This window comes from Streptomyces sp. NPDC007896, assembly GCF_042959425.1.
In the GTDB taxonomy this organism is placed as follows: Bacteria; Actinomycetota; Actinomycetes; order Streptomycetales; family Streptomycetaceae; genus Streptomyces.
The window spans coordinates 1-56441 of sequence record NZ_JBIBKX010000032.1 but is presented as its reverse complement, the minus strand read 5'-3'; the positions used below and the strand labels follow the sequence as shown (position 1 = coordinate 56441).

Sequence of the window (56441 nt, the reverse complement as noted above, 5' to 3'; positions counted from 1 at the left end):
GCGAAGACCACGGCGCTTCCGGCCGTGCCGGTGGCCAGCCCCATGGACTCCTTCGGGTCGGTTCCGCGGGCCAGTTGCTGACGGTGGCGCGACAGGATGAACAGGACGTAGTCGATGCCGACGGCCAGGCCCAGCATGAGGGCGAGCGTGACGGCCGTCGAGGAGATGCTGACTGCGGGCGCGAGAGCGAGCAGCCCGGTGAGACCGACTGCCACGCCGATCAGCGCCGGCAGCAGTGCCATGCCGGCGGCCAGCAGCGAACCGAACGTGACGACGAGGACGAGCAGGGCCACGGCCACGCCGATGATCTCCGACGGGCCGACGTGGACACCTTTGCTGCTGTAGACGGAACCGCCGACCGAGGTCTTCAGCCCGTCCTGCTCGGCCGCTTTCGCCGCGTTCTCGATCACATCGACGGATGAGGTGTGGACCTGCGCGTTCTGCACCGGGTACTGGACCTGGACGATTGCCGTGGTCCGGTCGGCCGAGACGGCACCGGAGGCGCTGGGGTCGACGACCTCACCGACCTGGGGAGCCTGCTTGGCTTCCGCCACGGTCCGAGCGATGGCCGCGGCGTACGGGGCCTCGGTGACCTGGTGGCCCCTGGGGGCGGTGAAGACGATCTGGGCGCTCGCGCCCGAGGCTTCCGGGAGGGTCTTGCTCAGGCTGTCCAGAGCACGCTGCGACTCGGTGCCGGGCACTGAGAAGCGGTCGTCGAGCTTGCCGCCGAAGATGCTGACACATGTGATGAGCGCGGCCACGACGAAGAGCCATATGCCCAGGACCAGCTTTCGGTGGCGGTAGGCGCTGTGGCCCAACCGGTGGAGCAGGACGGCCATTCGAACTCCCTAGGACGGTGGAGATCCCGCACACCCGAGCGCACGAGATGGGCGGGGGGAGAGAAGCGGAAGGAGGCAGGCCGGACTCCGGCCACGTGACGGCCTGATGTCGACGGGTGCCTTGGTCGATGACCCGACTTTATCACCTGCTCAAGTCGAGCGACCGAGTCACTCGACGGAAGCTCGGGTCACTCTCGCCGTAAGCCCGCTATGAGCCAGGGGGAACGGTGGCCGGTGCGCACGGCATGCAAGGCCGCGAACGGGCGCTGGGGCGGAGAGGGTGGCGTCGTCGTGATCGGCGCAGGATCGACCGGGCTCACCGCGGCCCGAAAGCTCGTCGCGGCAGGCAGGCCCGTGACCGTCCTGCACAGCCGCGACCGGATGGGCAGGCCTGCTCGGCCACGACCTCGGCAACGGCCAAGTCACCCGGATCGGCGGGCAGTTCATCGCCCCACCCGGGACCGCGTCCCGATGCAGGCTGAGGAAGTCGGCGTGGCGACGTGTCAGTTCGCCGTGCCCGGCAGGCGGGTCCACGTGCGTGGTCGTAAGGCCAGGCGGTTCGCCGAGAGTACGTCCCGGCGACGCCATCGATGATCAGTATCTTCCCGACGTCCGCGTACGGCGGTACGGCGTCAGCGGCGGCAGGTGAGCGCCGCGGCGCGGCACCGCTTCGGCAAACACGCCGCCATCGAACTCATGCGCAACCTCGAGTTCCAGCCGGTCCGGAGCGCGGACGGCGGGCAGGTGGCCCAACAGTGGAGGCGTAGGGAAACGACCGGGCATGCGCCCGCCGTTGTCAGTTCGCCGGTACGGACACCAGCTCCAGTCGACCGCCGGCCATGGCCACCACGGCGGACACGAAGGCCTGGAGGCAGGTGTGCTCGGCCTTCTCGTCGGGGTGCGAGAGGCGCTGCAGCGTGAGCCCGTCGAACCCGGCGAGGAAGAACCGAGCGATCGTCTGCGCGGGCTGGGCCAACTGCTGTCCGGTGCGCTCGGCCGCCTCGGTCACCAGCCGCGCCGTTACCTCGGTCACCCTTCGGTAGTGGCTCTCGAGGGCCTCGCTCAGGGCCGGGGTGCGGAGCGCGAACAAGGTCAGTTCGGTGAGGAGCTGATGGCTGGCGGGCTGCTCACGCACCGTGCGCCACAGGGCGGCGGCCAGCGTGCCGGCCGTCTCCTCGAATCCGGCGTCGGCCGGCGCGGCCCGCTCGACCTGTGCGATCAGATCCTGCGTGAGCTGCTCCATCACGGCTCGGTACAGCCCTTCCTTCGTGCCGAAGGTGTAGTGCACCGTGGCCTGGGCCACCCCCAGCTCGGCGGCGATGGCGCGAGTGCTTCCGGCCGCGACTCCTTCCCGCGTCATGAAGTCGATGGCCGCCTTGATCAGCTGGGGGCGGCGCTCGGCCGCGGGAACGTGAGCCATGAGCGCATCATATCGACTTAGTCCCATGAACAAGTCGTCCGAACAGGTCGGCCTCCGTCAGGCGCACACGGATGCCGCGATGGCGCGGCCGCTGAGGTCCGGTCCGTGGCCGCACGGGTCAGTTCACGCTGAACGGCGGGTGAATACGTTTCCTCCCACACCCGCTCCGTGAAGCGGGATGAATGAGGAGGCAGGCTCGTGAACGAAGGCCAGTTTGATACGTGTGTGATCGGGGCGGGACCTGCCGGGCTGGCGGTCGCCAGAGCTCTGGCGGAGCGGAATCTGCCGTACACGCATCTTGAGCGGCACAGCGGGCCCGGCGGTATCTGGGACATCGACAATCCCGGCAGCCCGATGTACGAGTCGGCCCATTTCATCTCCAGCAGGACCCTGTCGGGTTTCGGCGGCTTTCCGATGCCCGACCACTTCGCGGACTACCCGCCGCACCGCCAGATCCTGTCGTACCTGCGGTCCTTCGCCGACGCGTACGGGCTGACGGACCGGATCGAGTTCGGCATCGAGGTCGCAGGCGTCGAGAAGAACGCGGACGGCACCTGGACGGTCACCAGGGCCGACGGGCGGGAAAGCGTGCATGGGCAGGTCGTGGTGTGTACGGGCGCCCAGTGGCACCCCAACGTCCCCGAATTGCCGGGAGAGTTCAGCGGGGAGGTCCGGCACACCGCCGGCTATCGCAGCGCGGAGGAGCTACGGGGCAAGCGGGTCCTGGTGGTGGGCGCGGGGAACTCCGGCTGTGACATCGCGTGCGATGCGGCCCGGGCCGCGGACCACGCGGTGATCAGCATGCGACGAGGGTACTGGTTCATCCCCAAGCACCTGTTCGGCCGGCCGGTGGACACCATCGCCAACAGCGGGCCGCACCTGCCGATGTGGCTGGCGCAGCGGGTCTTCGGTGCCCTCCTGCGGATCATCAACGGCGATCCGACGCGGCTCGGGCTGCAGAAGCCGGACCACAAGCTGTTCGAGACCCACCCGGCCATCAACTCGATGCTGATCCACCACCTCCAGCACGGCGACATCGCCGCCAGGCCCGGGATCGCCCGCACCGAGGGCAGGACCGTGCGTTTCACCGACGGCACGCGCGACGACTTCGATCTCATCCTGCTGGCCACGGGCTACGTCCACAAAGTGCCGGTCGCGCAGAAGTACTTCGGTGACGAGCAACACCCGGACCTGTACCTGTCGTCGTTCTCGCGCGAGCACCAGGGCCTGTTCGGCATCGGCTTCATCGAGACCAACTCCGGTGCGTACCAGCTCTTCGACACCCAGGCGCAGCTGATCGCCGGGTACGTGCACGACGCGCGGCACCGGCTGCCGAACGCGGAGCGGTTCGCCCGCATGATCCGCGCCGACCACCCGGATCTGTCCGGCGGCCTGAAGTTCGTCGCCTCGCCCCGCCACACCGGCTATGTCGACAGCGGGGCCTTCGTGAAGTACCTGGGCAAGGTCGCGGGCGAGATGGGCTGGCGTACCGAGGGCCAGCCGCCGCCGGCACGCTCCCTGCGACGTGCGGAGGCGGCGGCATGAGCGGCTTCGACTTCTCCGACAAGGTCATGCTGGTGACCGGCGGTGCGGGCGGCATCGGCAGTGCGCTGTGCCGCCGCTTCGCATCCGGCGGCGCCCACTGCGTCATCGTCGACATCGACGGGACCCGGGCCAAGAAGGTCGCCACCGACCTGCCCGGCGCCGGGCACACGGGCATCGGGTGCGATCTGATGGACCGCGCTCAGGTGGGGCGGTTGTTCGAGCTGGTCGCCGATGTCTACGGCCGTCTCGACGTGCTCATCAACAACGTGGGCATGACCAGCGCGGAACGCTTCGACGTCCGCAGCGTCGAGAGCATCGAGCGGGAGATCGCTCTCAACCTGACCTCCCCGCTGGTCGCGACCAGGATCGCGATTCCCCTGCTGAAGGCCTCCCGGGACGCTCGGGTGGTCACCACCGTCTCCCTCGGCGGGATCTTCCCGCTCGGCGAGACCCCGATCTACACGGCCTCGAAGTTCGGGCTGCGCGGCGCGATGCTGGCGATCGGACTCGATCTGCGGAGCAAGGGCATCCTGGCCGGCTCGGTGCTGCCCTCGGCGACGGACACACGGATGCTCCGCCAGGAAGCCGTGGACGGCGGCAACTCCATGCAGTTCCAGGACCGGCCCCAGCAGCCCGCCGACGTCGTCGCGGCGGTGGTGAGCCTGCTGGACAAGCCCCGCCTGGAGGCCTATCCCCGGACCGGTGAGTCCCGTCTGGTGCGGTTCGCGATGCTCGTACCGAACCTGCTGCCCAAGATCTTCCCGCTGTTCCGCAAGCGCGGTGATCGCGGCATGGCCCGCTATCTGGAGGAACTCCGCCGACGCGGACTGGCCCGCCAGACCGACGGGCGCTGGGAATTGACGGAGGAAGCATGACCACGTACGAGACACTGCCTGTTGTCAACCCCGCCACCGGGGAGCCGATCACCACCCTGCCCGCCGCGAGCGCCGACGACGTCGCCCAGGCCGCCGCGCGGGCCCGGTCGGTCTTCGACGCCGGGGTGTGGTCGCGGCTGCCGGTCCGCAAGCGCGCGGCGGTGCTACTGCGGCTCGCCGACCTCATGGAACGCGACCTGGAGATCCTCGCCCGGCTGGACAGCCAGGACGCGGGCAAGCCGATCACCGAGTGCCGTACGGGCGACGTACCGGGCGCGATCGAGTCGATCCGCTGGTTCGCCGAGGCGGCCGACAAGGTCTTCGGCCGTCTCGCGCCGAGCGGGCCCGAAGGCCTGGGCCTCATGAGCCGGGAGCCGGTAGGGGTCGTCGCGGCGATACTGCCGTGGAACTACCCGCTCGCCATGGCCGCCTGGAAGGTCGGACCCGCCCTGGCCGCGGGTAACTGTCTGCTGGTCAAGCCCGCCGAGGCGACCCCGCGCTCGGCCCTGCACCTGGCTGCACTCGCCGCCGAGGCCGGCCTGCCCGACGGAGTGCTCACCGTGCTGCCCGGATACGGTTTCGAAGCCGGCGCGGCCCTCGCCCGTGACCCCCTCGTGGGGGCCCTCTCCTTCACCGGGTCCACCGCGACCGGTCGCCGCATCCTCAAGGACGCCGCCGAGAGCAACTTCAAGCGCGTAGCACTGGAGATGGGCGGCAAGAGCCCTCAGGTGCTCATGCCCGACGCGCTGGACTACGGGGACGAGTTGATCGGCAACATGATCGAGGCCGCGTTCTTGACGATGGGGCAGAACTGCACGGCCGGCTCCCGTGTCCTGGTTCACCGCAGCATCGCAGAGGAGGTCCTGGAGCGGTTCACAGCCGCGGCCAAGGAGCTCGTCATCGGTGATCCGGCCGACCCGCGCACGCAGATGGGGCCGCTCATCAACCGCGCCGCCTTCGACCGGGTCGCGGCAGCCGTGGAGGCCGCCCGGGCCGGCAAGGCCCAGATCCACACCGGGGGACTGCCCCACGATCTGCCTCCGCGCGGCGCCTACTACCCGCCCACCGTGATCACTCGCGCCCCCGACGGCAGTGACGTCCTCACCAAGGAGCTGTTCGGCCCTGTCGTCACCGTCCAGACCTTCACCACGGAGGACGAGGCGGTACGTATGGCCAACGCCACCGAGTACGGGCTCGCCGCATCCGTATGGACCCGCGACCTCGACAGCGCATGTCGGCTGGCACGCGGCATCGAGGCCGGTGTGATCTCCGTGAACGCCTACAGCGAGGGCGACATCACCACCCCCTTCGGAGGCTGGAAGCAGTCCGGATTCGGTGGCGTGGAGAAGTCCACCAACGCCTTCGAGCAGTGGACCAGGGAGAAGACGGTCTGGATCCGCACCCGTTGATCTCCGGCTCAGAGGCGATCCGTACGCATCTGCTCGCGCAGGTGGACCGGGGAGGTGCCGTGCCAGCGGCGTACCGCGCGGCGCAGCGCGCGTTCGTCGGAGAACCCCGCCCGGCGTGCGATGTCGCGCAGCGTCAGTTCCGGGCGGAGCAGCAGCTGTTCGACGCGTTCCCGGCGTACTCCCTCGACGAGTGCCTCGTACGTCGTGCCGCAGTCGGCCAGTCGGCGACGGAGCGTCCGCTCGCTCGTCGTGTGCCGCCGTGCCTGCTCGGCGAACGAGGGGACCACCGGGAGGCTCTGGGCGACGGAGATCTCCAGAACCTCCAGCAGGTCCTGCTGGTCGCGGCGTGAGGCCATCTGCGCGTCGAGCATCTCCAGAGTCGACGCGTAGGTCACCGGATCCCGGCCGGGCATCCGGGCACGGGCCCACGCGGGGGCGATGACCATGCGGTTGGCCGGGGCGCCGAAGCGGACCGGACAGCCGAACAGGGCACTGAACAGGTCGCTCCGGCGCGGCGGCGGGCAGGCGAACTCCACCACTCTCGGTGCGAAGGCCGGGCCGACGGCCAGCCGGGACAGGGTGACCACGGAGGCGAGCCCCTCCTCGATCAAGAAGATGGCGACGGCTGGGTCCATGGCCGGATCGGGGAGTTCGGCACGCAGCACGAAGGCCTCGTCTTCCTCGCCGATACCGGCCGACCACACCACCATCGCCCCGGACAGGTTCTGGTACTTCACTCCTGTCTCGATGGCGTGCCGCAGTGTGTCGTCGGCCATCAGGGCGAAGCCGAGCAGGCCCCATGCGGTCAGGTGTTGTGCCGCTCCCACCTTCATCCCCAGATGCTCGTCCCCGGTGAGCTCCAGCGCACGACGAATTGCCGCGCTGCCCTGCCGGTACGACACCCTCAGCGCGGCGGAGCGCATGACTGTCTCGTCCAGCCCGACCTGCACCAGCAGGGGCCGCAGATCGACGCCGCGCTCGTCGGCGACCGTGACGAGATAGCGCAGGATGTTCGGCTGGATCGTCGCCGATGTGCTGCGGCTGGTCCCCGGAGGGTTCGCGGGGCCGGGGGCAAGGGACATCGCACTCACCTTCTCCTGGGCGACCACTGTAGGCAGCCGGACATCACTGGCCGCACCCGCTGGCCCCCGAAGTCCCCTGTACGGCCCTTGGCGTCCTGCGCTCGCGTTCCGCGCCTGACTACGTTTTCCGCAACCTGGCCGCATTGGTCGGCCGGCCATCCCGCGCACACAGGAAACAAAGGAACAACAACATCATGTCCTTTGACGCATCGCCCCGGGCGGGCTTCGGGCATCCAGTCTCCAAGGCCGGCGCCCGAAGGGTCGTCACGATCGCGTTCGCCGCGCAGGGTCTCTCCGTCGCCGCCGTGTACACGACTGTTCCCGCCGTCACCGAGCGCCTGGGACTGGCTCCACTCCTGACGACCACATTGATGATCGCGGTGGCGCTGACGGCAGGGGGCGGCAGCTTCCTGGGGCTGGCCGCGATCCGCCGTGCCGGTCCGGTGGCCACGATGCGCTGGGCCATGCTGGCGGCGGCCGCCGCGCTGACGCTGATCGGCTGGGCTCCCGGACAGGCTGCCGTCATCTGCGCGTACATCCTCTTCGGGCTCGCTGTCGGTGCCCTCGATGTCGCAGTCAACACCCGGGCCGCGACGGTCGAACGCGCCTACGGCCGCAGTGTTTTCGGCTCCTTCTACACGGCATGGAGCGTGGGTGGCGTGGTTGCGGCACTGCTCACCGCCGGGGTGGCTCGGCTGGAGTGGCCCGTGCCCGACGGCCTGGCCCTGCAGGCAGGCATCGTCCTGTTGCTCGCCGCCGCTATGCGCACACACGCCCTCCTCGCCCCCGACGGGCCCTCGGACGCTGTCGCGCAGGCGTCGCTCGGGCGCAGTCTTTGGGTCCGGCTCATTCCGTTCGGCCTGGTTCTCCTGGTCGTCTACGTGGTCGAATCCACCGTTTCGGCCTGGTCGGCTGTCTACCTTCGGCAGACACTCGCCGCCTCCCTCACGGTCGCGCCGCTGGCGTACGCGGCCTACCAGACCGGCACGGTCATCGGCCGAGCCGCTGCGGATCGGCTCGTACAGAAGCTCGGAGCGGTCGCCGTCGTCCGCACTGCCGTCCTGCTGGCCGCGGGCGCCCTGGCAGCTCTGGCCGCCGCGCCGAGCTGGCCGTTCGCTGTTCTCGCGGCCGGGACGGTGGGCCTGGGGACGTCCGTCCTGGCTCCACTGTGCCTGGCCTCCGCCGCACGGCTCAGTCCCACAGCCTCGGAGGCGGTCCTGGCACGACTGAACCTCTTCAACTACGTCGGAGTCGTCACCGGCGGCGCCCTCAGCGGACTCCTCGGCTCCACCGGCCACTTCCGTCTCGCCTACGCGGTACCGGCCGCCCTTGTGCTCCTTCCCCTCGCCGCCGCCCGCCATTTCACCCGGCCTTCGGGCTCGGCCCGTTTGGAGAACCTTCCCCAAAGGCTGTGAGGGGTCGATGCGGGCGCCGCCCAGTGACCACCCGAGGACGCCCGCCTGCGCCAGGCCGAGGGCCTCGATGAACACGATGGCGCCCTGGGCGAGTCCCTCCAGAGAGTCGCGCGGCTCGCCGGTGGTGTGGCCGATGCCGACGTTGTCGAAGACGATCACGTCGTGGTCGGCGGCGAGGCGGTCCAGGAACTCCGGGTCCCCGCCAGTCGAAGGTGGCGCGGAAGCGGTGCAGCAGGACCAGCGGGGTGCTGCCCTGGGGGCCCGACCGCCGGTAGGTGAAGGTCGAGGAGGGACCCTCCACGATGAGGTCCTCGGTCTCGTCGGCCAGATACGTGCTGAGTTCCTCCACCACCACGCCGTTCTGCATTCCGCGCACCCCCGTGTGATCGATTCGGTCAGCGGCGTACGAAAGAACCGCCGAGCTCGTTCCGGCCTGCCGACACCCCGGCCTGGGCTCCACCGGGACCCTGCGCGCCCGGCCGGCCCACCCCGATGTACCGAGGACTGTTCGCAAGCATGAATAGGAATCACGTACCCATCTATTGACGCGTTCATAGCAAGCGCTTACGGTCCTCTGCGAGAACACAGAAAGCGCTTTCCCTTGCACGGCACCCCTGGTCACGGACGAACCTGGAGGCAGAACGATGCAAGTGAGACCCGTCATCGCGTGTGTCAGCCTGCTGGCCGGCGCGCTCGTCGCGCTGTCCGGCACCCCGGCCCAGGCCGCGAGCATCACCCAGTACGTGTCGCCGAGCGGCACCGACAGCGCGGCCGGCACGCAGTCCGCCCCGACGACGCTCGCCACGGCGATCAGCCGCATCGCATCCGGCGGCGCCATCTACCTGCGCGGCGGGACGTACAACTACTCCTCGACGATCACGATCCCGGCGGGCAACAACGGCACCTCGAGCGCCCGCACCACCCTGTCCGCCTATCCGGGCGAGACCCCAGTGCTGAACTTCTCGGCGCAGAGCGAAAGCTCGTCGAACCGCGGGCTCCAACTGAACGCCAACTACTGGCACCTGTACGGCATCACCGTCCAACGCGCCGGCGACAACGGCATCTACGTCGGCGGCAGCAACAACGTCATCGAGCGGACGGTAACCGCGTACAACCGCGACACGGGACTGCAGCTGGGCCGGATCTCCTCCAGCACCCCCAGCAGCCAGTGGCCGTCGAACAACCTGATCGTGAGCTCGGAGTCGCACGACAACGCCGACTCCGACGGTGAGGACGCCGACGGCTTTGCCGCGAAGCTCACCACCGGCACCGGGAACGTCTTCCGTTACGACGTCTCCCACAACAACATTGACGACGGCTGGGACCTGTACACGAAGACCGACACCGGCGCGATCGGCCCGGTGACCATCGAGTACTCCCTGTCCTACAAGAACGGGACGCTGAGCGACGGCACCGTGAACTCCAACGGCGACCGCAACGGCTACAAGCTCGGCGGCGACGACATCGCGGTCAACCATGTGGTCCAGCACGACATCGCCTACGGCAACGGTCACCACGGATTCACGTACAACAGCAACCCGGGCACGATGACGATCTCGAACAACGCGAGCGTCGACAACGCGCAACGCAATTTCTCCTTCGACGCGGGCACTTCGGTCTTCCGGACCAACACTTCGTGCCGCTTCGGCGTCAGCGGCTCGAACGACAAGACCGTCGGTGACGCCGACAGCTCGAACCAGTTCTGGACCGGCACGAACGGTTCCCGCTGCTCTTCCTACAGCGGCGCCCTGGGCTGGTCCTTCGCTTCGGACGGGCACCTCGCCGTGACCTTCGGCGGCAAGGTCGTGACGCCGTAACCACGACAGAGGCGGGGCTGGGCGCTCGCGTTCCGCAGCCGCGCGAACGACGTGCGAACACCCACCTGTCGCGCGTGCTGCAACGCCGTGTCCTCCAGAGCCGGACGCGCCTGAGGGGCCGGCACATTGAGCCGGCCCCTCAGGCCTTTCAGCTCACTTCGTTCGGCGTGATTCTGCGTCATGCTGGTTGCGCGTCGGGCGAGTTGGTCGAGCGGATGGTGCCGGACAGGGTATGGCAGCTGTTTCAGGGGGTTGTGCCGCCGACTCCGGTGCGACCACAGGGGGGATCGCTGACGGCACGACGATCGGGGGGTCCTGGCGGCGATCGTGTTCGTCGCCACGTCAGGCTGGACGTGGAACCGGCTTCCGCCCGGCTTTGGCCCATCGGGCGTGACCACGTTCCGCCGGTTCGCCGAGTGGTCGCAGGCTCGCGTGCGGGCCAAGTTCCATCGCCTGATCCTCGACGAACTCGGCAGTCAGGGTGAGCTGGACTGGTCGCGGTGCCCGATCGAGTCCGTGAGCCTCCAGGCGGTCAAAGGTGGCCTCTGAGCGGACCGAATCCGACCGACCGTGGCAAGAGCGGATGGAAATCCCTCTCGTCGTCGATCGTCGCGGCCTGCCCATCTCGCTGGGAACATCCGCGGCCAACACCCATGACAACCAAGCCCTGCCGGCGCTCGTGCAAGGCATCCCACCGATCCGCTCACGCGACGCCGACGCCCGGTCAAGCTGCACGCGCACAAGGGATACGACTACCTCCACCTGCGACGATGGTTACGCACGCGGGGCATCGTCCCTCGCATTGCTCGCCGCGGCATCGAGATCTCCACGCACCTGGGGCCACCACCGCTGGGGCGTCGAACGCACCATCGCGTGGCTCACCGGCTGTCGGCGCCCGCACCGTCTCTACGCGCCCAAGCGCGACCACTTCCCGGCCTTCACCGTGATCGCAGCCACCCTCATCTGCTACCGCCGACTCCCCAAATGGAGGAGTCTGTTAGCCCCTCAGGGAGAAAGCATCCGTCCAGGTCATCGTCAGGACTCCGTCGGGCAACCTCCGCGAGGACGGGAACGACCCGCACGCGGCGGCGTGCCCATGGATCGTATGCGGACAACCCTCGCCCAGGCAGGGACGATTGCACGGTTCCGGACGCCGTGGCCGCAATGCAAGCACATGCTCAGGCTGGGACACCTGTCAGCGTGCCTGGCTTGGAACTCCCGATCAGCGCACTCGAGCCTGTCCGGCGGATCATGTGACTACTAGGCTGCGACGATGGAACCCTTGACCGACGTGCCCGAGAGCTTCGCCCAGCCTGCAGATCCGGCCCAGGCGAATGACTACGACAGCTTCGCCGAGGCGTACTCGGCGGAAACCGAGAACAACCTTGTGAACGCGTACTACGCGCGGCCCGCGATGTTGGCCCTCGCCGGAGACGTGGCCGGCCGCCGGATTCTGGACGCCGGTTGCGGCTCGGGCCCCCTGTCCGCTGCACTGCGCGACCGCGGTGCAGTCGTCACCGGCATCGACGCAAGCGCCGGGATGCTGGCGTTGGCAAGGCGGCGGCTCGGTGACGACGTAGCCCTGCACGTGGTCGACCTGAGCGACCGCCTGCCGTTCGACGATGGTGCGTTCGACGACGTGGTCGCGTCGCTGGTGCTGCACTACCTGGAGGACTGGGGGCCGACGCTGGCCGAGTTGCGGCGAGTGCTCAGGCCCGGCGGCCGGCTGATCGCGTCTGTGGAACACCCTTTCGTGGCCTACACGTTCCAGGATCCTCGGCCCGACTACTTTGCGACCACCAGCTATACCTTCGACTGGAAGATCAACGGGCAGTCCGTCCCGATGAGGTTCTGGCGCAAGCCGTTGCACGCGATGACCGATGCCTTCACCACGGCCGGCTTCCGCCTTGCCGTCATCAGCGAGCCGCAGCCCGACCCGGCCGCCCGTGAACTGTTCCCCGACGACTTCCATGACCTTTCGACCAAAACCTGCTTCCTGTTCTTCGTCGTCGAGGTACCGCCGTCGGCCACCGGCTCGGACCACTAACCAGTCGCGGATCACGAGCGGAGCCAGAGTCGGATCGGGGCGACGATGACGGTGCCGTGGAAGACGTAGGCGCGTTGGTCGAACCTCGTGGCCACAGCCCGGTAGTTCTGACGGCCTCAAGAACCGTCCTCGGCCGGCCGCCACACCGTGATGCCCTGATTGTGCGCGACCACGTTGAAGGGCGACTCCTCGGGCCCTGTCTCGGTCACGACGGTGAACTCCTCACCCGGACGCATCCAGTGATCGATGCCCCATGGCTCGACCCGCAGGCAGACAAGTTCTGGCGGGCGGCACCCGTCGCCGACGGCTGGGCGGACCGCGTCGGCCTGCGCCGGTTCTTCCCGCTGCCGGTGCTCGCAGTGCTGTTCGGCCGTGGCTACGCGGAACAGGCCCTGAAAACGGCTCGGGCGGCGTTCGCGCGCTGAGCGCGGGCACCGCCCGGAGCGACGTCAAGGGCGAGGAAAGCGAAGGGGCTTATGGCATTTAAGCCGCTTTCACGGCGGAGGAGAAGGAAGCCCTTTCATGGCCTCGCCGCAGGCGATGCTATCAGTCGGCTCGAGCCCAAGTCGTATGCGTTTTCCGGAGTGATGACCGTCGGCGCACACGAAAACTGGGAGGCGCCGCGCGGGCGGCACCTCCCAGTCGAAGCCGACGGCGAGGAAAGCGAAAGAACTTGTTTCAGGAAAGGAGTTGAGAAGGAAGCCCCTTCATGGCCTCGCCATGGGCAACGCTAGCACTCAGCCCGGGATCAAGTCGCGCAGATTTTCGAGGGTGATGACTCGGGAGTCCGGGTGCAGCCCTTCGGGACGTTCGAGACCGATGTACATCACGGGCTCGTCCGGGACCGGCTCGCCGTCCCACAGATCCACGGCCGTGGCGTCCTCGGACATCAGGTCGATCAGGTACCGCACCGTCAGATACTCGCGCTCTGCGATGGCGCGCACCACCTTGGACACTGACACCTGGTTCTCCTCGACCCGGTTGGCCGACGAGATGCCCTTCAGATACAGGTGCAGCCACTTCGCGCGCCACCGGCCGTCGTCCTCGCGCCGGAACACCAGCGGCAGCGCCACTCGACCGACCCCGCGCAGCTCCGACTTCATCCGCACCGTGCGAGGCTCGAACGGCCGGCCCTTCTGTTCACCGTCGCGCAGCATGAAGCCGAAGAACGACTCCTCGACCTCTTCGAAGCTCTCGCCGGCGTAGATGTTGACCTGCGGAACGATGAATGTGCTGCGTACCCGGTCCAGGGACAGGTTGATGAATTCCGAGGCCCCGTCGGGCGCCTCGGTGACATCGCCCGAGTGCCGGCCGCCGACAGCCTTGAGGGAGGTGTAGGAGAGCCAGGAGTCGGTGCTGTAGTCGGCGTGGAGAAGCAGCGCCGAGAGGTCGTAGTCGGTCCGGTTCTCGGTCTGCTTCCAGTACACGAAGAAGCGCAGCTGTTCGCCGTCGACCGCCGAGACCGAACCTCGCGGCAGTACGCCGAGTCCGGCCGCGGTCGCCCTGCCGCTGAGCGGGAGCGCCACGTCGAGGACATCGGGGTCGAGCAGAAGCCGACCCGGCGCCGGGAGCCTGCGGCGCATCTCGGCGTCGAGGGCGGCGATCAGACGATCGCGGTCGGCGGCCGGGATGGTCGGCCGGTAGTCGGGGGTCACCCAGCCGCGGCCCCGGCGGTTGACGAAGATGCGGGGTGCGTCGGTCTCTCGCTCCCGGTTGTGGAAGTGCTCGCGGACCGAAAGCACTACCCGGCCGGAGACTTCGGGAGCGACCCGCACCGCGGCGGCCACCACCGCGTCACGCTCCTCCTGGTCGGCGGCGATGCGCAGCAGGAGGTCCAAGGCGCGGAACAGCTTGCCGGGAGCGGACTGCAACAGCTGCACCGCTCCGAGGACGTCGAACTCGTCGAGCAGCTTCTCGACACGGCTGTCGAAGGACCGCGCCTCCTTCTCGCCCCGCGCTACGGCGAACACATCGGCGGCGTGCGGCCAGCGCGGGTACTCGTGCGGGTGGAGACGCTCACCGAGCCGCTTGAAGGGCTCACGGTGCGCGTGCACATCGGCCAGCTTGGCGGGGTTCGCCGCAACCACGGCGTCGAGGCCCGCCAGCAGCGCACGGCGGGTCGGCCGCGAGAGTGCCCGAAACCGGGTCGGCTCCTGCAGTGTCACGTCGCCGCCCGACAGCGCGCAGGCCAGCCGCAGCACATCAGTGACGGTGTCCAGCAGGAGGTCCGCGCCGACAGCGAGACGGGCCTCGTTGACGACCGCCCGGTTCTCCCGGACCGGGATCGACTCCGGCTGGGGGCCGAGCGCGCACCGCTCGGCGAGGGTCTTGAGGTCGCGCAGGTGGTCCTCGCCCAGTGGCGTCGTGCTGCCCGCCAAGGCCAGGTACAGGTCCGTCAGTTCGTCGTCCAGGTCCCGCCCGAGGTGCAGGACGGTCACCCGGTCGCCCGCCGAGGCGATCAGCTCGTCCTGCGCCGCGAGCATCTCCTCGTAGGTGTGCTGGTAGCGGCCGTACGTGGGGAGGCTGAGCAGGTCCAGCACCCCGTGTGCCAGCTGCGTCAGCACGTTCTCGCGCGACTTGTCGTCGCCGAGCGCCTTCGTCACACACCGCATCCAGAACTCTTCGGTGTCCGGCACGTTCGCTGGAAAGTCGATGAAGTACGAGTTGTGCCGGACGTGGTCGCCCACCATCTCGTTCACGGTGCGCAGCGTCCGCTTGGCAGTGTGCAGGACCGCGGCCTCGGACAGCCCCGACAGCCGCTCCAGTAGCTCCGCCGAGAGCTTGAAGCCCACGGATGTCAGCGCCGCATCGAACTGTCGTGCGGCGGTGGCTCCTTCCCCGGCGGAGCCCTTGGGAGAGGAAAGGCGGTGAGTGTGCCGGATGACCAGCGATTCGAGACTGTGCGCCATTCGGGGATGATCGCAGAGGTGTGCGAGCCGGCGCACAGGAGTTTCTTGTCCGCGCTCCGACGCCGTGATCACACCGGCCACAGGAGAGGGTGACGGTCTGCTGGCGTGAGAGCAGTCCGGCGACGGCTTGGAAAGCTGTTTGTCAGCCGGCTCGGCAGAATTCGCGGCATCGAACTCACCTCAACGCGCGGCGACTCCACCAACCGGCCCGGCAACGTTACGAACCGGTTCGGTCGGATCCGTTCCGAGGAGATGTCGCCGATGCCGCGGATGGCGTCACTCGGTTTCGGCGGCGAATTGGTCGGTGCCCAGCACGGTGAGCAGGGCGAGTTTCTCGTGGCTCTCCGTGCCCGGGGTGGCGGTGAATATGAGAAGCGACTGGCCCTGGTCCGGTTCGAGCAGGAGTTGGCAGTACAGGTCCAGCTGTCCGACCTGGGGGTGGACGAACCGTTTGGTCTCGCTCCACCGCAGGCCCACCTCGTGGCGCTCCCACAACCGGGCGAACTCGTCGCTGCTGCGCAGCAGGATGTCCGCCAGGTTCGCCGCGGGGGAGCCGGGCCCGTCGCGCGTGACAGCCGCGCGCAGCAGCGCGGCGTTGGTCCGGCTGTTGTCGTCGTACTGCTCGGGGTGGTACCGCTCGCGGGCGGCCGGATCGGTGAACCATCGGTACGTCGCGCTGCGGGCGTTGCCGGTGTACTGGGTCTGCTCGCCGAGCAGTGCCACCGCGGACGGCGTCTGCAGCAACGTCTCGCCCAGCGGGCTCATGACCTGCGCGGTGGTGCCGGCCAAGCCGTCCATGACCCGCATCAGCCCGGGGCTCACGTGGTGAAGCCGTAGGTCACGGCGGGCGGTGCGGTAGCCGGCGAGCAGGAACAGGTGATCGCGCTCGTCCGGGGTCAGCCGCAGGCCGCGGGCGATGGCCGCGACCATCTGCTCGGAGGGTTGTGGCCCGTCGCCGCGTTCCAGCCGGGCGAAGTAGTCGGCGGACATGGTGCACAACCCCGCCACCTCCTCGCGGCGCAGGCCCGGAGCGCGTCGGCGTTGTCCGCGGCGCAACCCGACGTCCTCCGGTTGCAGCGCCGTGCGGCGGGTGCGCAGGAAGGCACCCAGGGACGAGCGGTCGAACGTATGGTCCATGGTCCCCATCGTTGGCCATCCGGCGCGGCTTATCCACGACCTGCGAGTCAGTGGTTGCGCGTGTCCTTCCAGCGCCCGTGGTGCGCCGAGTTCACTGGCGATGCGATCACCGGTCGCCGCGAACCCACAACCACGAACCACGAACCACGGAGCCAAGGCCCATGACCACCATGACCAGTTGGACAGCGAACGACCTCCCGGACCTGACCGGCCGGACGGTGGTGATCACTGGTGCCGGCCGTGGCCTCGGCCTGATCACGGCACGCGAGCTCGCTCGTGCCGGTGCCCGCGTCGTACTTGCGGTACGCGACACCGACAAGGCCCGCCGCGCCGTCGCCGACCTGCCCGGCACCTTCGACATCCGACCGCTCGACGTGTCGGATCTGACCTCGGTGCGCGCCTTCGCCGACTCCTGGTCCGGCGACATCGACATCCTGATCAACAACGCCGGCGTCATGGACATCCCCGCCGCGCGCACCGCCGACGGCCTCGATCTGCAGACGACCACCAACTACACCGGACCCTTCCTGCTGACCACCTTGCTGCTCAAGCACATCACCGACCGAGTCGTGCACGTCACCAGCGAACTGCACAAGCAGGGCAAGATCGACCTGGACGACCTCGACTGGCGGACGCGCAAGCACAACGGGATGCGTGCCTACGAGGCCTCGAAGCTCGCCGTCGTCCTGTTCTCGCTGGAGCTGCAGCGCCGACTGACCGCCGCCGGCAGCCCGGTGCGCTCGGTGCTCGCGAGCCCTGGCATCGCCCGCACCACGCTGGCGGCCCACTCCCGGTCGAACGTCATCAACCGGTTCACGTTCCTCACCAACGCCCCGGAGCGCGGAGCGCTGTCGCTGCTCTACGCCGCGACCCAGGACGTCCCCGGCAACTCCTACGTCGGACCGGACGGCCTGGGCGGGTTCCGGGGCTCCCCGGCCGTCCGCCGGCAGGGCAAGGCCGGCCTCGACGCGACCATGGCCGGTCGGCTGTGGGACGCGACCGCCGACCTCGTCGGGGCGGTCACCCGATGAGCTACCGGGAGAGTTACCTGGAGGCCGCCGACCACGCCGAGATCTACGTATCGCACGGCTACCCGGAACAGACCGTCGACCTCGACGAGATCCGGATGAACTACGCCGAGGCCGGTGACCCCGAACTCCCGGCCATGCCGCTCATCCCGGCGCAGACGGAGTCCTGGTGGGGCTACGAGGCCGCCATGCGGCTGCTGGCCGACCGCTACCAGGTGTACGCGGTGGACCTGCGCGGCCAGGGCCGGTCCACCTGGACGCCGGGACGCTACAGCCTGGACATCTTCGGCGGTGACCTGGTCCGCTTCATCGACCGGGTCGTCAAGCGGCCGGTGGTGGTCTGCGAGCTCTCGTCCGGCGGCGTGATAGCCGCTTGGTTGTCCGCCTTCGCGGCGCCGGGCCAGGTGCACGCCGCGGTCTACGAGGACACCCCGCTGTTCGCCTCGCAGGCCGACCCCTCGGTCGGACCGTCCATCCGGCAGGGTGTCGGGCCGATGTTCCGGCTGTGGCACAACTGGCTCGGACCGCAGTGGAGCATCGGTGACTTCGCCGGGATGCAGGCGGCGACGGTCCGCGAGATCCCCGCCTGGATGCTCGCCGCGCTGCAGAAGATGGCGTCGGCCGGCACCGGAGGCCCTCCGACCGCTCCGCCGCAGGACCTGCGGGAGTACGACCCCGAGTGGGGTGACGCGTTCGTCTCCGGGCGGGCCACCGTCAACTGCGACCACGAGTCCATGCTGCGTCAGGTCAAGGTGCCGGTCCTGTTCACCCATCACTTCCATCACGTGGATCCGGACACCGGGCAGCTGCTCGGCGCGATCACCGACCTCCAGGTGCAGCGGGCGCGACAGCTGATCGAGGCCACCGGCAACGCTTTCACCTATCGCGCGTTTCCCGGTATGCCGCACTCCATGCACGGCCATGACCCGGCCACCTACGTCGACACGATCACCGCGTGGGCCGACGACCTGGCCGCCGACCCCGCACGCGTCATGAGTACCCGGTGAAACCCACTGCCTCCGAAGCACTGCGGTTCGACGCGGTCGGCCGCAGGGTGCTCTTCACCGATGCAGTGACGGTTTCGACCAGCTCTTGCCGCAGCTTCATGAACGTAACCGGGCGCAGTCGGAGAGCGCGCCGGTCACCGCGGTGCTCGCCCTGGACCGCGATGACCACGAACACGCCGAGCTGATCGCGCCGCACAATCCGCAGTTGAAGGACTATCTGCGCGCGGACGACGCGATGCGCCTCGAACTGGGCCGATTCAGCGCGGCCTTGCAGACCGGCCACTTCATTCTCGCGGTACGTGCCGCCGGGCTGCATGCCGGTGGAGACATGACTTTGCGGACACACAAGATCGGCGAGCGAGGACTGGTCGCCTCCGTCCAGGGCCTCGGGACCATGGGCATGACCGCGATGTACGGCACCCCGGACGAGGCCGAGGCGATCAGGACTGTTCACCGCGCGGTCGAGTTGGGCGTCACGATGTTCGACACCGCGGACATGTACGGGCCTTTCAGCGGTGAGGAACTGCTCGGGCGGGCGCTGATGTCGACGGTCAGGTAATTGGTTCTGGCCGCGATTCCGTGAATCCCCTGGTCGTCGCGCGACTGCGGGAACGTTTCTCGTGGGGATTGCCCAGGTGTGGGGGCCGTGGCGATCGAGGATGTGCTGTTTCCCGGGATCGATGTCCGTGTCACCGCGGTGCACGTCACCGCGGAGAGAGTCGCTGTCGAGGCGTCGTCGTGCGGGCGGCCACCAGTCTGTCCGGACTGCGGCTGGCCGGGACGTCGCGTGCACTCTCGGTACGTGCGGCGGGTAGCTGAACGCCCTGTGGTGGGGCGGACGTTGGCGATCAGGCTCAGCGTGCGCCGGTTCTTCTGCGACCGGGCCTCATGCCGTCGGAGGACATTCGTCGAGCAGGTCCCGGATCTGAGCGAGCGGTACCGCCGCCACAGCGTTGGCCTGCGGCGATGGATGGAGAGCATCGCGACGTTCCTGGGCGGTCGTCCCGGTGAACGCCTGTGCCGGGTCCTCCAGTTACCTACTGGCCGTACCCACCTGCTGGGGCTGCTCACGGCCCCGGTGGTGCCCGAGCAGGCGCCCCGGGTGCTGGGAGTCGACGAGTTCGCCTTCCGCAAGGGCTGGCGTTACGGCACTGTCCTGGTCGACATTGAGGCGGCCCGGGTGGTGGACGTCCTGCCCGACCGGGACGCGGCGACCTTCGCCACCTGGCTGCGCGAACACCCCGGCGCGGAGATCATCTGCAGAGACCGGGCCAGCGCCTACTCCAGCGCCGTGCGCCAAGCAGCGCCAAGCGCCCAGGAGATCGCCGACCGCTGGCATTTGCTCAACAACCTCTCCTCCGCGGTCGAGAAGACGTGTCACCAGCACCGCTCCTGCCTGCGCAAACAGGCCGAAGCCGACCGCGATGCAGAGCCCCGGCGGATCATCAATCCCCTACCTCCGCCGACTCTGCCACCCACGAAGATCGCTGTCCGTACCGTCGACCGTTACTCCGACATCCACCGTCTGCTCGGGCAAGGATGCTCCGTCGCCGAGATCTCCCGCCGCCTGCACTTGGACCGCAAGACCGTCCGCCGCTTCCGCGACACCGACCTCGAGGTGCTGCTGGCCTCCGCCCGGATGGGGCGTCCCAAGGGCGTGCTGGAACCCTTCACCGAGTACCTGACCGAGCGGTTCACCAGCGGCGTGACCAGCCCGACCGACCTCTACCGCGAGGTTCGGGAACGCGGCTACCAGGGCAGCGACTTGCCTGTGCGCCGCTACGTGGCCGGACTTCGCACCGGCACCGTCGAACCCGCCCGCGGCGCCATCCCCAGCCCGCGAAAGATCACCAAATGGATCATGCTGCCCCGTGGCGTCCTGGAGCGCCACGAGGAAGACGAACTCCTGGGCGTTCGCCTGGCCTGCCCCGACATCGCCCGAGCTTGTGACCTTGCCCGCAGCTTCCACGACCTGCTCCAACACCGACGTGGCCACCAGCTGTTGGCGTGGGTTCGCGAGGCCGAACGAGACGCACCCGCCCCCGTCCTCGCTTTCGCGCAGGGCCTGTGCCTCGACCTCGATGCCGTCACCGCCGGCCTCACCCTCCCGTGGAACTCGGGCATCGTCGAGGGCCACGTCAACCGCATCAAGACCATCAAGCGGACCATGTACGGCCGAGCCTCGTTCCGCCTCCTCCGCACCCGCATCCTGCTTCGATCATGACCTGGGGACTCACGGAATCGCGGCCAGAACCAAATACGTGAACGTCCACAGGCGCCCATGATCCGCTGCTGTCGCGGCTCTACCTGTCCGATGGGCCGGTCTACGGGTATGAGCCGGCGGACCTGCGGGTGCGTCCGGGACTGGTCGTCCCGGGCCGTCCAACGACATCAGTGCCCGCCGGTCGGCCCGGCCGCGTCCGAGCCGTTCCAGCCGCGGCAGTGCCCGTTCCACCGGATGTCCCCTTTCGCCGCATCGCGCAGCGCCAGCCGCTCGGCCTGCGTGAACTCCTCAAGCGGCGGGCCTCCGAGCGGCTTGCCGAACGGCGCCGGCGCCTTGGCCCGGGCGGCCAGCTTGGCCGGAAGGTCGCCCTGCCTCCGCGCCCGCTGACAGATCAGCGCCAGCAGAGACGAAGCCCGGGCGTAGCCCTGTGACAGGAACGGCGGAGGGCAGGCCGGCCGGGTCGCAGGCGAGGGGATCGAATGCCCCGGGTGTCCTCACGCGCGACGCCGGGCAGACAAGCTGCCCGGCCGAACTTCTCTACCGCGTCGGCGTCGCAGACGACCTTGAGGACGAACAGCTCGCCGTCACCGACCAGCTGCCGGGGGAGGGGGAAGACGTCCTCCACCGACTCCTCGGCCAGGATCGGGCCACCGGCGGCGATACGGCCGACGAGCGGGACGTACGACGCGGCCGGCTTGCCCGCCGTGTCCGTGGGCTGCGCCGAGGACTGGTCGGAGCCCCGGACCTCGTACGCCCGCGGGCGGTGCGGATCGCGGCGCAGGAAGCCCTTGCGCTCCAGTGCCATCAGCTGGTGGGCGGCCGACGAGGTGCTGGAGAGGCCGACCGCCTGTCCGATCTCCCGCATCGACGGCGGGTAGCCGCGCCGCTGCACGGAGTCCCGGATGACCTCGATCACCCGATGACGGTACTCGTGAAGGAGGGTTGGAGCGGTGCACTGCCCCTTCTGCAGGCACCCCGACAGCCGTGTCGTCGACTGCCGTACGACCGATGACGGCACGTCGATCCGCAGGCGCCGCCAGTGCCCCGACTGCTCCCGTCGTTTCACGACGGTGGAGACGTGCTCGCTGATGGTGATCAAGCGGTCCGGCGTCACCGAACCCTTCAGTCGTACCAAGGTCATCAACGGCGTGCGCAAGGCGTGCCAGGGGCGGCCGGTCACCGAGCACGCGCTCGGCCAGCTCAAGTGAGACCACAACCTCTTCGTCCCGAGAAGGTCAGGACAAGATCCCAACCTGCCCTCGGCCGTGTTCATTCAGGGCAGGTCAGGTCATTAGTACGAGACGGCCTGGCTAAGGGGACGAGGGGAGTGCTAGAGCACGATGATCAGGAAGCCTCCACGGTTGAAGAAGAACCCGTGGTCGTCGAAGCGGTGGTCGAAGCGGAACCCGTTGTGGTCGAAGCGGTGGTCGAAGCGGAACCCGTTGTGGTCGAAGCGGTGGTCGAAGCAGCCTCCGCCCCAGTCACTGCGGTCGCCGCACGAGTTGGTGGTCACATGAGTGTGCACGGCAGGGGCTGCTGCTGTGGCCGTGCCTGCTGCTCCGATCGCAGCGCCGCTGGCCAACAGAATGCCGACTGCGGACACCGCGGCGAGATGCCTGGCGCGTTGTGCTCGCATGATGGATGCACCTTCCTTCCATCGTCTCGCGCAACTCTCAGCGGCACGAGATGGACAGCCGCAGCCGCAAGGGAGGAGCGGCGCGGTCGCAGGCGTCGCCCGTCACCTACGAGGAGCACGTCTTGCAGCCAAGATCCCCGCTGGACGGGAACCAGCCGGCTGGGACGTACCCCCAGGTTGAGGCTCTCTACATCAGTACGCTGGCGGCGCCCTTTTGGATTGCCCTTCGGCGGGAAATTCGCGGCATTGTGGCAGTCGTCTTCTCTCGAAGCCTTCACCCGCATCGGGGGTGCCGTCGACCAGGCCAGGCACCGGAGCCTCACCGCCGGGCTCGCCGCAGCCCACCGGGCCGGCGACCTGACCGCGGACGCGGTCGCGCTGGAGGCCCGCAAGGCCGCCGAAGGCGAGAGCTTCACCGAGCCCGCGAAGCCCATTCAGACCCGACCCGTCCAGCCGCAGGACGAGACCGGCGGCACGTTCACCTTCCTGTCTGACTGGAAGCTGTCTCACCTCCCGCCCGACCACCGGCCGCTGCCGTCGGTGGCCCACTACGACCAGCTCCTGAAACGGCACGGCCGCACGGCCGGCGAGAAAGAGGGATCACGACACGCAAGCGCGGACTGACCGAAGAAGCCGCCACCGCCTCGATCGACCAGGCATGCCGGATGCTGAGGCTGCCCTCCATCCGCCAGCAGTTCGCCGGCCTCGCCGAAGGCGCCGCACGCGACCAGATGTCCTATCGGGCCTTCCTCGCCGAACTGCTGATGGCCGAGTGTGACGACCGGGCCCGCCGAGTCTCCGAACGCCGGATCAAGGCCGCCTCCTTCCCACGCGACGAGAGCCTGCGGGCGTTCGACTTCGACGCCAACCCCAACATCGAATCGGCCACCGTCAACACCCTCGCCACCTGCGAATGGGGCAAGAAGGGGGAGCCTCTCTGCCTGATCGGAGACTCCGGCACCGGCAAGTCCCACCTGCTGATAGCCCTAGGCACTGAGGCCGCGATGCACGGCTTCCGCGTCCGCAACGTGCTGGCCACCAAACTCGTCAACGAGCTGGTCGAAGCCGCAGACGAGAAGCAGCTGTCCAAGACGATCGCCCGCTACGGCCGTGTCGATCTCTTGTGCATTGATGAACTCGGCTACATGGAACTGGACCGCAGGGGCGCTGAGCTGCTGTTTCAGGTTTTGACCGAGCGGGAGGAGAAGAACAGTGTCGCGATCGCTTCGAACGAGAGTTTCAGTGGCTGGACGAAGACGTTCACCGACCCCCGGCTCTGCGCGGCCATCGTCGACCGGCTGACCTTCAACGGCGCCATCTTCCAGACCGGTAGCGAGTCCTACCGCCTGGCTCACACCAAGGCCCAAGCCGAACGAGCCCAGGTCAGCTGACCGCGCGCCACACGAGAGGGAGCGCCCGACAACCAGCCCAGCGAGAGCCGGAATGGCCGATGCTACGGATGCTCGGTTGCCGCTGGCAGGTTGTGCCATGCATGTCCGCAGGCGCCTTTGCAGTACGTCTCGCGGCGGCGAGTGTCAGCAACGGCGAACACGGAAACGAGGACGCGGAACGCCTTGACGTGTTCGGCGGAGGGGAGGCCCGCGAACCCGTAGCGGGGCGGGTCCATGCAGATCATTACTGAGGGGTTAGCCGTGGGCTTCACACCGGACCGCGCCACCCCCGCACGGCCGTCCGCAGCCGTAATGTGCGCCTGCATCGCATAGCCGACGACTTCCTGCAGAACCTCCTGCTGGCGTGTCGGGGCGAGGCCGGAGAACCAGCCCACACCATCGTCCAACGTGCGGAGCCCCTGGGCGATCTCGTTGACGACCCGCTCGGTCTCGCGCCGGAAGGTGCGGCCGTCGTCGCTGCTCGGTTCGGTCATCGCTTGATGATTTCACGACGCCGATTCCGGGCGAGGGCCGGTATCCGCACCCGAGACAGCGCGGGCGGGAACCGGGAACAGTCCGCTTCCGCGATCTGGCAGTGCCGCAGGACTCCCACTTCGCGGCTCGCCATGCGCCCCGCAGCACTTGAGTGACATCAAAAGTCGCTGACATCGATCACGAGGCCGGCCGCCAAACGACTCCCGAAGTCACGCCGAAACGACTCCCGAAGAAGCCGACACAGCCACCGGCGAGCGCCTCGACCGGGTCTACTGTCGCGCGGAGCCGGTCGGGCAAGACGACGTCGGGCAGGAACCGGGCGTTCTGGTGCCGGACGTCGATCTCGGCGACGACCTCAGGCCGTCTGGCGTGGATCGTGACGTCGCTGCCGACGTCGGCGAACACCTTCGCCATCGTCGTCCCCCACGACCCTGCGGAGAGCACCGCAACCCGGGCCACCCGACACCCCATCCACCTCGCGAGCCCTGACCCCCGGTGACCCTGTCCGCCACCCGAAGGCCTCCTCAGCGTCACGGCCAAGGCCTCGCGCGTCGCCAACCGGGGCAGGACCAGCTCGGCCTCCCGCGCCGCCTGGTCGTCACCGAGCTCCCGGCGCAGCTCCGCATCGTGGGGCTGCCACAGCCGGTAGAAGCGCCTCCGCATCGCCAGTTCGTCCGGCCGCTCGTCGATGTACTCCACCGTGAGCCCGGCCGCGCGCGCTCCAACGTTGCCTTATGGCGCTCAGGTTCCGAACGGACGTCGCGGTGGTTCAAGTGCGAGCTGTGTCGGTTTTCCTAAGCTTCGACGGCAGAGGGAACACCCGGGCTGTTCCTGACGGGTAAACACCAAAGACGAGAAACTCGTGAACCAAGAGAATTCCGGCCGCGTGGCCGTCATCGCAGGTACCGGCGCCGACATGGACAGCCCCAACGGGGTGATCGGCCGTGTGCGGATCGGGCGTGCCCAGGCCCGCCGGATCAAGGTGATCGTTTGTCACCGGGTCACCTCGGTGTCCGTCAGCACCAGCAACGCCCACACCAGCAGGGGCGCGCGGGCCTCCCTCCAGACAGCCGTGCTCCACTGGAGCCCGCTCGCTGCTGATCAGCCGGTTCCACGCCTTCTGCGCACCGAGCCCGGACGCGGCTGGGCGACCCATAGGGCTGACGCGAGGACAGCCATCCTCACTTTTAGACCCCTTTAGTACATAAGCATAATCAGCTCCTTGATCGTCGAGGAGCTGATTTTCTGAAATCCGGTGGTCGGACAAGGCTGCCGTGGAAAGCGGAGACATGATGGGCAAGAGTCCTTATGACTATGTCGTGGTAGGAGCGGGGACAGCGGGGTGCGTGATTGCCTCCCGGCTTTCGGAACGCCCCGCTGTGAGGGTGTTGCTGCTGGAGGCCGGAGCTCGGGACGCAACCGAGACGATGGCATCTCCTTGGGGCTTCCTGGGGTTCGACCCGTCATCCCTCTGGCTGGGCGCCTCGACTGTGCAGGCCGGTACAGGCAGGGTCGCTGACGTGCTGCGCGGCAAGGCGCTCGGCGGATCGTCGAGCATCAACGGCCTCTACCACCTGCGGGGGCACCGCTCCGGTTACGACGAATGGCCCGGCCTCGGTGCTCCGGGCTGGGGTTTCGACGATCTGCTGCCCTATTTCCGCCGCAGCGAGAGCGCTCGCAGCCGTAATGCCTCCGTGCGGGGCACGGACGGGCCGGTCGTGGTCGCCCCGGTCCTGGAACCCCATCCCCTGGCCACGGCGGGCGTCGACGCCGCGGTGGAGGCTGGGTTCGCATGCGTCGGTGACATCGGCGGCGGGCTGGAGACCGGGTTCGGGTGGAGTGACATGAATCTGCCCGGCGGTGTCCGCCAGAGCGCGGCCGACGCCTACATCCGTCCGTTCCTCGACCGGCCGAACCTGGACGTCGTCACGGACGCGACCGTGCAGCGGCTGCGCACCACCGCGGGCCGCTGCACCGGCGTCGAGTACACCATCGGTGGGGAGCACCTGTCCGTCGATGGCGCCGAGGTGGTACTGACCGCCGGGGCCATCGGTTCCGCACACCTCCTGATGCTGTCAGGGATCGGCCCGGCACAACACCTTGAGGAACACGGTATCGACGTCGTCGCCGACCTGCCGGGAGTGGGCTCCCATCTGCAGGACCATCCGATGGCGGGCGTGGTGTACGAGGCCATCCAGCCCGTACCGTTCGTTCCTGCCAACCCGCCGGCCGAAATGATGGGCCTGCTGTACAGCGACCCCGCCGCGGCCCGGCCGGACCTTCAGGTCTACATCGTCGCCGCACCGCTCCCGTCGGCATGGGGCCAGCCGCCGGCCAACGGCTACTCCATTGCTTTCTCCGCGATGGCTCCGCACAGCAGCGGCACCGTGCGCCTGGCGGACGCCAATCCCGGCAGCGCTCCCGTCGTCGACCCCGGTTACCTGAGCGACGACCGTGATCTGGAGGTCATGCGCAAGGGCCTGGCCCTGGCACGCCGCATCGGGGAGGCCGACGCGTTCGCCGACTGGCGCAAGCAGGAAGCGGTGCCGGGCTCCGGGACGAGCGGCGAATCCGTGGACGAGTTCATCCGCAAGGCCACCGGCCCCTACTTCCACTTCACCGGCACCTGCCGCATGGGAACCGACGCTGATGCCGTCGTCGACCCTGCGAACCTTCGCGTGCACGGGATGGCCGGGCTGCGGGTCGCCGATGCCTCGGTGATGCCGTCCATTCCCTCGGCCAACACCAACGCGACCGTCTACGCCATCGCCGAACGGGCCGCCGAACTGATCGACTGAGCCTTCTTCAGCGCCCACGGCGCTTCCACAACGCGCTCATCCCCGACGCCTGGACCGCCGGCAGCTGGTCGGAGTCTCGACCAGCTGCCGGCATCCTGCTTGCCGAACTCAAGGCGGCCGGCGAGCTCGACGGGTCCAGGGCCGGTGTGGACGGCTGCCGCATACACGCGAAAGAGGGGGAGCTGACGCCGGTCCGTCGTCGGTCGGCCAGCGGAAGGCTGGCAGCAAGCACCACCCAATGGTGAGCCGCGGGGCGGTGGATCACCTCTCAGCTCGCCGGGAACCGCCGAGTTCCTAAAGACCGAGGGCCCCGCGGGCACCGCTGGCGAGGTCACCCAGATCCGCGCCCTCATCGACAACATCCCGCCGCGGTCACATGCCCAGGCCGCCCACAGCGCCGCCCTGCCTTCCTTGGGACACGCGTAGGCGGCATCCGCTGAACTGCGGTCGTACCTTTGTCACGCGCTTTCGGCCGGCCCGTGGCCCGGCAGGTGCCTGTTCGGCGAGAGTGAGGCTGCTCCGGTCGAGCGGGCGTACTCGGTGGGAGTCTGACCGTAGTGCTTCTTGAAGGTCCGGGTGAAGTGGCTGCTGTCCGCGAACTGCCAGTGTGCGGCGAGTTCCGAGATACTCAGGCGACCTGACGGCGCGGTGAGGGCGAGCCGGGCCTCTTGCAGTCGCCGGTGGCGGATGTAGACGGCCACCTGTTCTCCCACCGCGGCGAATGCCCGGTGCAGCGTACGGACGGAGACGTTGAGTTCACGCGCAAGCATCGCAGGAGAAAGTTCGGGATCAGCGAGCCGGCGGTCCGCGAGGTCCTTGGCTGCCTGGGTGAGCGCGGGAGCCAGCCGGGGTTCTACGTCGTCGAACCGGCCCTTCGCCACCGCCTTGGCCAGCTCGATCAGGGCGCCGTGGGCGGCTTCCACACCGGCTGGGCCGAGGTCGGCCACAGTAGTGTGGATCATGTCCGTGAGGGCCGTCAGCAGGCGTATCTCGGCCGAGTCCGCCGGCCCGGTGATGACCCGGTTCCCGAGCAGGGGTTTGAGCTCGCCGGGGGGCAGGACTAAGAACTTCGCCGTGAGGTGCGCCGTCGTCTCGAAGGCCGTCAGGCGCCCGACGTGCCGGACGAGGAACTGCCCGGCCGGTACGGTCTGCTCGCCGCAACCGGGCGGGCCGCCCAGAGTCCATGCGCCGCGCTGCACTACGTACATGGCCACCAGATCCTGATCGCCGCCCGGGGCGTCCGCGGTCCGGGTTGCCGACGCGGCGTGAAGATCGGCGATTGCCGCGCCGTGCACCTTGGCCACGTTGCCCTTGACCCGGAAGTCACCGACCGTGTCCGGGCTGAAGGCCGGCAGTTGGAAGACATCGTCGCCGATCTGCGTCTCCCACCCGCGCCGGAAGGCGTCGAGTCCCCGCGGTGCGGCGTCCGGGGCGGTCGAGTCCACTGCGAGCACCCCGCGCGCGCCGTCGACCTCCGCTCCAGTACTGTGCATGACTCGCTGATCCCCTCACCGTCATTGCTTCAACGCCATCCTGTGGTGCTCGTGTTCCGCAGGACGTCGCCATGGCTCATGCGGGCACTGTGCCAATCTTCCTACAGACGGCCCGCATGGCAGCGGTCGAGGGGCAGAGCTGATGCGTTCTGATTCGGCGAGATGAGCTGATCGCCTGCGTACGCGCCGCCGTGGTCGGTTCGCCCAGTTCGGCAACGAGAGACGCGACCCCTGATGATCAAGCTTCTCGAAGCCTTTGATCACGAACAGGGGTCGCGTGCGTGTGCCATCCTCATCATTGCCGATCAGGCGAGGATGCGGCGGGACCTCAGCCCGCTCAGGGCCGCGGACGAAGCCATGGCCGAACTGAAGCTCCTCACAGCTCGACGCACCGACCTGGTCTGCGACCGCACCCGCGCCTCCAACCGTCTGCGCGGCGTGCCGGCCGGCATCTTCCCCGCCCTCGAGCGTGAGCTGAACCCGGGCAACCTGGGACCGCTGATCCTGCTTACGGGTTATCAGACCCCCGGCGCGATCCGTCGACTTGGCGCCGGCCGCCTCGAGAAGTGGCTGCGCGGCCGCGGAGCCCGCTGGTCAGCCGCGCTCGCCCGCACCGCGGTGGACGCCGCCGGCCGTCAACACACCGCGGTTCCCGGTGAACAGGCCGCAGCCCGGCTGGTCCAGGCCCTCGCGGTGGAGCTCCTCGACCTCGACCGGAAGATCGTCGAGCTCGACGAGGAGATCGCAAAGGCCTTCCGGTCCCATCCGCACGCGGAGATCGTGACGAGCATGCCCGGCATCGGTCCTCTGCTCGGAGCTGAGTTCCTCGCGGCCGCCAGCGGCGACATGGGCCTGTTCGGCAGTGCAGACCGGCTCGCGACCTGTGCGGGACCGGCCCCCACCCCGCACGACTCCGGACGAGTCAGCGGGAACCTGCACCGTCCCACCCGCTACCACCACGGGCTCCAACGCGTCTTCTACATGTCCGCCATGAGCAGCATCCACTTCTGCCCGGAATCCCGCCGCTTTTACCAGCGCAAACGAGCCGAGGGGAAGCGCCACACCCAGGCTGTACTGGCCCTGGCTCGTCGACGCGTCAACGACCTCTGGGCTCTACTCCGAGACGGACGCTGCTTCGAACCCGCCCAACCCTCCGCAGGCACAGCTTGACAAGCCCATTGGGAATTCTGCCTTCATGAGCGAGTAGCCGGAACATCACCCGACCGTGAACCTTATTCGCCCCACACGTTCCAAGATCATTCGAGAAACGGCTTCTCGGCCTTTTTCGGGTGCGGGGATTCGGTAAGAGAATGTAACTCAACACTCACCTTTCTTCTTGAGTGGGGCATCGGCCGCCCCCGTATTGACAGGTGCCACACCAGACCAAGTCAGCAGCGATCAAAGCCTGCTGACGGTCCTTTAGGAAGGAGATCATCGTGTCCTTCGCCAAGATCACGCTGGCCAAGAAGGCCAAGAAGAAGGAAGTCGGCGCCGCCAAGGCCAAGCACCACAAGAAGAAGCACCACCGCAAGCACAAGAAGCACGCCAAGTAGCCGCGCGTCGAGCGACACGACCACACAGGCAGATCGTGCCGGGGTCCTTCCGCGCCATCGGGAGCGGAAAGGATCCCGGCACGCTGTCGGATTGGGCAGTGCCCAGGGAGCATCAGCCATGCGCACCGCAGCACCGATCACCATGTCCGTGGCAGGGGCCGGGGCACCTGCCCGGATGCGCCACGCCCGTATCTCGCCCCTGGCCGCGTTCCGGACGTTCTGGCCCCTGGTCAGCGTCAACCGCGCCGCCGTGCTGGTGTCTGCCGTGCTGCTGGTGGTGTCGGCCGGGTGCGACGCGGCCGCGATCGGCATCGTCGGTCAACTGACCGACGACGTGCTGGCCCCCGGCGACCTCGCCGCCTTCTGGGGGCCCGCCGCCCTCTGGCTCGGCCTCGCCGCGGCGGGCGCGGCGGCCTCAGTGGCGGGCAGCTACCTGGCGGGCTGGACCAGCGAGAACTTCCTGCTCGTTCTGCGGGACCGGGTCTTCCAGCACCTTCAGCAAGTCCCACCAGACGCCCTGGACCGGTACGGCACCGGCGACCTGGTCTCCCGGCTGACCGGAGACATCGAGGCCGTCGAGTCGCTGGTCGCCTCCGCACCCGTCGAGCTGATCACCTCAGCCGTCGGCGCCGTCGTCTTCGCCGCCGCGGCCTTCTGGACCAGCTGGCAACTGGCCCTGATCACCCTGGCCGCCGCTCCGCTGATCTGGATCGGCGCCCGGGTGTTCGGCGCCCTGATGCGCACCGCCAGCCGCGCCGAACGCGACAGCAACGGCCGGCTGGCCTCCCTGCTGGAGGAGAGCCTGGCCAACATGCCCCTGGTCCAGGCGTACGGCCGTCAGCAGGCGGAGCGCAGCAAGGTACACCGCGAGGGGCGCAGCTGGATGCGCGCCGGGCTTCAGCAGATCCGGCTGTCTTCCGTGTATGGGCCGATGAGCGAACTGCTGGAGACCATCAGCGTGCTGGCCGTGATCGGCGCCGGCGCCTGGCAGATCTCCGAGCACCACCTCAGCGTCGGTGGTCTGCTCTCCTTCGCCGCCTACCTCGGCTACCTCCACCCGCGCCTACAGGAACTCGGCGAACTCCTCGTCAGCGCCTCATCCGCCACCGCCGCCTGCGAACGCGTCATCGAGGTCCTGCGCACCGGCCCCGTCCCGGAGACTGCACCCCGTCCGGACGTCCTGCCGCTCGCCGAACCGGTTCGTGGCGGCGTCACCTTCCAGGACGTCGCCTTCTCCTACCCCGGCACCGCCCGCCCCGTGCTGCAGCGGGTCCATCTGGACATCACCCCGGGTCTGCTGGTCGCGGTCACCGGACCCAGCGGTACGGGAAAATCCACCCTCGGCAAGCTGCTGCTGCGCTTCCACGAGCCCTCGCAGGGCCGCATCCTGCTCGACGGCCGGGACATCTCCGAACTCCCGGTGGATGAGGTGCGCCAGCACATCACCCTACTGCCCCAGGACAGCATGCTCTTCGACGGCACGGTCCACGAGAACATCACCTACGGCCGTCCCGACGCCGCCGAGCACGAGGTGCGTTCCGCCGCCGTCGCGGCCGACGCCCACGGGTTCGTCAGCTCGCTGCCTGAGGGCTACGACACGCCCGTAGGCAAACGGGGCAACAACCTCTCCGGCGGTCAGCGCCGCAGGATCGCTCTGGCGCGGGCCATGCTCCGCACGGCGCCCGTGCTCGTCCTCGACGAGCCCACCGCCGGACTCGACGACGCGTCCATCGCGCGCATCATGGCGCCCCTGCGACGCCTCACGGCGGGCCGCACTACTTTCCTCATCACCCACGACCTGCGACTGACCGCCCAGGCCGACCTGATTGTCCATCTGGCCGACGGCATCGCGGACCTCACGATTCCCGACCCGCTGCCGACCATGGGATCGCCGACCGGGAACAAAGCGGCCTGAGCTCCGACGCGGCGGCATCGTCCGTCCGTCGGTGAAGCGGGGCGGCCTCGACCGGCCGCCCAGGCAGCGTCACGTCACCGGCCGGGGTGGCGCCGGTGACCCGGCGCCGGACCAGATCGTGTGGACCTTCCGGGCGCCCCGCGTCGCCCTGGCCGCACTGGTCGGCGCGGGCCTGGCCTGCGCTGGGCGGTCCTCCGGACGCTGGCATCCAACCCACTCGCCGATCCGATCGTCCTCGGCGTCTCCTACGGCGCCTCGCTCGGCGCCGTGCTGGTCATCACCCTCGGAGGTGTCGCGCTCGCCGGGTTGGGCGGTCTGGGCGTGTCGGGCGCGGCGTTCGTCGGCGTCCCGGCGCCGGGAGCGCTGGTCTTCGCCCTGGGACAACGCCAGGCCGACTGGCTCCCACCAGGCTGGTGCTGACCGGCGTCGCGGTCGGCAGTGTCCTGCTGTCGGTGACCAGCTTCGTCCAACTGTCGGCAACCCCGACGGAGCTGCGGATCGTCATGTTCTGGATGCTTGGCAGCGTTGCCGGCGCCCAGTGGAGCCAACTGCTCACCGTCACGGTGGTGGTCCTGGCCGGCACGGTTCTGCTGACTCCGTTCGGACGGCGGCTCAACGCCCTGCCGGCCGGCGACGAGTCCGTCACCGCGCTGGGTGTGGACGTCAACCGGTGGCACGCCGTCCTGCTGGTGATCAGCGCGCTGCTCACCGGCACCGTCATCGCCGGCGGCGTCGGCCGGATGATCCCCCACCTGGTCCGTCTCACCATCAGCGCCGACCACCGCGGGCTCCTGCCCCTGACCGCTCTGCTCGGCGCCCCCTTCTTCCTGCGGCTGCTGCGCCGCAACAACGGCCCGGACACCGTAGGAAACTGACTGTGGACCAGCTCCACATCATCCTGGACCGCAAGCAGATCCTCCGCGGTGTGCACCTGGAGGCCGCCAAGGGCGACATCGTCGGGCTCGTGGGCCCCAACGGCAGCGGTAAGTCCACCCTGCTCCGCACGGTCTACCGCTCGCTGCGGCCGGGCGACGGCGTGGTCAGGGTGGGCGGCGACGACGTATGGGAACTGTCCGCGCGCACCGCCGCCCGCCGCACGGCGGCCGTCCTTCCTCCAGGACGCCGGCACCACGACCGGCCTGACCGTGACCGAGATCGTCGCCCTCGGCCGTACGCCCCACCACGCCCTGATGGGCCGGGCCGGCGCCGAGGACCGCGAGGCAGTGACCGAGGCGGTAGCCCGCCGCGGCGCGGGCCCCTTCGCGGACGGCGACCATGCCACCCTCTCCGGCGGTGAAGAACGCCAGCGCGTCCTGCCGGCCCGCACTCTCGTCCAAAGACCCGGCTCCTGGTCCTGGACGAACTCACCAACCACCTCGACATCCGCGCCCGGTTCGAACTCCTGGACCTGATCCGCAGCACCGGGATCACCACCCTGGCGGTCCTGCGCGACCTCGACCTGGCCGCCCGGCTCCGCGATCACCTCGTCGGCCTCCACGAGGATGTGGTGGTTGCGGCAGGACCCGTCCTGGAAGTCCTGACGCCGGACCTGCCGCGTGACGTCTTCGGCGTACGGGGCACCACGGAACGCCACGCAGACGGCGTCGTGCGCATCACCTGCGCCGCTCAACCGCTCGCCGCGGACCAGGAGGCCGAGCCGGAGCCTGCCGAGCGATGACGCGCCCTCACCCGCTGTGCGGTTTGTACTGGATCCCGGTCTGGGGCAGCTCGCTCGCATCGAGTCCGTCGGACCGGTGGACCAGATGCAGTGCCATGTCGATCCCGGCCGACACATCGGCCCAGGTGACGACGTCACTGTCGTCGACGTACCGCACTCCGGCGCCGACGTCGATCGAGCCATCGATCTTCGCGAGCTTCTCGAGATGGTTTCGATGAGTGGTGGCCGGTCGGCCCGCCGGCAGTCCGGCCGCCGCGAGAGGAAGCGATCCGGTGCAGACGCTCGCCAGGACTCTCCTCTTTGAGGAAATTAGTTTCGCGCCGATGCCGTCGAAGGACGCTCTTGACGACGTCCCCCTCATCCTTGTGACCGCGGGAGGCGACGAAGACTGACCTGTTGCGACAGGGCCCTGATCCACTGGTTCGGACGGCGCATGCGGAACGGGTTGCAGGATCACTCGCCGTCAGTACAGAGGGCTCCGTCGGTGCAGTCAAGGGGCCGGCGGTGCGGTCGCGACGTCTGGATCCTCAGCCTGGTGGTGGTCTTCGAGCGGGACCTGGGCACATCGCTGATCTTCTTCGGCGCGTTCGTGATCACGCTGTACGTGGCCACCGAGCGGACCAGCCGGGTGGTGTTCGGCGTAGCCGCGTTCGCGGTCGGGGCCTTCGTCGTCGCCTTCTTCGAACCGCACGTCGACGGCCGGGTGGTGGCCTGGTTGCACCCGATGGGCATCTGCCCGCCACCGGCCCAGCGGCCGACGGGTCTGGTCTCGGACCGGGCCGCCCAGGCCCTGTTCAGCTTCGGCCCCGGTGGAATGCTCGGCACCGGCCTCGGTCAGGCCCCCGAACCCATCTGGTTCGCCGGACGCAGCGACTTCATCCTCACCACCGTCGGCGGGGAACTCGGCCTGACCGGCGCCACCGGCCTGATCCCGCTCATCGGCGAGGCCCTGTGGTGCCTGGCCCAGCGCGGCTCGGACCTGGTGGCCAACTGGCTGCTGGTCGCCGTCCTGATCGAGGTCAGCTACAGCGCTCGCCGACCCCGCCCACCCCAGCCACAGACCTGAGCGCCGCCGAAACCCAGCTCATCGGGCCGTGACCACCCTGCGGCCCGTCTCATGGGCGTGCGGTGGTGAACCTTTGGCCTGATTCCGGGAATTGGCCATGCTTTCAGCCAGGTGAGAAATTTCTTTCCACGGCGAGATTTCAGTAAGAACTGAGTGAGGGCATGAGGGGTGCTCGTGCGCCCGCATGAGTCGAAAACAATTTTGGGGTCTTGCCAATTATTTCCCATGAGCTGGTCGCGGCCGGTGGGTGACTGCCGGTGTGGTGGCTTGCGGATACGGGAGGCAAGGTCTTTTCGCGGCGTGTTCGATTTGACGATCTCTCGGTTTCGCAGCGAACCCGTGGTGGATGGATGCCGTCTTCCGAGGCGAATGTCCGAGGTCTTTTCGACCTGTCAGTAGCGAACAGAACAACTGAGGCATGTTGATGTCCTGGTCCCGCGAGGAACCATCTTTTGGCCCGTCAACGGAGTTGGCCGGTCGGGCCGTCTACCGCTCCGGGGAGGCTGCCGCGCCACGTACGCTGATCGACGTCCTGGATGCCACGGCAGCGGCGTTTCCGGATGCGCCTGCTGTGGACACGGGAGCGGCGGTGCTCTCCTACCGTGACCTGTACGAGGAGGCCGTACGCCGGGCACGGGACCTGACGGGGCGGGGGATAGGCCCCGGTGACCGGGTCGGTGTACGGGTGTCTTCGGGTACGGCGGAGCTGTATCTGTCGATCCTGGCGGTGCTCCGGTGCGGTGCCGCCTACGTACCGGTTGACGCGGACGATCCCGAGGAGCGGGTCGCCACCGTCTTCCGGGAGGCGGGTGTGTGCGCGGTGCTGGGGCCCTACCCACAGCCGGAGGGGCTCGTGGAGCCGGTCGGAGTCACCGCGGCGGGCCGGATGACACCCGGACCCGGCCTGGACGACGACGCGTGGGTCATCTTCACCTCCGGCTCGACGGGCGCGCCGAAGGGCGTCGCCGTTACCCACCGATCGGCAGCGGCGTTCGTGGACGCCGAGGCGGGCCTGTTCCTGCGGGAGCGGCCGCCCGGCCCCGGCGACCGGGTGCTGGCGGGGCTGTCCGTCGCCTTCGACGCCTCCTGTGAAGAGATGTGGCTGGCGTGGCGGCACGGCGCGTGTCTGGTGCCGGCGCCCCGCTCGCTGGTGCGAGCGGGGTACGAACTTGGCGGCTGGCTGGTCGAGCGTGGCATCACGGTGGTGTCGACGGTTCCGACGCTGCTGTCGCTGTGGCCGGTCGAGGCGCTGAGCCGGGTGCGGCTGCTGATCCTGGGCGGCGAGGCGTGTACCGCGGGGCTGGTGGAGCGGTTCGCCGCGCCCGGACGGGAGATGTGGAACACCTACGGGCCGACGGAGACCACCGTGGTCGCGTGTGCGGCTCCCCTGGAGCCGGGCCACGCGGTACGGATCGGACTGCCACTGCAGGGCTGGCAGTTGGCCGTGGTGGACGAGGCGGGGGAGCCGGTGGCGTTCGGGGAGGAGGGCGAGCTGGTCATCGCCGGTGCGGGCACGGCCCGTTACCTGGATCCCGTCAAGGACGCCGACCGCTTCAGGCCCTGCCCCGCGCTGGGTTGGACGCGTGCCTACCGTACAGGTGACATGGTGCGGGCCGACGCGGACGGCCTGATCTTCGTCGGGCGCGCCGACGACCAGGTCAAGCTGGGCGGCCGCCGCGTCGAGCTCGGGGAGATAGACGCCGCGCTCAGCGCCCTTCCGGGGGTACGCGGCGCTGCGGCAGCCGTGCAGACGACGCCCGCCGGTACCCAGGTGCTGGTGGGCTACCTGGTACCCCAACTGACAGCGGACGGCCGGGGCTCGGCCTTCCAGAGCGACAAGGCCCGTGCGCTGCTCGTGGAGCGTCTGCCGCAGCAGTTGGTACCAGTCCTCGCCGAGGTCGCGGAGTTGCCGACACGCACGTCGGGCAAGGTGGACCGTAAGGCGTTGCCCTGGCCGCTGCCCCTTCCGTCCAGCGGTGAGAGCGGCCAGGACGGTCCTGTCGGCCCGGCGATGGAGTTGGCGGGGACGGCCGCACGGCTCGCGGACATCTGGGAGGAATTGCTGGGTGTACGTCCCGGCCCGGACAGTGATTTCGTGGCGATGGGCGGCACCAGCCTGACCGCGGCGCGGATGGCCTCGATGCTGCGCGTGCACCATCCGGGCGTCTCGGTCGCCGATCTGTACCGGTATCCGGTGCTGTGCCGTATGGCCGTGCATCTGGACTCACTGGCCGGCGCGGCCGAGGAGGTACGGGTGGTGCGGCCCGTGCCACGGCGGGCCTTTGTGGTGCAGATTCTGGTCCAGACGGCCTTGTACGGGGTGACGGGGCTGCGCCTGCTGACCGGGCTGGCGATGGCGGACAACGTACTCGGCGAGGTGGCGCCGCATGCCTGGGCGCCGCACACCCCGTGGTGGCTGGTGGCGGTGGCATGGGCGGTGCTGTTCAGCGCGCCGTCGCGATGCATGACCGGAGCGGGCCTGGCGCGTGCGCTGGTCGGCTCCGTCCGCCCGGGGGCCTACCCGCGGGGCGGCGGCGTCCACCTGCGCCTGTGGAGCGCCGAACGGGCGGTGGCGGCCTTCGGTGTCCCGTCCCTGCTGGGTACGCCGTGGGCTGCTCTGTACGCACGCCTGCTGGGCTGCACGACCGGCCGGGACGTGCGCCTGCACGCGATGCCGCCCGTGACGGGTCTGGCGGAGCTGGGTGAGGGGGCCGCCATCGAGCCGGGGGCGGACCTCTCCGGCTGGTGGCTGGACGGCGACACGCTGCATGTCGGGACGGTGGCGCTGGGGGCGGGGTCACGTGTGGGCCACCGCAGCATGCTGCTGCCCGGGGCGGTCGTGGGCCGAGGCGCGGAACTCACGGCCGGCGCCTGCCTGGACGGGCGGATCCCCGACGGTGAGTGCTGGACGGGCTCCCCGGCCCGGCCGGCCGACCCGGCCGAACGTATCGCGAGCAAGGGCTGGCCCGCCCCGCCAACCGTGCGCCGACGGCGCTGGAACATCGCCTACGCCCTGTCCCTGGCGGCGGCGCCGCTGCTGCCGCTCCTGGCAGCCGTACCGGCCCTGTTGGTCACGTACCAGCTGGTGCGCGACGCGTCGGCCCTGCCGACCGCGGCGCTCCGCCTGCTGGCGGCCGTTCCGCTGTTCACGGTCATGACGACCGTGTGCTGGGTACTGGTCCTCGCGCTGGTGGTGCGGTTCCTGGGGCGGGGGATCACGCCGGGTGTGCACCGCGCGGACGGCGGTGTCGCCTGGCGGGTGTGGCTGGTCACCCGTCTGCTCGACGGCGCCCGCGGGGGCCTCTTCCCGCTGTACGCGAGCCTTGCCACGCCGCACTGGCTGCGGCTGCTCGGGGCACGTGTGGGACGGAACGCCGAGATCTCGACGGTGCTGCCGCTGCCGTCGCTGCTGCACGTCGAGGACGGTGCGTTCCTCGCGGACGACACGCTCGTCGCACCGTTCGAGGTACGCGGCGGATGGATGCAGCTGGGGCAAGTGCGCATAGGCACGCGGGCGTTCGTCGGCAACTCCGGCATCGTCGGCCCCGGCCGTACGGTGCCCGACCGCAGCCTGGTGGGCGTGCTCTCCGACATGCCCGCGCACGGCGAGGCGGGCATGTCCTGGCTCGGGCGACCCGCACTGCCGCTGCCGCGGGTGGCGACGGCGGCCGATCCGGAGCGTACGTTCGCCCCGCCCCGGCGGCTCGTTGTGGCCCGCGCGCTGGTGGAGATGTGCCGCGTGCTGCCTCTGATGGCGAGCACCGCCCTCGCCGAATGCGTACTGCTGGGCGAACAGGACGCCTTCACCCACGGCGGTCTGCTCCTGGCGGCACTCGTCGGCGCTCCGCTGCTGCTGGGCGCGGGCCTGGCGGCCTTGGTCACGGCCACCTGCTCCAAATGGCTGCTGGTGGGCCGTTTCCGGGCCGGTGAGCACCCGCTGTGGTCGTCGTTCGTGTGGCGCAACGAACTCTTCGACACGTTCGTGGAGTCGGTGGCCGTGCCGTGGATGGCCCGCGACTTCCTGGGCACCCCGGTCCTGAACTGGTGGCTGCGCAGTCTGGGCGCGCGCATTGGGGGTGGTGTGTGGCTGGACACCTACTGGCTGCCGGAAACCGACCTTGTCACCCTGGGAGACGGTGCGAACGTCAACCGCGGCTGTGTGCTGCAGACCCACCTCTTCCACGACCGCATCATGCGGATGGACACCGTGCACCTGGCCGCCGGTGCCTCGCTCGGCCCGCACGGCATCGTGCTGCCCGGCACCATCGTGGGCGCGGGCGCCTCCATCGGTGCCTCCTCGCTGGTGATGCGCGGCGAGACGGTGCCCGCGGGCACCCGCTGGGCCGGCAACCCCATCGCGGGCGAACCGGCCGCGCGCCCCGCACCGCCGTCGGCCGGGACCGGTGAGGCATGACCCATTGCAGTCGTCGTGCCCTCCTGCGGGGCGCGGCCCTGATCCCGCTCGCCGCAACGGCCGCAGACGGTCTCCTCGATGAGGCCGGGGCAGAGAACCGCTACTTTTCGAGTCACGGCACGTACGACCATCACACCCTCTCCTACGACCTGCGCCTCGCGTACGACCCGTCGAGCGGCACGCTCGACGGCCACGCACACATCCACGCCGTTGCCGACCGGCCCCTCGCGCGGGTGGAACTGGACCTCGCCCGCCTGACCGCCCACACCGCCCGTGTCAACGGCATTCCGGCGAGACCCGGGCAGAAAGGCGACAAGCTGTACCTGACCGGCTCGCACGCGCTCGCCGCAGGCACCCCGTTCACCGTGGAGGTCGGCTATCGCGGCCGGCCGGCCCCGCTGCGCTCACCGTTCGGACAGATCGGTTGGGACCGCACCGGTGACCCGCATGACGGCACTCTCGTGGCCTCCCAGCCCCTGGGCGCGCCCTCGTGGTTTCCTTGCAACGACCGCCCCGACGACAAAGCGGCCTACACCTTCAGGGTCACCGTCCCCCACGGCCACCAGGCACTCGCCAACGGCACCCTGCGCGACCGGCATGCCACCGCGGACGCCCAGTGCTGGACATACCACCACCCCGGCCCCATGGCCCCCTACCTCGCCACCCTCTACACCGGTCGCTTCACCCACGACGCCTGGCAGGCCCACGACAGCGCGACCGGAGGGACCATCACCGGACACAATCACTACCCCGCACACCTGTCCCAGCAGGCCCGCCACGACCTGGCCCGACAACCCGACATGCTGGCAGCATTCACCGGTTGGTTCGGCCCCTACCCCTTCGAGACCTACGGCGCCGTCGTCGTCGACACGGAACTCGACCAACCGGTGGAGAACCAGACCCTGTCCGTCTTCGGCAGCAACCACATCGACGGCTACCGCGGCTCGGAGACACTGGTGGCCCACGAACTCGCCCACCAGTGGTACGGCAACAGCGTCAGCCTGCGCAACTGGCGCGACATCTGGCTCAATGAGGGTTTCGCCACCTACAGCGAATGGCTGTGGTCCGAACACATCGGCGAAGATTCCGCCGACACCATCGCCCGCGCCGAATGGCACACCCTCAACCACCGCCACAGGAGAGACCTGCGCATCGCCGACCCCGGCCCGCACCGTATCTTCGACGACCGCATCTACACCCGCGGAGCCTGCACCCTGCACGCCCTCCGGCTGGCCCTGGGCGATGACCGCTTCTTCCCCCTCGTGCGCACCTGGCATGCCACCCATCGCGGCACCAGCGCCACCACAGCCGCCTTCATCGGACACGCCGAACGCTACTCACCCCACCCCGTCCAACCGCTCCTGCACACCTGGCTCTACGAGAGACCCCTGCCCGCACTTCCCTCCGGCCCGGCCTGACACCGTCCGGTTCGTGCCGGAGGGTCCATCTGGTCCCGCTTCTCCGTGCCTCAGCCTTTGGCGTACCCGATCCCCAGGCCGCTTCCTGCCTGCGCGGGGACCAATCAACGGTGTAACTGGGGTTGTTGAGGTTGCTGGCGGGCCGCTGAGAGTCGGCCGTCGAAGGTGATGTCGATGACGTGCTCTGCGTGTCGTTTATATGTAGTAGCCATCATATGAGATGACTTCTGGTTGTTTGTCCCACAATGGGGCTCGCACTGGAACAGGAGTAATCGCATGGCATCAAAAGTATCGGCCCGTAGACCCCGTCCCAGCCTGCGGCGGCTGACCGCCGTCACGCTCGCCCTGGGCACGTTCGGCGCGCTCGTCGCCGCGGCGCCGCCCGGGGTCGGGGACGCGCCGCGCAATGCCGATCACGGCTTCCGGGAGCGCGATCTCGTGTCCGACATCCCGGGCAGGGCGGAGAAGACCGATCCGAACCTGGTCAACCCCTGGGGTCTGGCCCGTACGCCCGCCGGCGAGATCTTTGTCTCGGACAACGGCTCGGACAAGGCCACGACGTACTCGGGCGCCCTCGATAACCGACCCGTCAACATCCTCCCCCGGGTCGTGTCGATCCCTGAGGGCGGCGCCCCGACCGGGGTCGTGCGCAACGACACCGACGCCTTCCGCTTCACCGACTCCGGGACAGGGAAGTCCGGGGTCGCCCGCTTCCTTTTCGCGGGGGAGGACGGTGACGTCTTCGCCTTCAACCCGGAGGTGAACCCGACGAACGCCGTCCGGGTCGCGCACGAGGACAGCGACGGCGAGACCGCCGTCTTCAAGGGCCTGACGATCGTGCCGGGCGAGAAGGAGCACGGGGAGGTCAAGGGGCAGGGGGAAGACTGCAAGAAAGGCGGCAAGTGCCACGAGCCGCGCCTGCTCGTCGCGAACTTCCGTGACGCCCGCATCGACAGCTTCGACACGAACTTCCATCTCCTGCCGCCGGACAACCGGTTCCAGGACCCGAACATCGAGAGCGGCTTCGCACCGTTCGACGTCAAGCTGATCGGCGACAAGGTCTTCGTGACCTACGCCAAGCAGGACGCCGACAAGCACGACGACGTCGCCGGTCCCGGCAACGGCTTCATCGATGTGTTCAGCACGGCGGGCAGGCTGCTCAAGCGCTTCGCCAGCCACGGCGTGCTCAACTCGCCTTGGGGCCTCGAGACGGCGCCCGAGAAGTTCGGCAAGTTCTCCGGTGATCTGCTCGTCGGCAACTTCGGAGACGGCAAGATCAACGCCTTCGACCTGAAGACCGGCCGGTTCGAGGGAACCCTGCGGGACCTCAGGGGGAAGCCGATCGTGATCCCGGGGCTGTGGGGCCTCCAGCGCGGCACCGACAAGTCGGGCGGCAGGAACAGCGTCTGGTTCGCAGCGGGAATCAACGCCGAGAACAACGGGCTTCTCGGCACTCTGCGCGCCGAGAAGTAATCCGTCGCCACACCCCGGGTGAGCCCGCGTCGCGGTGAAGTCCTGGCTCTCGTAAATGACATCACTGGACGCCGCTCGCCTTGGTGTATTCCCTCACCGGTCGGCAACCTGTACGTAGACGCCCTGGCCTGCGACAACGGCCAGAGAGGCTCCACCCCCGAGTGTCTGGGGTGGAGCCTCTGTGCGTTGCGCACAGGGCTCTCGGCTGCATGCGGGGTGAGCTGTCCGGCGTGGCGATCGTCTGGGTTTGCGGCCGGCAAAGGGTGCGTCCTGGCGACGGATGGTCATGAGGCGCCAGGGAAACGGCCCCAACAGGAGACGGCCCTAACGGAACAGGGGCCCAGGGGGCACTCGCACGCTGTCGGTCGCGGGCAGGTGCTGCGATCGTAAGTCGATCAGTTTCCGGCCGGCGTGCACGGACGGACCGCGCAGCTGGGCGGTCCCGACGTGCCGGTACCTGGCACGCCAAGGGCAAGCTCGGCTCGGACGCGGCGTGGCCGCCCGTGCTCGACGCCCGCAGCGTCAAGCACATCAGGAAGCCCGAGAGCCCTTACGAGAAGCGGTAGTTACGGGAGGCTTCCGGGTGAGCGCACGCGGTAGTGACAGGGGATGACCCACCCCTCATGATGGGCGGGGCATGGTGACTTCGGCCCATGTGTCCCGCCTGCACCGGTCCGGCAGTGTGACGCCCACGGTGCGGTTGGCGGCTGCCCGCGCGGGCGTCTTCTCGGTGACGAGCACGGTGCTCGCCGTCGTGGGGCACCACGTCGTGTTCGACGTCTCGCCGTCCTGGGCCGCTCGCGGGGTCCTCGCCGGGCTCTTCTTCGCGCTGGTCCTTCCCGGAGCCGGTGGACCGGGCCGCGTAACACGGCAGTTGGTGCTCACCGTCTGGGCTCAGGGCCTCGGGGTCGGCTGGTTCACCGCGAGTACGGGGGCTGCGCGTACGAGCGGTTGTCTGCCCCTTGGCCGGTGCGTGCCCGAGTAGGGGCGCACAATCCGGGGGTCACCCTGTGCTCGAGGCAAAGGCCGAGGGCCGACAGCCGCCCAAGCCGAGCACCGAGGCCGAGGAACCGGGCGGCCAGGTCGTCGACCTGATGGCCGCCCTCCAGGAGAGCGTCCGCAAAGCGCAGGCCGCGCGCGGCGAGGACGCCGGCGATGCCGAGGTCCACGAGATGCCGACGGCCAAGAAGAAGACGGTTGGGAAGACGGCGAAGAAGACGCCCGCCAAGAAGACTGCGTTGAAGAAGACGGCCAAGGGGCAGCGGGGCGCCTAGAGCCTCGAAAGCCCTGGCCGTGCTGCCAAGACCGGCTGCTAGCGTCCGGATCATGAACGGCAGCGTGTATGTGGGCGGCGCGGGCAAGGACGCGGCACTGGACCGGGGATGGCTCCTCGGACACTTCAAGAACGCTGACGATCCGCGCCACAGCGAGGCTGTTGAGATCAAATGGGGCGTCCGTCCATCCGCGTGCGGCTCCAGAGCAGAGCGCGGCGCTGACGCGGTCGCACCGGCGGCCGTTTCGCTCCCGCTGCGGGGACTGACTCCGGCCACACCACCGAGTAGGCACGACACAGGACCGGAGACGACCGTTGGTGACGGCCGGTGTCCTGCCCCACCGGCAGGAGAACCTCGCCCGGCTGGAGACCTGGCTGGCCGACAAGCTCGCCCAGCTCCCGCCTCACCACGTCACCCTCGTCCGGCCCTTCGCCGAGTGGGGCATCGTCAAAGACGCCCGGCGCCGTGCAGCCCGCGGCCGCTACAGCCTGACGCTGATCCAGGGTTCGACACTCCGCAGGCGAGTACCCCTCCGGTTGCAGCGCCCCGCTCAGGATTCTTTACTAATAGGTACAAATACATCTAAACCATGCAGTCCGTGAGGTAGGACGGCGGAGGACTCCGCCGTCGATGAGAGCGGAGTTGCCGCGCGCCGGCCAGGGCCCCTCAGTCGGCCTCTGGCCAAGTTGCCGCAAGGGAGATGTGGACATCATGGGACAGCTTGACGGCAAGATCAGCCTGGTGACTGGCGGCTCGACCGGGATCGGTCTGGCCATAGCCCGTCGGTTCGTCGCCGAGGGCGCCACCGTGTACCTCACAGGGCGACGCAAAACCGAACTTGACGCGGCTGTGGAAACCCTCGGGGGGCGGGCCATCGGCATACAAAGTGATGTCTCGCATCTCAACGCTCTGGATGAGCTGTTCGCGATCATCCAGGGCGGCAGCGGACGGCTGGATGTCGTCGTCGCCAACGCCGGCGGCGGCGAGCTGGCGCGGCTGGAGGAGATCACCGAGGAGCAGTACCGTTCGACCTTCGACATCAACGTCAAGGGGACGATCTTCACAGTCCAGAAGGCACTCCCGTTGCTGCCGGACGGGGCCTCGGTCATCTTGCTCTCGTCCACCAACGCGTCTATGGGCGTCCAGGCCATGACGGTCTACAGTGCCACTAAGGCCGCCATCCGCAACCTGGCCCGCACATGGGCCGCCGAACTCGCGGGGCGCGGCATCCGTGTCAATGCCCTCAGCCCGGGACCGATAGAGACCCCGGGCATCCGCGGTCTGGGCAGCCCGGCAAAGGGCGAACAGCAACTGGCGGACAGTCTCGCCAACGAGATTCCCCTCGGCAGGATAGGACACCCCGACGAAGTCGCCGCCGCGGCCGTCTTTCTCGCCTCTGACCAGAGCTCCTTCACCACGGGAGCTGAACTCTTCGTCGACGGCGGCCTTGTCCAGGTCTGAATATGGCCGCCACCTGTCGGCGTAGCCGCGATGCGAGGCCGGAAGACGGCTTGGCCCGCCTGCCGGCGGAGGTTTTTTTCACGGGTTTCCCAGGCGACCGATCTTATGCGGCTGCCTGATCCATAGACGCAATCAGCTATCTCCTCCACCACAGGACCGGCTCATGACCCCCGACGAACTCTTCGAACGTGGCGCCGATAAACTCACCCCTCTGGGGGTCTCGACTGGAATACTGTTCTGTAAACGTGCCCTCAAAGTCCACGGCAAAGCCTTCGCATGCCTCAAAGGGGACTACCTCGCCTTCAAACTCGGCGAGGGCACTCCCGCGCACACGAAAGCCCTGGCCCTTCCCGGCTCCGAGCTCTTCGATGCCTCCGGCAAGAATCAGCCCTTCAAGGACTGGGTCGCAGTTCCCCAGACCCATGCCGACCAGTGACTGGGCCTGGCCAAGACCGCGCTCAATAGCCTCCCGCCGTAGCCCGAGCCCCGTCGGGCAGGGCCCGTGCCCGGCCTGCGCGCGGTGCACGCCGGAGGCGGGCGGCCCCCCATTGAATGACTGGCGTGTCAGTACAGCGTGGGGCCGCGGCTGCCGGTGTAATGTCTCGATCTAGAGGAGCTGATCATGCCGTCGCGACAACCAGGCCGCCGAATCTGGGGCGACAGAGCCTATCCTCATCTTAAGGAAGACCAGCTGTCCCGACTTTTCGAGTTCGGTGTTCCACAGGACATCTCCGCAGGGCAATTCATATTCCGACTGGGAGATGACAAGTATGACCTGGTGGTAATCGAAAAAGGTCAGCTTGAAATCATCAGAGAGGCAGGTCCGGGCTATCCCGAGGAGGTGATTGTCACGTTCGGACCCGGAGAATTTATCGGTGAACTCAGCATTCTCACAGGGCAGTTCGTGTATCTCCCTGCCCGCGCCGCCACAGGTGGCCGCATCTATCGAATTCCACCCGACCGGTTTCGCTTGCTGATGGAAACCGAGACCGAACTCTCTGACATCCTGCTCACCGCTTTCAGGGCTCGACGTGAAATTTTGATGGAGTCTGCCTCGCATACCATCGAGGTCATAGGAAGCGCTTCCTCCGCCGAGTGCATGGCGCTGCGCTCGTACCTTGAACACATGGCACTTCCGTATCGCTGGATGGACGACGCAACCCCCGACGGATTGCTGCTGATGGGGCTTGCTTCGCTCACCGCAGGTGATTTGCCTGCCGTTCTCCTTCCGGGGCGCTCGCTGCGTAACGCCACACCCGGAAGTCTCGCGATGAATCTGGGACTGTCACATGAAAGAATCAAGGATGAAGAGATAGACCTCGCTGTCATCGGGGGTGGCCCTGCCGGGCTGGGCGCCGCGGTGTATGGATCGTCGGAAGGGCTCGGAACTGTCCTGCTTGATGCCGTGGGCCCTGGAGGACAGGCAGCAGCAAGTTCCCGCATCGAGAACTACTTGGGATTCCCTAACGGAATCAGCGGTGCAGAACTGACCCGCCTTGCCGCCGTACAGGCGCTGAAATTCGGCTCTCGCCTCTACTCGCCTTCGCGTGCCGTAAGTCTTAAGCCCCTTGCCGACCGGATAAAGATTTCCCTGTCCGACGGCACGGATATTCTTGCACGCGCCGCGATTATCGCCACCGGTGCCCGCTACCAGTCCCTTCCAATCGCCCGCTGGAAACAATTCGAAGGCGCGGGAATCTATTATGCTGCGACTGAGCTAGAAGTCCGTTCGTGCGCAGGCAGACCGGTGGCCGTGCTGGGAGGGGCGAACTCTGCAGGGCAAGCAGCCCTGTTCCTGGCCGGTAAATCAATTGCAGTGAACATCATCCTGCGCCGCGACAACATCGGGGCTCGCATGTCCTCCTATCTTGTTCGCCGCCTCCTCGCGGATCCACGCGTTACCGTGCATACGTCAAGCGAAGTGACAGCACTCGAAGGGGAAGACTCCCTGGAGGCCATCAGGATCAGAAACTCCGCCACTGGCGTCGAATCACTGCTGAGATGCAGCGGGCTTTTCTGCTTCATAGGTGCAACACCGGCAACCGACTGGCTAAATGATGCCTGCGCAGCCGACAAGGACGGATTCATATATACCGATGTGCATATTGCTGACAAAGATCTGGGGCCGTCCTGGCAGGAACTGCAACGCTCCCCTCTTCCCTTTGAAACGAGTATTCCCCGCGTCTTTGCCGCAGGCGATGTACGGCATGGGTCAATCAAGCGTGTCGCCGCCGCAGTCGGCGAAGGAGCCTCCGCCGTCTCTTCCGTTCATCGGGTCATAGGAGTGCCCGGAGTGCCCTTCTGAGCTGAGGGCGAGCGGGGCGGGCACAAGCTTGGCCGTTCGGGCGAGCCGGTGTCGCGAGCCTCGAAACAGGTTCGTACTGCCCTGCCTTCTCCCCGCAATGCCCCGTACACGGCGTACAGTTTTCTCATGTCCCGGCCTCGGCAGTTTGACGACGAGGAAGTTGTTCGGGCTGCTCGCGACCAGTTCTGGTCCCACGGTTACGACCGAACCTCCATCGACGATCTGAGCGCCGTCACGGGCTTGGGACGCGGAAGCCTGTACGGGGCCTTCGGAGACAAACACGCCCTGTTCCTGCAGGCTCTGGACAGCTACAACAGTGACGCGATCGGAGCCTGGCGTTCGGCTCTGCGCGGCCCGGGACCGGCCCTCGCGCAGCTGGAACGCTTTGTGTGCGACATCTCCGAAGCGATCAGCAGGGACGTGGAGCGGCGCGGCTGCATGATGGCCAGGAGCGCCACGGAACTCGGCGCCGTCGACAAGACCGTCGCCGAGCGGACTGCGGCCACTGTCCGCGGCATGCACAGCGAGCTGTCGGACTGCCTCGCCCGGGCCCAAGAGGAGGGCTCGCTGGATGCCGAAGCGGACACGGACGGGCTCGCAAGCCTTCTTCTTGCTGTGCTGCGGGGACTGGAGGCCCTGGGCAGGGCGGGAGCCCCAGCGGAGGTTGTCATCGGGGCTGCCGAGCAGGCCTTGGCCCTTCTTCCCCGCGTGTCCACGAACGAGCCGGCGCCGGATCGGCGGGAGGAGCGCTCAGCGCCGTGACCCGGTCCTAGCCTGGACGGCCCTTGGGTTTTCAGTGCCATGGGCCGCATGCCGTGGAGGTCTTGCCCCGCCAGGCGTCACGGGCGCCGCCTGGCCATCGCGCGCAAGCCGCCTACGATGTCAGCCTGTCGATGCAGGTGTCTGACCTCCGGTGGCCGATGCTCCTGTCGCGCAGCGGGGGTGATTTGTGCACCTGGACGCGCGGGGCTCATGGTGCGACCAGGTCGTGACTGTCCCCTATCAGCTCCCGAATCAGTTCGTCCGGGACATCGCCAGTCAACGAAATGTTGACCCAGTATCGCTTGTTCAGCTTGTACGCCGGGTGCACTGCCTCGAAGCGGTGCTGCAACTCGGCGACCCGCTCCGGATCGGCCTTGACTGTCACCTGGTCGTCCGGGAACTCATGGCCACTGAGGATGGCAAACACCTTGTTGTTCGCCGCTGTCTTGAACACCACGCGGTCCGGGGCGAACGGACGCGACTCGCTGACTCCGGCGAAAGAGAGCGCCAGCTCCCGGACGTCGTCCACGTTCATGGCTATCTCGCTTCCATAACTGAAGTTACTTCCATAACTGAAGTTATAGGACTCCCGCCCCTGGTAGCTGCGGCTGCTAGGGGCGGATGAGGACGGTGCCGACCTTGCCGGGCTGCACCGCGTGCTTCACGGCGGTGGCCAGCTCGCCGAGGCCGTACGTAGCGGCCACGTCGAACTGGTCCTTGAACGCCAGCGCGATCAGTGTCGCGGCGACCGCGTCCGATGCCCGCCTCTCGGCGGATGCCTCCAACAGCCACCGGCCCAGGTTCGCGCCCCGCACCGTCAACGACTGGTAGAGCAGCGTCGACGCATGCACCGAGATCGGCTCCTCGGCGAGTTCCCCGTAAATGACCAGCCTGCCGCCCGGCGCCAACAGGTCTAGAAGGCTTTCCGTCAGCTTTCCGCCGACAGGGTCGAAGGCCACACTGAGCGGGCGGCTGCCGGCCGCCTTGCGGACCTCGTCGGCCCAGCCCGGATTCTCTGTCGCCACGACTGGGACGTCCGGGAACCGCTTGCGCAGCTCGGCGGCACCGCGGTCACTGCGGACGACGTTGACCAGGCCCACGTTGTGGTACTGCATCACGCCCGTTACCAGCCGCCCGACCGACGAGCCAGCGGCGGTCTGCACCAAATATCCGTCGTATCCCAAGGCCAGGTGCTGCTCCGCCTCACGGCGCAGCATCACCGCGGTGAGCGGGTTCGTCAGCATCTGCGCGGCGACCTCGTCCGACAGCTCATCAGGCACGGGGACGACAATCTCGGCGTCCGCCAGGATCCACTGTGACCATCCCCCCGGCAGGGGAAAGACGGTTACACGGCCGCCGACCTCGACGCCCGGAGCCACGCGCGTATCCGGGCCGATGGCCTCCACCACGCCGGTGGCCTCGACACCGACTGGAACCGGCTCAGGCGCCGTCCCGGGGTAGGCCTCGACGGCTAGGAGATCACCACGGTGGACGGGGAAGGCCGTGGTGCGGATGAGGACCTGACCGTGCGCAGGCGCTTCCGGATCGGGCTCCTCGATGACGGTCAGGACGTCGGCGGGCAACCCGCCGCGGGTGTAGACGACACGACGGTTCATGATCGTCCTCCTGCGCGCTGGTGTGCATGGTGCTTGGCCGGGGCGTCAGCCGACGTCCATGAGCAGCAGGTGCTTCGCGCTGAGTGCTCCGTCCAGCTGCATCAGCCTGCCTCCCTCCCGTAGACCGCCGAGGTCCAGGGCGGCGAATCCGAATTCGTCGAGCAAGCCGGCCACGGCCGCCTTCGCGTCGGCGTCGTCGCCCGCGTAGAAGACCACCTGACGGCCTTCCTCGTGCTGGGGATCCGCGGCGATGAACGCGGCGAACAGGCTGTTGAACGCCTTCACGATCCGCGCTCCGGGAAGGCGCTCGGCGACCCATTCGCTGCCCGTGAGGTCACCGACGTCGTACCGGCCCCGCCAGGGGTTGGCCGCCGCGAACTGATTCGTCGTGTCGACGACGATCTTCCCGGACCAGTCGGTAAGGCTGGTCAGGTCGGGCACTGCGGAGAACGGCACCGCGAGGAAGACGAGCTCCGGCTGCGCCGCCTCTTCAGCTGTCACGGCGTGCACCTGCGGCCCCAACTGCTCCACGATTGCCTCGAGTGTCTCCGGGCCCCGGCTGTTGCCGATGAGTACCTCATGTCCGTGACGGACGGCCTTGTCGGCGACGGCACGGCCGATCTCTCCCGCGCCGAGAATGCCGATAGTGCTCTGTGCGGCCATGCTGCCCATCCTTGATCGTGTGTCGGGGGTCGGTGCCCCGGCAGCGGCTGTGTGATCGGCTCCGGCCGCTTCCTGCCGGGACGATCCCGGCCTCGGCGGCAGGTGCGGCGGCGCCTACGCGCGATGCGGGTTGAAGTCCAGGAGGACCTTGCCCTTCTCCCGGAAGTACGCGAGCGCCTCGGGAAAATCCGCCGCCTTGTAGACGGGCGCGGAGGGCAGGACGAGTCTTCCCTCGGAGACCAGCCGCTCGGACTCCGCGTTCAGAGCCGGAAGCCGGGGAAGGAACTCGTCCTGATACATCCAGAACTCCGTCGTGGTGATGTTCTTCGTCCTCAGCACGTCAGGATCGGGCGTGAACGGCCGGCCGCTCAGATACCCGTAGATCGCCAGCAGAGCGCCGTCGGTCAGTACGTCCAGCAACAGTGCAGTCGCCGCACCGCTGACACCGTCAAGGCCGAGTAGCACCGGATCGGAGCCGATGGCTTCCCGCACGCGCGCGCCGGCGTCCGCCGAGTCGACCGCCACGATGTCGGCGCCGAGATCACGGAGTTCGCTCACGAGTTCCGCGCGGCGCACGATGTTGATCGTGCGCAGCCCTCGTTCCTTGGCGAACACGATGACAGACCGGCCCACACCGCTGTTGGCCGCGTTCTGCACCACCCAGGAACCGGCCGGAAGGTCACGCAGGCCGACCAGGAGCCCCGCGCTGACGGGATTGATGGTGAGCATCGCTGCCTGTTCCAGGCTGATGGACTTGTCCACGACGGTCAGATCTGCTGCCTTGGCCACGACCCGCTCGGACCAGGAAAAGACGCCGAAGGGAAGCAGGACCCTATCGCCGGGGCTGACCTCCATGACGCCGGGCCCTACGGACACGACCGTCCCGACGCCCTCGTTGCCGATGGCCGTCGGCAGCTCAGGGCGTACGGGGTAGATACCTTGCGCCAGGAGAAGGTCGTGGTGGTCGAGCGGGGCGTACTCGACCTGGACCAGCGCCTGTCCGGCGGTGGGAGCCGGGGGCTCGGGCACGTCCACCACCTTCAGGCACTTCTCCGGCTCCCCGAACTGAGTGAGGTGAATGGCGAGCATGGGACACGACTCCTTGCTTCGTCGCTTCGTCGCAATTCGAGACATCGCTTTGGACGGCGACGGCCCGGTCCCCGAGGGTTTCCACGGCTGTATCCAGCTCGGTTCTGCTCCGGCCCGTGAGGTGCACGGTGGAGCCTTCGGCGACGAACCGACGGGCTATAGCCAGACCGATCCCGGTCGAGCCGCCAGTCACCAGGCTGATCTTGCGGTCAAGCTGTCCCAGGATGTCCACTTCTTGCTCGATGTAGCTCATCCGGAGACCTACACAGAGCACAGCACGCCGACACGCGGCAACCCATGCCCGTCCACCTTGTGACGCCCTCGTCGACGACGGAATGCTCCGTGACGCCACCTCACGGACCGCACGGTTTAGTGAGATTTGTACCTACTAGTAAAGAACCCGAACCGGGGAACTGCAACCGGAGAGGCACTCGCCCTGCCCGGGCTCGCAGCTGGCTGAACAGATCCTGTGGCCCCGTACTCCTTCTACCGCATCACGCCCCCGCCGAGTCCATGGGCGCCGCAGCCGCCGCGTGGACGTACCCGATCGAGCCCAGTCCGCGGTCCCTAGGGGCTGTAGGTGAGGCCCGGGGACACTGTCCCCTCCGCTAGTGCCGTGGCCGAATAGGTCCACCGGGTTGGGGGCGTAGGAATCCGCCACACGCCTCCTCGAAATTCCAGTGGTCACGATGGCTTGGGGCGAGAAGAATCCCTGGACATGACCCTGCTAAGCCACTGGCCGCTTGCGGGCCTGCGGTTGACCACGCCGCGGCTGGAGCTGCGGTTGCCGAACCTGGATGATCTCGCCGCGTTGGCTTCGTTGGCCGCCGATGGTGTGCATGACCCGGCGGTGCAGCCGTTCACCGTGGCATGGACCGATGTCGGGCCCGAGCAGCGTGCGCGGAGTGTCCTGCAGTACCACTGGCGTTGCTGGGGCGAGTGGCAGCCGGGGAAGTGGGAGCTGAACCTGGTGGCCGTGCGAGATGGGATTGTGGTGGGTACGCAGGGCATCGGTGCCCAGGACTTTTCGGTCCGCCGCGAAGTAGGCACTGGTTCTTGGCTCGGCAAGGCCTATCACCGCCAGGGCCTGGGAACTGAGATGCGCGCGGCTGTCCTCCACCTTGCCTTCGCTGGACTCGGTGCACAGCACGCTGTTTCTGGGGCATATGCGGATAACGCAGCCTCGCTGGAGGTTTCGCGCAAGCTTGGCTATCGCGAGGACGGTATTGAGCGTCATGCCGTACGCGCGAAACCAGCCGTGCTGCGCAGGCTCCGCCTCACTGCTGAACAGTGGCAACAACACCAACTGGTCTCCGTGAAAATGGAAGGGTTGCCGGAGTGCCTGCCATGGTTCGGCCTGGCGTGACCGTGTAGCGGCTTGGAGATCAACGCCGACGTGCACGGCCCGACACGGGCCATCGAACGGCGCTGCGGTCGGCGCCGCCGGTGGCACAGTGGTTCCATGTGCGGCCGTTACGTCTCCACCCGCAGTTCCGAGGACCTGGTCCAGCTCTTCCAGGTCACCGACTGGCGTGCCGAGGAGGCGCTGGCGCCGAACTGGAACGTCGCCCCGACCAACAACGTGTGGGCCGTCCTCGAGCGCATGCCGCGCGACCAGACCGATGCCACCGCGGTGGAGCGGGAGTTGCGTCCGCTGCGCTGGGGCCTGGTGCCGTCCTGGGCGAAGGACATGAAAATCGGCGCGCGGATGATCAACGCGCGCGTGGAGACCGTGCACGAGAAACCCGCCTACCGCCGCGCGTTCGCCAAACACCGCTGCCTGCTGCCGGCCGACGGCTTCTACGAATGGGAACAGGCCAAAGACCCCGATACGGGCAAGGCCCGCAAGCAGCCGTACTTCATCCATCCCGAGGACCAGCAGGTGATGGCGCTCGCCGGCCTGTACGAGTACTGGCGCAACCCGGAGGTCAAGCAGAACGACGACCCCGCCGCCTGGCTGACGACCTGCACCATCATCACCACCGAAGCCACCGACACGGCCGGCCGCGTTCACCCCCGCATGCCGCTCGCCCTCACACCAGGCCACTACGACTCCTGGCTCGACCCCCACCACCAGGACCCCGACGAACTGCGGGCGCTGCTCACCCAGCCCGCAAGCGGCCATCTGGACGCCCGGCCGGTCTCCACGGCCGTCAACAGCGTCGGCAACAACGGGCCCCAACTCCTGGACGCGATCGCTGTGTAACTGTGCGGCTTACTGGGATTGCGGTAGTTTCGCGAGCCCTTCGGGTCCGAGTCATCGTGTGGCTGGGCGTTCTGCAACACACCGCTCCGACTTTTCAGCGTCCCCAGTGATCTGCTGGTAGGCCTGCGACCAACGCTCCATCTGGTAGGCCGACATGACCAGTCGGTAGCCACGGCCCCAGACGTCCTCGATGACCCCTGCCAGATCGACCTCGGTGGGCGACTATTCTTCGCCACGCTCCATTGCCCAGTCTGTCCATGCGGCTTTGCTCGCGGCCTGGTAGTAGCTGTGGGCGTCATGCTGGACGGCTCTCGCCCAACGCCTCGGTGGTCCCACAGCGCGCGGTGACATCACGGTGGACCCGTCACAGTTCAGCCCTCTCCCGTGAGGCGTCGCTCGGCTGATGGATGTACTCCTGATCCTCTTTGCGGCGAAAGATTGGCCGTCTCCTGGTCGCCTGCTATGGGTTTGCTGGGCTTGCTCTGGAGGGCGTGTTTCTAGGGTCGTTGACGTTCCCCCCGAGGTCCGATCCCCGGGCCCTGAAGACCCTTGCTTGGAGAGACCCTGATGAGTGGTAAGTCCCGCGCCCTGGCCGCCGTTCCCGCCGCTGTGCTGCTGTTCTCGCTGGTCGCCTGCGGCGGCGGCTCCGACTCGGGCTCCGGCAGCGCCAAGGCTGCCGACAACCAGCAGTCGGCGCAGAGTTCGGGCGGCGAGGCGGCCGCGGGGGACACCGACGGCAAGACGGAGCCGCCGCTGACCGGCGAGATCAAGCAGAAGGCCGAGGCGGCGGCCGTGGCCGCGTTCCCCGGGACGGTGGTGAAGTCCGAGGAGGACGCGGAGAAGCCCGGCATGTACGCGGTGGAGGTCAAGAAGGCCGACGGCACCTCCGTCGAGGTCTATCTCGACAAGACCTACAAGGTCACCGGCACGAAGGAAGAAGGCACCGAGGAGACCGAGGCGGCGAACGGCGGCTGACGGACGCCGGTAGCTCATCGGCCGTCGGAGAGGAGACGCGCATGCCGACCGACCCCGCACGCCTGCCCCGCCACCCGGACCTGAGCCGGGAGGCGGACGCCGAAGCGACCACAGTTCTCCCGGCCGGCCCCCAGGGGGTGTACGGGAATCGCTACGAGGAAGACTCCTTCGACTATCCCTCGTCCGCGGAACCCTGGTCCCCGGATGAATCGGAGGACGACCACGCGAACGACGCCACCGCGGACAGGAGTACGACGGGGAAGAGTGCCTCGCGCGCCGCGGACACCGGCCTGTGGCAGCAGGCGGCCGGCAGGCATCGCACTCCCGTGCTGGCCCTTGCCGTGGTGCTCCTCGTGGGCGGCTTCGTCTTCGCGCTGTCGATCGTCAGCGACACGGTCTCGACCCCGTCCGCTCCGGTCGGCGGTGTCTCCAGCCCCACTGCCACCAACTCCGTGACCTTCGAGCCCTCCGCCCCGGCCATCTCCTCCCCGGTTCAGCCGGGCGGCGCGGGCTGCGCCTCGTCGCCACCCGGCGACGGCGGCACGGCCGTCTCCCCGTCCTCGACGGCCGTGCCGCCCAGTACAAGCGTGGGAGGCCAGGACGGTCACCGGGACGACGGCCGGGAGGACCACGGGGACGACGGCTGAGCCCGGCCTGCTGTCCGGGCCTCGGCCCCACTGCCGCCGTCCGGCCGGACCTGTGTCCCCCACTGTTCACAGTCCGGCCGGGCGGCTCACCTCGTCTCCCGTGCAACCGCCGCAGCAATTCGTGCTCCCTTTCTTTTCGTCCCCGCAGGCCGAGGCAGGTTCCGGTGAACTCACCCACTCCGCTCCAACAGGTGTGCGAGCCTGGCGCCATGCGCCTGCTGTTGATCGAAGACGACGACCGGATCGCCGTACCGCTCACCGAGGGGCTGGGCCGGTACGGCTTCACCGTGCAGTGGGCGCGCACCGGCGCCGCCGGCCTCGCCGAAGCGGAGTCTCCCGACCTGGTCCTGCTCGATCTGGGACTGCCGGACATGGACGGCCTGGACGTGTGCCGCAGCCTGCGGGCACGCTCCGCCATCCCCATCATCATGATCACGGCCCGTGGTGAGGAAGCCGACCGGGTCGCCGGGCTGGAACTCGGCGCGGACGACTACATGGCCAAACCCTTTGGCGTGCGGGAGCTGGTGGCCCGGATCCGCGCGGTCACCCGGCGCACCAGCGCCCAGGTGGTCGTGCAGCCGGGACCGGCGGGTGCATCCGCCGCTCCGTCGGCCGCTGCCGTGCCGCAGCAGCTGGGTCCGCTGCAGTTGGACCGCCGTACCCGGGAGGTCCGCCTTAGCGGGAGGGAAGTGGCCTTGTCTCCCCGGGAGTTCGACCTGCTCGCGTATCTCGCGCAGGATGCCGGGGCCGTGCTCTCCCGGCAGCAGATCATGGACGCGGTGTGGGACCCACACTTCTTCGGCCCCACCAAGACCCTGGACGCACACGTCGCGGCCCTGCGCCGCAAGCTCGGCGATGCCGCCTGGATCACCACCGCCCGCGGGGTCGGCTTCCGTCTCACCGCGCCCGGCGGCCCCACGGGCGAGGCGGCCGGGGAATGACCCGCCGTCTGCTGCTCAGCTACCTCGGTCTCGCCCTGCTCGTGCTGGCCGGGCTGGAGATCCCGCTCGGCTACCTCTACGCCCGCGGCGAGGAGTCCCGTTTCTCGCAGTCGGTCGAGCGGGATGCGTCGATGCTCGCCGAGGTCGCCGAGGAGAACATCGAGAAGGGCAACACCGCCGAACTTCCGCGCCTGGCCGGCGAATACGCCGCCGAAACCGGCGGCCGGGTCGTCGTGGTCGACCGGCAGGGCGCCGTCCTGGTCGACTCCGCCGGGCGCATCGCGGCCGGGACCGACCTGTCCGGTGAGCCGGACATCGCCACTGCCCTGCGCAACCGGCGCACGGTTGCCACCCGCACCGACACCGACGGCACCGACCTGCTGACGGCGACCCTGCCCGGCGCCTCCGGCACCACCAT

General features: G+C 68.5%; 47 protein-coding genes and 10 pseudogenes (1 of these 57 running past the window's edge). 40 read left to right on the top strand and 17 right to left on the bottom strand.

From position 1 onward, the window contains the following. A protein-coding gene (locus ACFZDJ_RS52485) for an MMPL family transporter (RefSeq protein WP_391070196.1) crosses the window boundary here: on the bottom strand, positions 1–839 show its 5' portion. Its footprint begins 1369 nt before the window's first position; the window shows 839 of its 2208 coding nt (coding positions 1–839); the start codon lies at positions 837–839; its stop codon lies off the left edge, out of view. Between the two features lie 210 nt (positions 840–1049). On the opposite strand from ACFZDJ_RS52485, the gene ACFZDJ_RS52480 reads away from it, so the two are divergent. Beyond that, positions 1050–1433 (top strand): NAD-binding protein, encoded by a 384-nt coding sequence (locus tag ACFZDJ_RS52480; protein WP_391070194.1) that lies wholly within the window; start codon positions 1050–1052, stop codon positions 1431–1433. Positions 1434–1635: 202 nt separating this feature from the next. Here the strand turns inward: ACFZDJ_RS52480 and ACFZDJ_RS52475 are convergent, their stop codons facing one another. Beyond that, positions 1636–2259, bottom strand: coding sequence for a TetR family transcriptional regulator (locus ACFZDJ_RS52475; RefSeq protein WP_391070192.1), 624 nt, complete (start codon positions 2257–2259; stop codon positions 1636–1638). Positions 2260–2457: 198 nt separating this feature from the next. On the opposite strand from ACFZDJ_RS52475, the gene ACFZDJ_RS52470 reads away from it, so the two are divergent. From ACFZDJ_RS52470 to ACFZDJ_RS52460, 3 genes are read left to right on the top strand one after another with little or no spacing between them, the layout of a single operon-like run. Further along, positions 2458–3804: an NAD(P)-binding domain-containing protein gene (locus ACFZDJ_RS52470; protein ID WP_391070190.1), complete on the top strand. Its 1347-nt coding sequence runs from the start codon at positions 2458–2460 to the stop codon at positions 3802–3804. Then, complete coding sequence (locus tag ACFZDJ_RS52465) at positions 3801–4679, top strand: SDR family NAD(P)-dependent oxidoreductase (RefSeq protein ID WP_168515754.1); 879 nt, start codon at positions 3801–3803, stop codon at positions 4677–4679. The genes ACFZDJ_RS52470 and ACFZDJ_RS52465 overlap by 4 nt, the downstream gene beginning before the upstream one ends. Further along, positions 4676–6088, top strand: a complete 1413-nt coding sequence (locus tag ACFZDJ_RS52460; RefSeq protein ID WP_391070188.1) for an aldehyde dehydrogenase family protein — start codon at positions 4676–4678, stop codon at positions 6086–6088. Before ACFZDJ_RS52465 ends, ACFZDJ_RS52460 begins: the two co-directional genes overlap by 4 nt. 8 nt (positions 6089–6096) lie before the next feature. Here the strand turns inward: ACFZDJ_RS52460 and ACFZDJ_RS52455 are convergent, their stop codons facing one another. After that, positions 6097–7170 carry an AraC family transcriptional regulator ligand-binding domain-containing protein gene (locus tag ACFZDJ_RS52455; protein WP_390938804.1) on the bottom strand — a complete coding sequence of 358 codons (1074 nt, stop codon included), beginning with the start codon at positions 7168–7170 and terminating at the stop codon, positions 6097–6099. 194 nt (positions 7171–7364) lie between these two features. On the opposite strand from ACFZDJ_RS52455, the gene ACFZDJ_RS52450 reads away from it, so the two are divergent. From ACFZDJ_RS52450 to ACFZDJ_RS52425, 6 genes and pseudogenes are all read left to right on the top strand, one after another. Beyond that, positions 7365–8585, top strand: coding sequence for an MFS transporter (locus ACFZDJ_RS52450; protein ID WP_391070186.1), 1221 nt, complete (start codon positions 7365–7367; stop codon positions 8583–8585). A 644-nt stretch (positions 8586–9229) separates the two neighbouring features. Beyond that, positions 9230–10402: a right-handed parallel beta-helix repeat-containing protein gene (locus ACFZDJ_RS52445; RefSeq protein WP_391070184.1), complete on the top strand. Its 1173-nt coding sequence runs from the start codon at positions 9230–9232 to the stop codon at positions 10400–10402. Between the two features lie 327 nt (positions 10403–10729). Further along, a pseudogene (locus ACFZDJ_RS52440) lies at positions 10730–10789 on the top strand (hypothetical protein); the annotation flags it as partial. A gap of 3 nt (positions 10790–10792) precedes the next feature. Then, on the top strand, positions 10793–10951 hold the full coding sequence (locus ACFZDJ_RS52435; protein WP_391070209.1) for a hypothetical protein: 159 nt from the start codon (positions 10793–10795) through the stop codon (positions 10949–10951). Between the two features lie 34 nt (positions 10952–10985). Beyond that, the gene (locus tag ACFZDJ_RS52430; protein WP_391070183.1) at positions 10986–11666 is read left to right on the top strand and encodes a hypothetical protein; all 681 of its coding nucleotides are present in this window, start codon (positions 10986–10988) and stop codon (positions 11664–11666) included. Positions 11667–11675: 9 nt separating this feature from the next. After that, positions 11676–12449 carry a methyltransferase domain-containing protein gene (locus ACFZDJ_RS52425; RefSeq protein WP_391070181.1) on the top strand — a complete coding sequence of 258 codons (774 nt, stop codon included), beginning with the start codon at positions 11676–11678 and terminating at the stop codon, positions 12447–12449. Positions 12450–12460: 11 nt separating this feature from the next. On the opposite strand, the pseudogene ACFZDJ_RS52420 reads toward ACFZDJ_RS52425, so the two are convergent. Continuing rightward, positions 12461–12559 (bottom strand): annotated as a pseudogene (locus tag ACFZDJ_RS52420) (IS5/IS1182 family transposase); the annotation flags it as partial. A 129-nt stretch (positions 12560–12688) separates the two neighbouring features. Between ACFZDJ_RS52420 and ACFZDJ_RS52415 the strand changes: the two are divergent. Next, positions 12689–12874: a hypothetical protein gene (locus tag ACFZDJ_RS52415; protein WP_391070179.1), complete on the top strand. Its 186-nt coding sequence runs from the start codon at positions 12689–12691 to the stop codon at positions 12872–12874. Positions 12875–13186: 312 nt separating this feature from the next. Here the strand turns inward: ACFZDJ_RS52415 and ACFZDJ_RS52410 are convergent, their stop codons facing one another. Together ACFZDJ_RS52410 and ACFZDJ_RS52405 are read right to left on the bottom strand one after the other, a co-directional pair. After that, complete coding sequence (locus tag ACFZDJ_RS52410; protein ID WP_391070178.1) at positions 13187–15358, bottom strand: hypothetical protein; 2172 nt, start codon at positions 15356–15358, stop codon at positions 13187–13189. Positions 15359–15634: 276 nt separating this feature from the next. Beyond that, positions 15635–16504, bottom strand: coding sequence for a helix-turn-helix domain-containing protein (locus ACFZDJ_RS52405; RefSeq protein WP_391070176.1), 870 nt, complete (start codon positions 16502–16504; stop codon positions 15635–15637). A gap of 152 nt (positions 16505–16656) precedes the next feature. Here ACFZDJ_RS52405 and ACFZDJ_RS52400 point away from each other — a divergent pair, with 152 nt between their 5' ends. The 4 genes from ACFZDJ_RS52400 to ACFZDJ_RS52385 all read left to right on the top strand — a co-directional run bounded on the left by ACFZDJ_RS52400 (position 16657) and on the right by ACFZDJ_RS52385 (position 20754). Beyond that, positions 16657–17526 (top strand): SDR family NAD(P)-dependent oxidoreductase, encoded by an 870-nt coding sequence (locus tag ACFZDJ_RS52400; RefSeq protein WP_391070175.1) that lies wholly within the window; start codon positions 16657–16659, stop codon positions 17524–17526. Then, positions 17523–18530, top strand: coding sequence for an alpha/beta fold hydrolase (locus ACFZDJ_RS52395; RefSeq protein WP_391070173.1), 1008 nt, complete (start codon positions 17523–17525; stop codon positions 18528–18530). The genes ACFZDJ_RS52400 and ACFZDJ_RS52395 overlap by 4 nt, the downstream gene beginning before the upstream one ends. 85 nt (positions 18531–18615) lie before the next feature. After that, positions 18616–19089 (top strand): aldo/keto reductase, encoded by a 474-nt coding sequence (locus tag ACFZDJ_RS52390; RefSeq protein ID WP_391070171.1) that lies wholly within the window; start codon positions 18616–18618, stop codon positions 19087–19089. 78 nt (positions 19090–19167) lie between these two features. Further along, positions 19168–20754 (top strand): ISL3 family transposase, encoded by a 1587-nt coding sequence (locus tag ACFZDJ_RS52385; protein ID WP_391070169.1) that lies wholly within the window; start codon positions 19168–19170, stop codon positions 20752–20754. 547 nt (positions 20755–21301) lie between these two features. Here ACFZDJ_RS52385 and lexA read toward each other — a convergent pair. After that, positions 21302–21736 (bottom strand): annotated as a pseudogene (gene lexA, locus ACFZDJ_RS52380) (transcriptional repressor LexA); the annotation flags it as partial. On the opposite strand from lexA, the pseudogene ACFZDJ_RS52375 reads away from it, so the two are divergent. Beyond that, positions 21705–21956, top strand: a pseudogene (locus ACFZDJ_RS52375) (ATP cone domain-containing protein); the annotation flags it as partial. The pseudogenes lexA and ACFZDJ_RS52375 overlap by 32 nt on opposite strands. A gap of 128 nt (positions 21957–22084) precedes the next feature. Here the strand turns inward: ACFZDJ_RS52375 and ACFZDJ_RS52370 are convergent. After that, complete coding sequence (locus tag ACFZDJ_RS52370) at positions 22085–22390, bottom strand: hypothetical protein (protein WP_168515797.1); 306 nt, start codon at positions 22388–22390, stop codon at positions 22085–22087. Positions 22391–22636: 246 nt separating this feature from the next. Between ACFZDJ_RS52370 and ACFZDJ_RS52365 the strand changes: the two genes are divergently transcribed. Next, positions 22637–23014 carry a hypothetical protein gene (locus ACFZDJ_RS52365; protein ID WP_391070168.1) on the top strand — a complete coding sequence of 126 codons (378 nt, stop codon included), beginning with the start codon at positions 22637–22639 and terminating at the stop codon, positions 23012–23014. Between the two features lie 41 nt (positions 23015–23055). After that, positions 23056–23781: an IS21-like element helper ATPase IstB gene (gene istB / locus ACFZDJ_RS52360; RefSeq protein ID WP_391070166.1), complete on the top strand. Its 726-nt coding sequence runs from the start codon at positions 23056–23058 to the stop codon at positions 23779–23781. 62 nt (positions 23782–23843) lie between these two features. Here istB and ACFZDJ_RS52355 read toward each other — a convergent pair whose 3' ends face one another. Both ACFZDJ_RS52355 and ACFZDJ_RS52350 read right to left on the bottom strand, forming a co-directional pair. Further along, positions 23844–24275, bottom strand: coding sequence for a DUF5958 family protein (locus ACFZDJ_RS52355; RefSeq protein ID WP_390938834.1), 432 nt, complete (start codon positions 24273–24275; stop codon positions 23844–23846). Positions 24276–24453: 178 nt separating this feature from the next. Then, complete coding sequence (locus ACFZDJ_RS52350) at positions 24454–24975, bottom strand: hypothetical protein (protein ID WP_391070164.1); 522 nt, start codon at positions 24973–24975, stop codon at positions 24454–24456. A 590-nt stretch (positions 24976–25565) separates the two neighbouring features. On the opposite strand from ACFZDJ_RS52350, the gene ACFZDJ_RS52345 reads away from it, so the two are divergent. Further along, on the top strand, positions 25566–27074 hold the full coding sequence (locus ACFZDJ_RS52345) for a GMC family oxidoreductase N-terminal domain-containing protein (protein WP_391070207.1): 1509 nt from the start codon (positions 25566–25568) through the stop codon (positions 27072–27074). Between the two features lie 458 nt (positions 27075–27532). Here the strand turns inward: ACFZDJ_RS52345 and ACFZDJ_RS52340 are convergent, their stop codons facing one another. Beyond that, positions 27533–28567: a helix-turn-helix domain-containing protein gene (locus ACFZDJ_RS52340; RefSeq protein WP_391070162.1), complete on the bottom strand. Its 1035-nt coding sequence runs from the start codon at positions 28565–28567 to the stop codon at positions 27533–27535. A gap of 294 nt (positions 28568–28861) precedes the next feature. On the opposite strand from ACFZDJ_RS52340, the pseudogene ACFZDJ_RS52335 reads away from it, so the two are divergent. From ACFZDJ_RS52335 to ACFZDJ_RS52320, 4 genes and pseudogenes are all read left to right on the top strand, one after another. After that, positions 28862–29737: pseudogene (locus ACFZDJ_RS52335) on the top strand (IS110 family transposase); the annotation flags it as partial. A 501-nt stretch (positions 29738–30238) separates the two neighbouring features. Further along, entirely contained in the window at positions 30239–32035 is a 1797-nt protein-coding gene (locus tag ACFZDJ_RS52330; protein WP_391070160.1) for an ABC transporter transmembrane domain-containing protein, read from the top strand. A 16-nt stretch (positions 32036–32051) separates the two neighbouring features. After that, positions 32052–32910, top strand: a pseudogene (locus ACFZDJ_RS52325) (FecCD family ABC transporter permease). Beyond that, a pseudogene (locus ACFZDJ_RS52320) lies at positions 32907–33713 on the top strand (ABC transporter ATP-binding protein). Before ACFZDJ_RS52325 ends, ACFZDJ_RS52320 begins: the two co-directional pseudogenes overlap by 4 nt. A 7-nt stretch (positions 33714–33720) precedes the next feature. Here ACFZDJ_RS52320 and ACFZDJ_RS52315 read toward each other — a convergent pair. Further along, positions 33721–34074, bottom strand: coding sequence for a DJ-1/PfpI family protein (locus tag ACFZDJ_RS52315; protein WP_391070158.1), 354 nt, complete (start codon positions 34072–34074; stop codon positions 33721–33723). A gap of 72 nt (positions 34075–34146) precedes the next feature. On the opposite strand from ACFZDJ_RS52315, the gene ACFZDJ_RS52310 reads away from it, so the two are divergent. From ACFZDJ_RS52310 to ACFZDJ_RS52260, 11 genes and pseudogenes are all read left to right on the top strand, one after another. Then, complete coding sequence (locus ACFZDJ_RS52310) at positions 34147–34779, top strand: FtsW/RodA/SpoVE family cell cycle protein (RefSeq protein ID WP_391070157.1); 633 nt, start codon at positions 34147–34149, stop codon at positions 34777–34779. A gap of 424 nt (positions 34780–35203) precedes the next feature. Next, positions 35204–39193, top strand: a complete 3990-nt coding sequence (locus ACFZDJ_RS52305; RefSeq protein WP_391070205.1) for a Pls/PosA family non-ribosomal peptide synthetase — start codon at positions 35204–35206, stop codon at positions 39191–39193. Beyond that, positions 39190–40611, top strand: a complete 1422-nt coding sequence (locus ACFZDJ_RS52300) for a M1 family aminopeptidase (protein WP_391070155.1) — start codon at positions 39190–39192, stop codon at positions 40609–40611. The genes ACFZDJ_RS52305 and ACFZDJ_RS52300 overlap by 4 nt, the downstream gene beginning before the upstream one ends. Positions 40612–40887: 276 nt before the next feature. Beyond that, the gene (locus tag ACFZDJ_RS52295) at positions 40888–42084 is read left to right on the top strand and encodes a TIGR03118 family protein (protein ID WP_391070153.1); all 1197 of its coding nucleotides are present in this window, start codon (positions 40888–40890) and stop codon (positions 42082–42084) included. A 637-nt stretch (positions 42085–42721) separates the two neighbouring features. Beyond that, the gene (locus ACFZDJ_RS52290; RefSeq protein WP_390938850.1) at positions 42722–43069 is read left to right on the top strand and encodes a hypothetical protein; all 348 of its coding nucleotides are present in this window, start codon (positions 42722–42724) and stop codon (positions 43067–43069) included. A 25-nt stretch (positions 43070–43094) separates the two neighbouring features. Then, complete coding sequence (locus ACFZDJ_RS52285) at positions 43095–43358, top strand: hypothetical protein (protein WP_391070151.1); 264 nt, start codon at positions 43095–43097, stop codon at positions 43356–43358. Positions 43359–43410: 52 nt separating this feature from the next. Then, positions 43411–43545 (top strand): annotated as a pseudogene (locus ACFZDJ_RS52280) (signal peptidase I); the annotation flags it as partial. Between the two features lie 524 nt (positions 43546–44069). Next, on the top strand, positions 44070–44819 hold the full coding sequence (locus tag ACFZDJ_RS52275) for an SDR family oxidoreductase (protein WP_391070149.1): 750 nt from the start codon (positions 44070–44072) through the stop codon (positions 44817–44819). A gap of 163 nt (positions 44820–44982) precedes the next feature. Continuing rightward, a complete protein-coding gene (locus ACFZDJ_RS52270; RefSeq protein ID WP_391070147.1) occupies positions 44983–45255 on the top strand; it encodes a hypothetical protein in 273 nt (90 codons plus the stop codon). Between the two features lie 186 nt (positions 45256–45441). After that, the gene (locus ACFZDJ_RS52265; protein ID WP_390938854.1) at positions 45442–47124 is read left to right on the top strand and encodes an FAD-dependent oxidoreductase; all 1683 of its coding nucleotides are present in this window, start codon (positions 45442–45444) and stop codon (positions 47122–47124) included. A 126-nt stretch (positions 47125–47250) separates the two neighbouring features. After that, on the top strand, positions 47251–47886 hold the full coding sequence (locus tag ACFZDJ_RS52260; protein WP_391070146.1) for a TetR family transcriptional regulator C-terminal domain-containing protein: 636 nt from the start codon (positions 47251–47253) through the stop codon (positions 47884–47886). A gap of 208 nt (positions 47887–48094) precedes the next feature. Here the strand turns inward: ACFZDJ_RS52260 and ACFZDJ_RS52255 are convergent, their stop codons facing one another. The 5 genes and pseudogenes from ACFZDJ_RS52255 to ACFZDJ_RS52235 form a co-directional block, all read right to left on the bottom strand. Then, positions 48095–48421, bottom strand: coding sequence for an MmcQ/YjbR family DNA-binding protein (locus tag ACFZDJ_RS52255; protein WP_390938858.1), 327 nt, complete (start codon positions 48419–48421; stop codon positions 48095–48097). Between the two features lie 76 nt (positions 48422–48497). Beyond that, positions 48498–49502 carry a zinc-binding dehydrogenase gene (locus ACFZDJ_RS52250; RefSeq protein ID WP_391070144.1) on the bottom strand — a complete coding sequence of 335 codons (1005 nt, stop codon included), beginning with the start codon at positions 49500–49502 and terminating at the stop codon, positions 48498–48500. Between the two features lie 45 nt (positions 49503–49547). Next, complete coding sequence (locus ACFZDJ_RS52245) at positions 49548–50174, bottom strand: NAD(P)-binding domain-containing protein (RefSeq protein WP_391070143.1); 627 nt, start codon at positions 50172–50174, stop codon at positions 49548–49550. A 105-nt stretch (positions 50175–50279) separates the two neighbouring features. Continuing rightward, positions 50280–51254 carry an alcohol dehydrogenase catalytic domain-containing protein gene (locus ACFZDJ_RS52240; RefSeq protein WP_390938864.1) on the bottom strand — a complete coding sequence of 325 codons (975 nt, stop codon included), beginning with the start codon at positions 51252–51254 and terminating at the stop codon, positions 50280–50282. Positions 51255–51288: 34 nt separating this feature from the next. After that, positions 51289–51477, bottom strand: a pseudogene (locus tag ACFZDJ_RS52235) (SDR family NAD(P)-dependent oxidoreductase); the annotation flags it as partial. Positions 51478–51972: 495 nt separating this feature from the next. Here ACFZDJ_RS52235 and ACFZDJ_RS52230 point away from each other — a divergent pair. The 6 genes and pseudogenes from ACFZDJ_RS52230 to ACFZDJ_RS52205 form a co-directional block, all read left to right on the top strand. Next, positions 51973–52620, top strand: coding sequence for a GNAT family N-acetyltransferase (locus ACFZDJ_RS52230; RefSeq protein WP_391070141.1), 648 nt, complete (start codon positions 51973–51975; stop codon positions 52618–52620). A 96-nt stretch (positions 52621–52716) separates the two neighbouring features. Beyond that, complete coding sequence (locus ACFZDJ_RS52225) at positions 52717–53460, top strand: SOS response-associated peptidase family protein (RefSeq protein WP_391070139.1); 744 nt, start codon at positions 52717–52719, stop codon at positions 53458–53460. A gap of 567 nt (positions 53461–54027) precedes the next feature. After that, the gene (locus ACFZDJ_RS52220; RefSeq protein ID WP_390938872.1) at positions 54028–54435 is read left to right on the top strand and encodes a peptidase; all 408 of its coding nucleotides are present in this window, start codon (positions 54028–54030) and stop codon (positions 54433–54435) included. 41 nt (positions 54436–54476) lie between these two features. Beyond that, a complete protein-coding gene (locus tag ACFZDJ_RS52215; protein ID WP_391070137.1) occupies positions 54477–55082 on the top strand; it encodes a hypothetical protein in 606 nt (201 codons plus the stop codon). Between the two features lie 209 nt (positions 55083–55291). After that, entirely contained in the window at positions 55292–56023 is a 732-nt protein-coding gene (locus ACFZDJ_RS52210) for a response regulator (RefSeq protein ID WP_391070135.1), read from the top strand. Next, positions 56020–56441: pseudogene (locus tag ACFZDJ_RS52205) on the top strand (two-component sensor histidine kinase); the annotation flags it as partial. The gene ACFZDJ_RS52210 and the pseudogene ACFZDJ_RS52205, both read left to right, overlap by 4 nt.

Bases quoted from the DNA above. Each gene is read 5' to 3' on its own strand.
- ACFZDJ_RS52480 (WP_391070194.1), top strand. From the start codon at position 1,050: ATGAGCCAGGGGGAACGGTGGCCGGTGCGCACGGCATGCAAGGCCGCG.
- ACFZDJ_RS52475 (WP_391070192.1), bottom strand. From the start codon at position 2,259: ATGGCTCACGTTCCCGCGGCCGAGCGCCGCCCCCAGCTGATCAAGGCG.
- ACFZDJ_RS52465 (WP_168515754.1), top strand. From the start codon at position 3,801: ATGAGCGGCTTCGACTTCTCCGACAAGGTCATGCTGGTGACCGGCGGT.
- ACFZDJ_RS52460 (WP_391070188.1), top strand. From the start codon at position 4,676: ATGACCACGTACGAGACACTGCCTGTTGTCAACCCCGCCACCGGGGAG.
- ACFZDJ_RS52455 (WP_390938804.1), bottom strand. From the start codon at position 7,170: ATGTCCCTTGCCCCCGGCCCCGCGAACCCTCCGGGGACCAGCCGCAGC.
- ACFZDJ_RS52450 (WP_391070186.1), top strand. From the start codon at position 7,365: ATGTCCTTTGACGCATCGCCCCGGGCGGGCTTCGGGCATCCAGTCTCC.
- ACFZDJ_RS52445 (WP_391070184.1), top strand. From the start codon at position 9,230: ATGCAAGTGAGACCCGTCATCGCGTGTGTCAGCCTGCTGGCCGGCGCG.
- ACFZDJ_RS52430 (WP_391070183.1), top strand. From the start codon at position 10,986: ATGGAAATCCCTCTCGTCGTCGATCGTCGCGGCCTGCCCATCTCGCTG.
- ACFZDJ_RS52425 (WP_391070181.1), top strand. From the start codon at position 11,676: ATGGAACCCTTGACCGACGTGCCCGAGAGCTTCGCCCAGCCTGCAGAT.
- ACFZDJ_RS52410 (WP_391070178.1), bottom strand. From the start codon at position 15,358: ATGGCGCACAGTCTCGAATCGCTGGTCATCCGGCACACTCACCGCCTT.
- ACFZDJ_RS52405 (WP_391070176.1), bottom strand. From the start codon at position 16,504: ATGGGGACCATGGACCATACGTTCGACCGCTCGTCCCTGGGTGCCTTC.
- ACFZDJ_RS52400 (WP_391070175.1), top strand. From the start codon at position 16,657: ATGACCACCATGACCAGTTGGACAGCGAACGACCTCCCGGACCTGACC.
- ACFZDJ_RS52395 (WP_391070173.1), top strand. From the start codon at position 17,523: ATGAGCTACCGGGAGAGTTACCTGGAGGCCGCCGACCACGCCGAGATC.
- ACFZDJ_RS52370 (WP_168515797.1), bottom strand. From the start codon at position 22,390: ATGCGAGCACAACGCGCCAGGCATCTCGCCGCGGTGTCCGCAGTCGGC.
- istB (WP_391070166.1), top strand. From the start codon at position 23,056: ATGCTGAGGCTGCCCTCCATCCGCCAGCAGTTCGCCGGCCTCGCCGAA.
- ACFZDJ_RS52355 (WP_390938834.1), bottom strand. From the start codon at position 24,275: ATGACCGAACCGAGCAGCGACGACGGCCGCACCTTCCGGCGCGAGACC.
- ACFZDJ_RS52345 (WP_391070207.1), top strand. From the start codon at position 25,566: ATGATGGGCAAGAGTCCTTATGACTATGTCGTGGTAGGAGCGGGGACA.
- ACFZDJ_RS52340 (WP_391070162.1), bottom strand. From the start codon at position 28,567: ATGCACAGTACTGGAGCGGAGGTCGACGGCGCGCGCGGGGTGCTCGCA.
- ACFZDJ_RS52330 (WP_391070160.1), top strand. From the start codon at position 30,239: ATGCGCACCGCAGCACCGATCACCATGTCCGTGGCAGGGGCCGGGGCA.
- ACFZDJ_RS52315 (WP_391070158.1), bottom strand. From the start codon at position 34,074: ATGAGGGGGACGTCGTCAAGAGCGTCCTTCGACGGCATCGGCGCGAAA.
- ACFZDJ_RS52310 (WP_391070157.1), top strand. From the start codon at position 34,147: ATGCGGAACGGGTTGCAGGATCACTCGCCGTCAGTACAGAGGGCTCCG.
- ACFZDJ_RS52305 (WP_391070205.1), top strand. From the start codon at position 35,204: ATGTCCTGGTCCCGCGAGGAACCATCTTTTGGCCCGTCAACGGAGTTG.
- ACFZDJ_RS52300 (WP_391070155.1), top strand. From the start codon at position 39,190: ATGACCCATTGCAGTCGTCGTGCCCTCCTGCGGGGCGCGGCCCTGATC.
- ACFZDJ_RS52295 (WP_391070153.1), top strand. From the start codon at position 40,888: ATGGCATCAAAAGTATCGGCCCGTAGACCCCGTCCCAGCCTGCGGCGG.
- ACFZDJ_RS52290 (WP_390938850.1), top strand. From the start codon at position 42,722: ATGGTGACTTCGGCCCATGTGTCCCGCCTGCACCGGTCCGGCAGTGTG.
- ACFZDJ_RS52275 (WP_391070149.1), top strand. From the start codon at position 44,070: ATGGGACAGCTTGACGGCAAGATCAGCCTGGTGACTGGCGGCTCGACC.
- ACFZDJ_RS52270 (WP_391070147.1), top strand. From the start codon at position 44,983: ATGACCCCCGACGAACTCTTCGAACGTGGCGCCGATAAACTCACCCCT.
- ACFZDJ_RS52265 (WP_390938854.1), top strand. From the start codon at position 45,442: ATGCCGTCGCGACAACCAGGCCGCCGAATCTGGGGCGACAGAGCCTAT.
- ACFZDJ_RS52260 (WP_391070146.1), top strand. From the start codon at position 47,251: ATGTCCCGGCCTCGGCAGTTTGACGACGAGGAAGTTGTTCGGGCTGCT.
- ACFZDJ_RS52255 (WP_390938858.1), bottom strand. From the start codon at position 48,421: ATGAACGTGGACGACGTCCGGGAGCTGGCGCTCTCTTTCGCCGGAGTC.
- ACFZDJ_RS52250 (WP_391070144.1), bottom strand. From the start codon at position 49,502: ATGAACCGTCGTGTCGTCTACACCCGCGGCGGGTTGCCCGCCGACGTC.
- ACFZDJ_RS52245 (WP_391070143.1), bottom strand. From the start codon at position 50,174: ATGGGCAGCATGGCCGCACAGAGCACTATCGGCATTCTCGGCGCGGGA.
- ACFZDJ_RS52240 (WP_390938864.1), bottom strand. From the start codon at position 51,254: ATGCTCGCCATTCACCTCACTCAGTTCGGGGAGCCGGAGAAGTGCCTG.
- ACFZDJ_RS52230 (WP_391070141.1), top strand. From the start codon at position 51,973: ATGACCCTGCTAAGCCACTGGCCGCTTGCGGGCCTGCGGTTGACCACG.
- ACFZDJ_RS52225 (WP_391070139.1), top strand. From the start codon at position 52,717: ATGTGCGGCCGTTACGTCTCCACCCGCAGTTCCGAGGACCTGGTCCAG.
- ACFZDJ_RS52220 (WP_390938872.1), top strand. From the start codon at position 54,028: ATGAGTGGTAAGTCCCGCGCCCTGGCCGCCGTTCCCGCCGCTGTGCTG.
- ACFZDJ_RS52215 (WP_391070137.1), top strand. From the start codon at position 54,477: ATGCCGACCGACCCCGCACGCCTGCCCCGCCACCCGGACCTGAGCCGG.
- ACFZDJ_RS52210 (WP_391070135.1), top strand. From the start codon at position 55,292: ATGCGCCTGCTGTTGATCGAAGACGACGACCGGATCGCCGTACCGCTC.